This is a genomic window from Glycomyces salinus, from assembly GCF_016428645.1.
Taxonomy (GTDB): Bacteria; Actinomycetota; Actinomycetes; order Mycobacteriales; family Micromonosporaceae; genus Glycomyces; species Glycomyces salinus.
The window spans coordinates 1-52,558 of the sequence record NZ_JAELXW010000060.1 but is presented as its reverse complement, the minus strand read 5'-3'; the positions used below and the strand labels follow the sequence as shown (position 1 = coordinate 52,558).

At 69.1% G+C, this 52,558-nt stretch carries 44 protein-coding genes and 2 pseudogenes; 16 read left to right on the top strand and 30 right to left on the bottom strand.

Translation table 11 applies throughout. The features are described from left to right. Nucleotides 1-187: 187 nt before the first annotated feature. On the bottom strand, nt 188-616 hold the full coding sequence (locus JFB92_RS16640) for a hypothetical protein (RefSeq protein ID WP_199041313.1): 429 nt from the start codon (nt 614-616) through the stop codon (nt 188-190). A 215-nt stretch (nt 617-831) separates the two neighbouring features. Between JFB92_RS16640 and JFB92_RS16635 the strand changes: the two genes are divergently transcribed. Beyond that, on the top strand, nt 832-1,032 hold the full coding sequence (locus JFB92_RS16635; RefSeq protein ID WP_199041310.1) for a hypothetical protein: 201 nt from the start codon (nt 832-834) through the stop codon (nt 1,030-1,032). A gap of 17 nt (nt 1,033-1,049) precedes the next feature. Here JFB92_RS16635 and hrpA read toward each other — a convergent pair whose 3' ends face one another. From hrpA to JFB92_RS16605, 6 genes are all read right to left on the bottom strand, one after another. Further along, a complete protein-coding gene (gene hrpA / locus JFB92_RS16630; protein WP_233163406.1) occupies nt 1,050-4,940 on the bottom strand; it encodes an ATP-dependent RNA helicase HrpA in 3,891 nt (1,296 codons plus the stop codon). Nucleotides 4,941-5,007: 67 nt separating this feature from the next. Next, the gene (locus JFB92_RS16625; protein WP_199041304.1) at nt 5,008-6,600 is read right to left on the bottom strand and encodes an ABC-F family ATP-binding cassette domain-containing protein; all 1,593 of its coding nucleotides are present in this window, start codon (nt 6,598-6,600) and stop codon (nt 5,008-5,010) included. A gap of 260 nt (nt 6,601-6,860) precedes the next feature. After that, the gene (locus JFB92_RS16620) at nt 6,861-7,643 is read right to left on the bottom strand and encodes a lytic polysaccharide monooxygenase (protein WP_233163405.1); all 783 of its coding nucleotides are present in this window, start codon (nt 7,641-7,643) and stop codon (nt 6,861-6,863) included. A gap of 178 nt (nt 7,644-7,821) precedes the next feature. Then, nucleotides 7,822-9,339, bottom strand: a complete 1,518-nt coding sequence (locus JFB92_RS16615; protein ID WP_199041301.1) for a sodium-dependent transporter — start codon at nt 9,337-9,339, stop codon at nt 7,822-7,824. Nucleotides 9,340-9,411: 72 nt separating this feature from the next. After that, nucleotides 9,412-9,525, bottom strand: coding sequence for a methionine/alanine import family NSS transporter small subunit (locus JFB92_RS16610; RefSeq protein ID WP_199041298.1), 114 nt, complete (start codon nt 9,523-9,525; stop codon nt 9,412-9,414). After that, nucleotides 9,526-11,070 (bottom strand): sodium-dependent transporter, encoded by a 1,545-nt coding sequence (locus JFB92_RS16605; RefSeq protein ID WP_199041295.1) that lies wholly within the window; start codon nt 11,068-11,070, stop codon nt 9,526-9,528. Nucleotides 11,071-11,418: 348 nt separating this feature from the next. On the opposite strand from JFB92_RS16605, the gene JFB92_RS16600 reads away from it, so the two are divergent. Together JFB92_RS16600 and JFB92_RS16595 are read left to right on the top strand one after the other, a co-directional pair. After that, nucleotides 11,419-13,632, top strand: a complete 2,214-nt coding sequence (locus JFB92_RS16600) for a HelD family protein (RefSeq protein ID WP_199041292.1) — start codon at nt 11,419-11,421, stop codon at nt 13,630-13,632. A 47-nt stretch (nt 13,633-13,679) separates the two neighbouring features. Then, complete coding sequence (locus tag JFB92_RS16595; protein WP_199041289.1) at nt 13,680-15,479, top strand: Stk1 family PASTA domain-containing Ser/Thr kinase; 1,800 nt, start codon at nt 13,680-13,682, stop codon at nt 15,477-15,479. 112 nt (nt 15,480-15,591) lie between these two features. Here the strand turns inward: JFB92_RS16595 and JFB92_RS16590 are convergent, their stop codons facing one another. From JFB92_RS16590 to JFB92_RS16560, 7 genes are all read right to left on the bottom strand, one after another. Beyond that, nucleotides 15,592-16,476 carry a phytanoyl-CoA dioxygenase family protein gene (locus JFB92_RS16590; protein WP_199041286.1) on the bottom strand — a complete coding sequence of 295 codons (885 nt, stop codon included), beginning with the start codon at nt 16,474-16,476 and terminating at the stop codon, nt 15,592-15,594. A gap of 207 nt (nt 16,477-16,683) precedes the next feature. Beyond that, complete coding sequence (gene pyrE, locus JFB92_RS16585) at nt 16,684-17,220, bottom strand: orotate phosphoribosyltransferase (RefSeq protein ID WP_199041284.1); 537 nt, start codon at nt 17,218-17,220, stop codon at nt 16,684-16,686. Nucleotides 17,221-17,245: 25 nt separating this feature from the next. Then, a complete protein-coding gene (locus JFB92_RS16580; RefSeq protein WP_199041281.1) occupies nt 17,246-18,124 on the bottom strand; it encodes a phytanoyl-CoA dioxygenase family protein in 879 nt (292 codons plus the stop codon). A 243-nt stretch (nt 18,125-18,367) separates the two neighbouring features. Further along, entirely contained in the window at nt 18,368-20,014 is a 1,647-nt protein-coding gene (locus tag JFB92_RS16575; protein ID WP_199041278.1) for a serine/threonine protein kinase, read from the bottom strand. A 119-nt stretch (nt 20,015-20,133) separates the two neighbouring features. Next, entirely contained in the window at nt 20,134-20,595 is a 462-nt protein-coding gene (locus JFB92_RS16570; RefSeq protein ID WP_199041275.1) for a hypothetical protein, read from the bottom strand. A gap of 99 nt (nt 20,596-20,694) precedes the next feature. After that, nucleotides 20,695-21,162, bottom strand: a complete 468-nt coding sequence (locus tag JFB92_RS16565; RefSeq protein ID WP_199041272.1) for a ribose-5-phosphate isomerase — start codon at nt 21,160-21,162, stop codon at nt 20,695-20,697. A gap of 10 nt (nt 21,163-21,172) precedes the next feature. Beyond that, on the bottom strand, nt 21,173-22,378 hold the full coding sequence (locus JFB92_RS16560) for a DUF1015 family protein (RefSeq protein ID WP_199041269.1): 1,206 nt from the start codon (nt 22,376-22,378) through the stop codon (nt 21,173-21,175). A gap of 153 nt (nt 22,379-22,531) precedes the next feature. Here JFB92_RS16560 and JFB92_RS26990 point away from each other — a divergent pair. From JFB92_RS26990 to JFB92_RS16545, 3 genes and pseudogenes are all read left to right on the top strand, one after another. After that, nucleotides 22,532-23,716, top strand: a pseudogene (locus JFB92_RS26990) (nuclease/transposase family protein); the annotation flags it as partial. A 256-nt stretch (nt 23,717-23,972) separates the two neighbouring features. Then, nucleotides 23,973-26,516 carry an aminopeptidase N gene (gene pepN / locus JFB92_RS16550; protein ID WP_199041266.1) on the top strand — a complete coding sequence of 848 codons (2,544 nt, stop codon included), beginning with the start codon at nt 23,973-23,975 and terminating at the stop codon, nt 26,514-26,516. Between the two features lie 144 nt (nt 26,517-26,660). Next, nucleotides 26,661-27,578, top strand: coding sequence for a sigma-70 family RNA polymerase sigma factor (locus tag JFB92_RS16545; RefSeq protein ID WP_199041263.1), 918 nt, complete (start codon nt 26,661-26,663; stop codon nt 27,576-27,578). Between the two features lie 76 nt (nt 27,579-27,654). On the opposite strand, the pseudogene JFB92_RS16540 reads toward JFB92_RS16545, so the two are convergent. The 3 genes and pseudogenes from JFB92_RS16540 to JFB92_RS16530 all read right to left on the bottom strand — a co-directional run. Continuing rightward, nucleotides 27,655-28,077 (bottom strand): annotated as a pseudogene (locus JFB92_RS16540) (DUF5130 family protein); the annotation flags it as partial. Next, a complete protein-coding gene (gene ctaJ, locus JFB92_RS16535) occupies nt 28,064-28,339 on the bottom strand; it encodes an aa3-type cytochrome oxidase subunit CtaJ (protein WP_199041257.1) in 276 nt (91 codons plus the stop codon). The gene ctaJ and the pseudogene JFB92_RS16540, both read right to left, overlap by 14 nt. 494 nt (nt 28,340-28,833) lie before the next feature. Continuing rightward, complete coding sequence (locus JFB92_RS16530; protein WP_372451656.1) at nt 28,834-29,364, bottom strand: HNH endonuclease; 531 nt, start codon at nt 29,362-29,364, stop codon at nt 28,834-28,836. A 256-nt stretch (nt 29,365-29,620) separates the two neighbouring features. Here JFB92_RS16530 and JFB92_RS16525 point away from each other — a divergent pair, with 256 nt between their 5' ends. After that, nucleotides 29,621-30,613: a mechanosensitive ion channel family protein gene (locus tag JFB92_RS16525; RefSeq protein WP_199041251.1), complete on the top strand. Its 993-nt coding sequence runs from the start codon at nt 29,621-29,623 to the stop codon at nt 30,611-30,613. 121 nt (nt 30,614-30,734) lie between these two features. Next, nucleotides 30,735-31,163, top strand: coding sequence for a globin (locus tag JFB92_RS16520; RefSeq protein WP_199041248.1), 429 nt, complete (start codon nt 30,735-30,737; stop codon nt 31,161-31,163). A gap of 30 nt (nt 31,164-31,193) precedes the next feature. On the opposite strand, the gene JFB92_RS16515 is transcribed toward JFB92_RS16520, so the two are convergent. The 5 genes from JFB92_RS16515 to ettA all read right to left on the bottom strand — a co-directional run bounded on the left by JFB92_RS16515 (nt 31,194) and on the right by ettA (nt 35,767). Next, the gene (locus JFB92_RS16515; RefSeq protein ID WP_199041246.1) at nt 31,194-31,928 is read right to left on the bottom strand and encodes a hypothetical protein; all 735 of its coding nucleotides are present in this window, start codon (nt 31,926-31,928) and stop codon (nt 31,194-31,196) included. A 135-nt stretch (nt 31,929-32,063) separates the two neighbouring features. Beyond that, nucleotides 32,064-32,819, bottom strand: a complete 756-nt coding sequence (locus JFB92_RS16510; RefSeq protein ID WP_199041244.1) for a type III secretion system chaperone family protein — start codon at nt 32,817-32,819, stop codon at nt 32,064-32,066. Between the two features lie 316 nt (nt 32,820-33,135). Beyond that, nucleotides 33,136-33,696, bottom strand: coding sequence for a DUF8185 domain-containing protein (locus JFB92_RS16505; protein WP_199041243.1), 561 nt, complete (start codon nt 33,694-33,696; stop codon nt 33,136-33,138). Further along, nucleotides 33,684-34,085 carry an acyl-CoA thioesterase gene (locus JFB92_RS16500; protein ID WP_199041241.1) on the bottom strand — a complete coding sequence of 134 codons (402 nt, stop codon included), beginning with the start codon at nt 34,083-34,085 and terminating at the stop codon, nt 33,684-33,686. Before JFB92_RS16500 ends, JFB92_RS16505 begins: the two co-directional genes overlap by 13 nt. Before the next feature lie 2 nt (nt 34,086-34,087). After that, a complete protein-coding gene (ettA, locus tag JFB92_RS16495; protein ID WP_199041239.1) occupies nt 34,088-35,767 on the bottom strand; it encodes an energy-dependent translational throttle protein EttA in 1,680 nt (559 codons plus the stop codon). A 153-nt stretch (nt 35,768-35,920) separates the two neighbouring features. Between ettA and JFB92_RS16490 the strand changes: the two genes are divergently transcribed. The 3 genes from JFB92_RS16490 to JFB92_RS26255 all read left to right on the top strand — a co-directional run bounded on the left by JFB92_RS16490 (nt 35,921) and on the right by JFB92_RS26255 (nt 41,914). After that, on the top strand, nt 35,921-37,363 hold the full coding sequence (locus JFB92_RS16490; RefSeq protein ID WP_233163402.1) for an alpha,alpha-trehalose-phosphate synthase (UDP-forming): 1,443 nt from the start codon (nt 35,921-35,923) through the stop codon (nt 37,361-37,363). Nucleotides 37,364-37,479: 116 nt separating this feature from the next. Continuing rightward, nucleotides 37,480-40,074, top strand: a complete 2,595-nt coding sequence (gene otsB, locus JFB92_RS16485) for a trehalose-phosphatase (RefSeq protein ID WP_199041237.1) — start codon at nt 37,480-37,482, stop codon at nt 40,072-40,074. 70 nt (nt 40,075-40,144) lie between these two features. Then, on the top strand, nt 40,145-41,914 hold the full coding sequence (locus tag JFB92_RS26255) for a protein kinase domain-containing protein (RefSeq protein WP_199041221.1): 1,770 nt from the start codon (nt 40,145-40,147) through the stop codon (nt 41,912-41,914). Between the two features lie 63 nt (nt 41,915-41,977). Here the strand turns inward: JFB92_RS26255 and JFB92_RS16475 are convergent, their stop codons facing one another. Continuing rightward, the gene (locus JFB92_RS16475) at nt 41,978-42,331 is read right to left on the bottom strand and encodes a hypothetical protein (RefSeq protein WP_199041219.1); all 354 of its coding nucleotides are present in this window, start codon (nt 42,329-42,331) and stop codon (nt 41,978-41,980) included. Nucleotides 42,332-42,722: 391 nt separating this feature from the next. On the opposite strand from JFB92_RS16475, the gene JFB92_RS16470 reads away from it, so the two are divergent. Next, on the top strand, nt 42,723-43,220 hold the full coding sequence (locus JFB92_RS16470; protein WP_199041216.1) for a DUF3145 domain-containing protein: 498 nt from the start codon (nt 42,723-42,725) through the stop codon (nt 43,218-43,220). A 55-nt stretch (nt 43,221-43,275) separates the two neighbouring features. On the opposite strand, the gene JFB92_RS16465 is transcribed toward JFB92_RS16470, so the two are convergent. Continuing rightward, the gene (locus tag JFB92_RS16465; RefSeq protein ID WP_199041213.1) at nt 43,276-43,920 is read right to left on the bottom strand and encodes a mycothiol-dependent nitroreductase Rv2466c family protein; all 645 of its coding nucleotides are present in this window, start codon (nt 43,918-43,920) and stop codon (nt 43,276-43,278) included. An 87-nt stretch (nt 43,921-44,007) separates the two neighbouring features. Here JFB92_RS16465 and JFB92_RS16460 point away from each other — a divergent pair, with 87 nt between their 5' ends. After that, nucleotides 44,008-44,877, top strand: coding sequence for a helix-turn-helix domain-containing protein (locus JFB92_RS16460; RefSeq protein WP_199041210.1), 870 nt, complete (start codon nt 44,008-44,010; stop codon nt 44,875-44,877). Here JFB92_RS16460 and truB read toward each other — a convergent pair. From truB to JFB92_RS16440, 5 genes are all read right to left on the bottom strand, one after another. After that, nucleotides 44,874-45,710 (bottom strand): tRNA pseudouridine(55) synthase TruB, encoded by an 837-nt coding sequence (gene truB / locus JFB92_RS16455; RefSeq protein ID WP_233163408.1) that lies wholly within the window; start codon nt 45,708-45,710, stop codon nt 44,874-44,876. The genes JFB92_RS16460 and truB overlap by 4 nt on opposite strands. A 431-nt stretch (nt 45,711-46,141) precedes the next feature. After that, nucleotides 46,142-46,282: a VapC50 family PIN domain-containing toxin gene (locus JFB92_RS27230; protein WP_504778751.1), complete on the bottom strand. Its 141-nt coding sequence runs from the start codon at nt 46,280-46,282 to the stop codon at nt 46,142-46,144. An 82-nt stretch (nt 46,283-46,364) separates the two neighbouring features. Then, on the bottom strand, nt 46,365-46,871 hold the full coding sequence (locus JFB92_RS16450; protein WP_199041205.1) for a helix-turn-helix domain-containing protein: 507 nt from the start codon (nt 46,869-46,871) through the stop codon (nt 46,365-46,367). A 116-nt stretch (nt 46,872-46,987) separates the two neighbouring features. Beyond that, entirely contained in the window at nt 46,988-47,422 is a 435-nt protein-coding gene (rbfA, locus tag JFB92_RS16445; RefSeq protein ID WP_199041201.1) for a 30S ribosome-binding factor RbfA, read from the bottom strand. A 26-nt stretch (nt 47,423-47,448) separates the two neighbouring features. Beyond that, a complete protein-coding gene (locus tag JFB92_RS16440) occupies nt 47,449-47,745 on the bottom strand; it encodes a DUF503 domain-containing protein (RefSeq protein ID WP_199041198.1) in 297 nt (98 codons plus the stop codon). 153 nt (nt 47,746-47,898) lie between these two features. Here JFB92_RS16440 and JFB92_RS16435 point away from each other — a divergent pair, with 153 nt between their 5' ends. The 3 genes from JFB92_RS16435 to JFB92_RS16425 all read left to right on the top strand — a co-directional run bounded on the left by JFB92_RS16435 (nt 47,899) and on the right by JFB92_RS16425 (nt 50,407). Continuing rightward, nucleotides 47,899-48,429, top strand: coding sequence for a DUF6069 family protein (locus JFB92_RS16435; RefSeq protein ID WP_199041194.1), 531 nt, complete (start codon nt 47,899-47,901; stop codon nt 48,427-48,429). 77 nt (nt 48,430-48,506) lie between these two features. Then, nucleotides 48,507-49,769 (top strand): sensor histidine kinase, encoded by a 1,263-nt coding sequence (locus tag JFB92_RS16430; protein ID WP_199041191.1) that lies wholly within the window; start codon nt 48,507-48,509, stop codon nt 49,767-49,769. Next, entirely contained in the window at nt 49,760-50,407 is a 648-nt protein-coding gene (locus JFB92_RS16425) for a LuxR C-terminal-related transcriptional regulator (RefSeq protein WP_199041188.1), read from the top strand. Before JFB92_RS16430 ends, JFB92_RS16425 begins: the two co-directional genes overlap by 10 nt. Before the next feature lie 157 nt (nt 50,408-50,564). Here JFB92_RS16425 and infB read toward each other — a convergent pair. Next, a partial coding sequence (infB, locus tag JFB92_RS16420) for a translation initiation factor IF-2 (protein ID WP_199041185.1) occupies nt 50,565-52,558 on the bottom strand: 1,994 nt, incomplete at its 5' end.

The following is a 52,558-nucleotide window of genomic DNA, read 5'->3' as shown; positions in this document are numbered from 1 at the left end:
AATGCCGGGACCGGCTGGACTCCGGTTTCCCGAGGCGGGGACGGTGCGGCCCCCGCATCTCATGATCATGCAACGCCGGTCCGACACTCGACCGCGTTTCGGCCGGTACGCGTGTGTTGGGAAGACGGCGCGCCGCCGGTCCCGGCCTGTGGCCGGGACCGGCGGCGCGCCGTGTCGCTGAGGTCTTCTACTGCTGTTGCTGCTGCATGGACCACAGGGTCTGCTGCAGACGCTGCACTTCCTCGGGCTCGCCCGAGCCGGTGCGGATCTTCTTGGTCTTGCCGTCGGCGGTCTGCCGCGTGATGGTCGTGCCGTCGAAGGAGATCCGCTCGCCCTTCGGGGCCCCGTAGGTGCGGACCTTGTTGCCGAAGGGGCCGTGCACGGTCAGGGTGGCCGTGGTCGGTTCGAAGCGGATGAAGGGCGCCGACAGGGAGACGATCCCGGCGGCCAGCAGCAGCGGGCCGAGGATGATCCAGAAGGACAGCATGTCGTTGAGCAGCGCGACCAGTGCGATCGCGAGCAGCAGCGATCCGAAGACGATGTACATGACCGAGACCGACTTCTTGTATCGGATCTTGATCTCGGCGGGGCCGGGCTGGGGTTGCTGGGGGTACATGATCACTCCTGAGGTTCGGGACTCCGCCGAGATTAGCCCGCCGCCGCCACCTGCGGTCCGGGGCCGGACCCCGTCCCAGTCTCAGGGACGTCACAGTGCCACGGCCCAGTGCCAGGGGTCGACTGGGACCGCCTTCTATCAACAAGCCGACAGGTGGCCCGACGGCGGTCGCCTAGATTTGGGCCGAACTTGCCCGCGACCGCATGAGGATGCCTATGACCACCTGGGAATACTTCAGCGCCTCGCTCGTTCTTGACGCTCGCGGCTCCATGAAGAAACGCGCACAATCCTCTGCCGCCTTTCACCAGTCCCTGGACTTCTGGGGAAGTCAAGGCTGGGAAATGATCGGATTCCATGTCCAGAGCTACAAAGGCCATATGTCCTATAACTTCTTGTTCAAGCGCCCCACTGGCTGAATCGGATCCAGACGCAGCTAAAGCGACTGCAGGAGGCGTTTGACCCGCTTCTCGCTCACCGGGTAGCGGGTGCCGAGGCGTTGGGCGAAGAAGCTGATCCTCAGCTCTTCGAGCATCCAGCGCAGTTCCTGGCCGTCGGCGGTCCGCATGGCCGCCGGGCGGGCCCTGGCCAGGGCGTCCCTCTCGGCCTCCAAGGCTTGGACCACGTCCATTCTGGCCTTGTCCCCCGCCGTGTCCTGCCGGACGCGCTGCGCACGCTCCGCGATGCCCCCCACGTACCGCAGCAGGTCGTCCAGGCGCCACCAGCCGGTCGCGCCGATGAAACCGTCCTGCCCGGCGAGGCGTTCGAGCTGGGCCTTCATGTCGCTCATCGCCGCCAGCATCGCGAAGTCGAACTTGCCCTCCAGGAGCCGGCCGGCCTCGCGCGCCTGGGTCAGGATCGCCGCGGCCTTGCGGGCCACCGCGACCGACTCCCCGGCGACCTCGGGGCGGGCGCGTTTGAGGAGCGCCTCGAAGCCCTCCTTGTCCCAGGCGGTCCCGCCGCCTTCGATGAGGACCTTGTCGAGGACGACGCGGACGCAGTCCTCCAGCAGGGCGTCGGCGCTCTCGTACGGGCTCGTCGCGAGCGCCAGCGTCTCGCCGCGGGTCAGGGCCTCCTTGATGTGCGGGTCCGGCAGGCCGAGCCGGAGCAGCCTCCTGGTCCCCGACCACATGTTGGCCGCCTGGGCGCCCGGGTCGGCGAACGCCTTGACGCCGACGGTCCGGCCCTGGTCGTACAGCGCCGGGTAGGACTTGGCGACGTATCCCTTCCGGGGGGTCTCCTGGATCTTCGGCAGCTCGCCGAAGTCCCATTCGGTCAGGCCGGTGCGCTCGAGTTCGGGGGCGGCCTCAGCCGCGGCCTCGGCGGCCTTGGGCGCCAGTTGGCGCTGGAGCGCGCCCAGTTCCTTGCCCTCGGCGACCACCGAGCCGTCCTCGTCCTTGACCTGGAAGGTCATCAGCAGGTGGCCGGGAATCTTGGTCAGGTCGAAGGCGTCCTCGGGGACGTTGACGCCGGTCATCGTGCGCAGCGTCTCCGCCAGCGCGGCGGTCATCGGGCGGCCCGCGGAGGGCTCCATGCGGGCGACGGCGGCCTTGGCGAAGTCCGGGGCGGGCACGAAGTTGCGGCGCAGGGCCTTGGGCAGGCTCTTGATGAGCGATTCGGCGAACTCGGCGCGCAGGCCCGGGACCTGCCAGGTGAAGGCGTCCTGGTCGAGCTGCTGGAGCGCGGGCAGGGGGATCTCGACGGTCACGCCGTCGCTCGGGGCGCCGGGCTCGAACTCGTAGTCCAGGCCGAGGTCGACCCCTTCGGAGGTCCACACCTCCGGGTAGTACTCGGCGGCGACGTCCTCGGCCCGGTCGCCCAGCAGGAGCGTCTCGTCGAAGTCGAGGAGGTGCTTGTCCTTCTGCTTCTTCCACCACGAGTCGAAGTGGCGGCCCGAGACGATGTCGTCCGGCAGGCGCCGGTCGTAGAACTCGAACAGGGTCTGCTCGTCGGCCAGGAGCCCGCGCTGCCGCACCCGGTTCTCCAGCTCCTCGACCTCGCCGATCTTGGCGCGGTTGCGGTTGAAGAAGGGGTGGTGGGTCTCCCATTCGCCTTCGACCAGGGCGTGGCGGATGAACAGCTCGCGGCTGGTCTGGGGGTCGATGCGTCCGAAGTTGACCTTGCGGCGGGGGATGATCGGGACCCCGTAGAGCGTGACGCGTTCGAAGGCTAGGACGGCTCCGGCCTTTTTCGACCAGTGCGGTTCGGAGTAGGTGCGCTTGATCAGGTGCTCGGCGAGGGGCTCGACCCATTCGGGTTCGATCTTGGCGCAGATGCGTCCCCAAAGGCGGCTGGTCTCGACCAGCTCGCCGGCCACGACCCAGCGCGGCTGCTTCTTGAACAGTCCCGAGCCGGGGAAGATCGCGAACTTGGCGCCGCGGCCGCCGAGGTATTCACGCTTGTCGGCCTCTTTGACGCCGATGTGGGAGAGCAGGCCGGCCAGCAGGGCGGTGTGGATGCGGCGGGCGTCGGGGGCGGGGTTCGTGGGGGCGGTGGGGAGCTTGAGCGTCTTGAGGACGGAGTTGATCTGGCGCACCAGGTCCTGCCACTCGCGGATGCGCAGGTAGTGCAGGTATTCCTGTTTGCACATGCGCCGGAACGCGCTGGAGGAGCGGGAGCGCCGCTCGTCCTCGAGGTACTTCCACAGGTTGAGGTAGGCCGAGAAGTCCGAGTCGGGGTCGTTGAAGCGGGCGTGGGACTGGTCGGCCTGGGCCCTCTTGTCGGCGGGGCGCTCGCGCGGGTCCTGGATGGACAGGGCGGCGGCGATGACGGCGACCTCGTGGACGCAGCCCTCCTCCTTGGCCTGGAGGATCATCCGGGCCAGGCGCGGGTCGATCGGGAGGCGGGCCAGGTCGCGGCCGGTCCTGGTCAGGCGGCGCTCGCCGCTGCGGACGTCTTCGAGCGCGCCGAGTTCGACCAGCAGGTCGAGGCCGTCTTTGATGTTGCGGGCGTCGGGGGCGTCGACGAACGGGAAGGTCTCGACGCGGCCGAGTTTGGCGGCGGTCATCTGGAGGATGACGCTGGCGAGGTTGGTGCGCAGGATCTCGGCGTCGGTGAACTCGGGGCGGGCGTTGAAGTCGTCCTCGGAGTACAGGCGGACGCAGATGCCCTCGGCGACGCGTCCGCAGCGGCCGGCCCGCTGGTTGGCGCTGGCCTGGCTGATCGGTTCGATGGGGAGCCGCTGGACCTTGGTGCGGGCCGAGTAGCGGGAGATGCGGGCGAATCCGGCGTCGATGACGTAGCGGATGCCGGGGACGGTCAGGGAGGTCTCGGCGACGTTGGTGGCCAGGACGATGCGGCGGCCGGTGTGGGAGGAGAAGACGCGGTGCTGCTCGGCGGCCGACAGGCGAGCGTAGAGCGGGACGATCTCGGTATGTCGGAGGTTCGCCTTCTCGAGGGCGTCGGTGGTGTCGCGGATCTCCTGCTCGCCGGAGAGGAACACGAGGATGTCGCCGTCGCCTTCGCGTCCGAGCTCGCCCACCGCGTCGAGGATGCCGTCGATCTGGTCGCGCTGCTCGTCCTCGTCGACCAGGGGCCGGTAGCGGACCTCGACCGGGTAGGTGCGCCCGGAGACCTCGAGGACCGGGGCGGGGCCGGATTCCGATGCGAAATGTGCCGCGAAGCGCTCGGGGTCGATGGTCGCGGAGGTGACGATGACCTTCAGGTCGGGGCGCTTGGGGAGGATCTGCCTGAGGCAGCCGAGGATGAAGTCGATGTTGAGGCTGCGTTCGTGGGCCTCGTCGATGACGATCGTGTCGTAGGCGCTCAGGAGCCGGTCGTGCTGGATCTCGGTCAGCAGGATGCCGTCGGTCATGAGCTTGATGAAGCTGGAGTCGGAGACCTGGTCGGTGAAGCGCACCTTCCAGCCGACGGCCTGTCCGAGCGGGGAGCCGAGTTCCTCGGCGATGCGTTCGGCCACCGAGCGGGCGGCGATGCGCCGCGGCTGGGTGTGGCCGATCATGCCGCGCACGCCGCGGCCCAGTTCGAGGCAGATCTTGGGGATCTGGGTGGTCTTGCCCGAGCCGGTCTCGCCGGCGATGACGACGACCTGGTGGTCCCGGATCGCCTCGGCGATGTCGTCGCGCCGCTGGGAGACGGGCAGTTCGTCCGGGTAGACGATCTTCGGGACGCTCGCCTCGCGGGCGGCGAGCTCGGCCTCCTTTACCTCGATGTCGGCTTCGAGGGCGGCGAAGGCGGCCTTGCGGTCCGCGCCGGTCTGCTCGCGGGCCTCGCGCAGCCGCCTGCGCAGCGCGCGCTGGTCGGCGGTGCGCAGCGCGAAGACGCGCTCGCGCAGGCTGGTACGGGATTTCGAGGTGCTGGCAGGCATGACGGTGCTCAAGGATACGCGAGCGCCGGGGCCGGAGGCCATCGGTTTTCCCGGCGCTCGCGTCACCTCAGACCGGTCCGGGCGCGGCGTCGGAGGCGATGCCCGCCCCTCTTTCGAGCCCGATGCGGCGGGTCAGGCCGAGGCCGTCGAGGAACGCCTCGTCGTGGCTGACGACGACCAGGGCGCCGCGGTAGGCGGTCAGGGCCTGCTGGAGCTGCCTGGTCGAGGTCAAGTCGAGGTTGTTGGTCGGCTCGTCCAGCAGCAGCAGGTGCGGCGCGGGCTGGGCCGAGAGGACCGAGGCCAGGGCCGCGCGCAGCCGCTGGCCCCCCGAGAAGGTCGACACCCGCTGGAAGACCGCGTCACGGCGCATGCCGAAGCGCGCCAGGCGGGTCCGCAGCAGCCCCTCTCCGGCCTCGGGGGCGCGGGCGCGGACGTTGTCGAGGACGCTGGCGCCGTCGTCGAGCAGTTCGAGCCGCTGGGTGAGGAAGCCGTGCGGGACGTGTGCGGCGTCGGCGATCGCGCGCAGCAGCGTGGTCTTGCCGGCGCCGTTGTCGCCGGTGACCGCGATCCGCTCGGGGCCGCGTATGTGCAGGTCGAGGCCGTCGCCGAAGAGTCCCGCGACGTCGAGTCGCTTGAGGTGGGCGATGTCGCGGTGGGAGCTGACGCTGGTCTCGGGCAGGTCGACGAGGATGGCTTCGTCGTCGCGCAGCGATTCCTCGGCCGCGTCGAGGCGGTCCTTGGCCTCGGTGACGTCCTCGCGCTTCGCGCCCAGATATTTGGCGTTGCTGGCCTCCCCGGCGCTCTTCTTGCCGTTGAGGACGATCTTCGGGGTGCCGCCGGCGTCGCGTTCGCGCCGCCAGGCGGCCGCGCCTCGGTCGCCTTTGACGCGGGCGGCCACCAGTTCCCGCTTCTGACGGGTCAGATCCTGCTTGGCGTCGCGGACGGCCCGCGCGGCGGCCTCCTGCTCGGCCTCGATCGCCCGCTCGTAGGCGTCGAAGGCGCCCTCGAACACGCGGACGCGGCCCTTGTAGAGCTCGGCCACGGCGTCGACGTGCTCGAGCAGCCGCCGGTCGTGGCTGACCACCACCAACGTCCCGCTGAAACCGCGGATAGCCTGGTAGAGGCGCTCTCGGGCCGTGCCGTCGAGGTTGTTGGACGGCTCGTCGAGCAGCAGCACGTCCGGGCGCGAGGCGAGCTTTCCGGCCAGGCCGACGAGCATGGACTCCCCGCCCGAGAGGGTGGCGACGGTCCGGTCGAGGCCGACGTGGTCGAGGCCGAGCCCGTCCAGGGCCAGGCGCGAGCGGTCGAGGAAGTCCCAGTCTTCGCCGATGACGCCGAAGTGGGCCTCGTCGGCGTCGCCGGCCTCGATCGCGGCCAGCGCGCGGCGCTTGGCGGCGATGCCGAGCAGGTCGGCGACGGTGTCGCCCAGGCGCAGCGGGAGCTCCTGGGGCAGGTAGGCGACCAGCCCCGAAGCGGTGACCGCGCCGGACTCGGGCGCGAGGGTCCCGGCGATGAGTCGCAGCAGTGTGGATTTGCCGGTGCCGTTGTCGCCGATGAGCGCCGTGCGGCCGTCGGAGAAGGCCGCGTCGAGCCCGTCAAAGACGCGGGTGCCGTCGGGCCAGGAGAAGGACAGCCGATTGAGGGTGATGTGGGTTGACATGGTGCGGGTTTCCTCTCGGGTTCGATACCGGTTCGAATCGACTGAGAAGACACCGCGCCCTACCGCTCCGGAATGGAGGAGGCGTGTGAACGTCGGGAAGGGAGCTCCCTGAATCGCAGACGCACGGCATGCACGCAGAGGCATGTCGGCGCGGTGTCCGCGATTACAGCTTCAACGGAGTTCCTTACTTCGACTGCAAAGACGGGTCCGATTATAGCCTCTCGGACGGCCGCGGCTCGGCGGCCGTCCGAGAGATCACCTCAGCAGGTCCTGAGGCGCTCCCACACGCCCCATTCGCCGGTGGTGCCGGGCTCCTCGCCCTGGGTCCACCATTGGGCGCGCCACTCGGCGCCGTCGTGGGTGACCGTGTCGCCGCCGGTGTAGGCCGAGCCCGAGTTCCATGCCGCGGACTCGCAGTCGCCGGACCCTCCGCCACCGCCGCCGCTGTCGCCGTCGTAGTTGACGTCGATGCACTGGTAGAAGGCGTTCGCGGTGTCGGCGATGGTCCAGACGGCCAGGATCAGGTGCTGCCCGGTCTTGGACGGGAGGGTGACGTCGTGGGTGACGGTCCAGTCGGGCCGCTGCCCGCCGTCGTGCTTGGAGTAGATCGGCACCAGGTCCAGGTCGGCGCGGGTCAGCGGCTGGGTCGGATCCCAGCCGTCCTTGGTGATGAAGTACTCCCACTTGTCGGTGCTGTGGGCGGCGGTCAGCGTCCAGATGAAGGTGCGCTGGCCTGCCGAGACTCCCGTGGCGGGCCAGTCGCCGCCGCGGGGGTCGTCGAGTTCGGAGAACCGGGAGTTGCCGCCGGCGCAGATCTGGCCGTCGACCGGGCCGGCCTCGGGGAAGCCCTTGGGGCCCTCGACGCTGTGCGGTTCGTACTGGATGGCGCCGCAGCCGGTGGCGGCGCCGCTGTCGCAGTTGGCGGCGCGGCTGGGTATTTCGGAGACGTAGCCGTGGCCCCAGGCCGCGGTGCTGAACGACAGCGGCAGCGCGACGGCCGCGAGTGCGCTGATCAAGAGTGCGAGGCGTCTGGTTCGGCGCATGTGCCACTCCTTCCAGGGGTAGGGGTGCCCTCCCGAGATATCGGACACCTTCTTAACTAAAAACTAAGCTAACAGTTTCTGAAAGCCCAGCGCAAGCCCCGGAATGCATCAATTGCCGTCGATACAGACGAAAGCGGCCGCACCCTGTGACGGGTGCGGCCGCTGAGACGGGAGCGGGCTACTCGGTGTCGAGCGCCGGCTCCGGTTCGGCCTCTTCACGGACCGGGAGCGGCCGCTTGTACAGGATCACGGTCATGACCAGTCCGAAGACGATCATGGCCCCGCCGACGCCCCAGTTGATGTAGACCAACTCATTGGCGACCTCGGGGTCGGACAGGTCCTCGATCTGCCCCTTGACGTTGAGGAACAGCACGATCGTCAGGATGACCGCCGTCAGGCCCAGGCAGGCGTACCAGACATTGCCGAGCTTGAGCACCGAAGTGCGGTTGGCCTCGGCAGCCAGGGACTTGAGCTTGCCGGTGGCGAAGGCCAGGATGATCGTGGCCAGGCCGCCGAGCACCAGCCCGTAGCCGGAGACGGCGAAATCGACCGCGTCGACCATCGAGGAGCCGTTGGCGGTCGGGTAGATCAGCAGCGAGACGATCGCCATCGGGACGCCCAGGTAGGCCACCGTCTTCTTGCGGCTCCAGCCGAAGCGGTCCTCGACCGAGGTCATCGGCACGATCACGATCGAGATCAGCGAGGAGATGCCGGCCACGGCCAGGCTCGCGAAGAACAGCACGCCTATGAAGGCGCCACCGGGCATCTCGTTGAGGATGGTCGGGAAGGTGATGAAGGCGACCCCGCCTCCAGTGCCGACCAGTCCGTCGATCGGCTGCGCGGCCTGGACGGACATGAAGCCCAGGATCGAGAACACGCCGATGCCGGCCAGCAGCTCGAACGAGGAGTTCGCGAAGGCGACGGTGACGGCGGTCGTCGACAGCTCGGACTTCTTCTTCAGGTAGGAGGAGTAGGCGATCATCGTGCCCATGCCGATCGACAGGGAGAAGAAGATCTGGGCATAGGCGCCCAGCCAGATCTCCGCCTCGCCGATGCGGCTCCACTCCGGGGTGAAGAAGGCGTTCAGGCCCTCCGTGGCGCCTTCGAGGGTGACGGCCCGGACGACGATGATGCCGAACAGCACCATCAGCAGGGGGATGCAGATGCGGTTGGCCAGTTCGACGCCGCGGCGGATTCCGCCGAGCATGATGGTCAGGACCAGGACCCAGACGCCGACCAGGACGGCGAAGATCGGCCAGCGGAACTCGAAGAAGTCGAGGTTCCCGCCGGCCCCCAGGAAGTCGCCGACGAAGAAGTCGACCGGCTGGTCGCCCCAGCCCCTGGAGAAGGCGAAGTACGTGTAACTGAGGGCCCAGGCGATGACCGCGGCGTAGAAGGTGGACAGGCAGAAGGCGATGGCGTTCTGCCACCAACCGATGCCCTCGGCAGGCTTGGAGATCTGCCGGTAGACGGACGGGGGGCCGACCTGGTGCTTGCGGCCGAGCGTGTATTCGAGCAGCAGGAGGGGAATACCGGCGGTGAGCAGTGCGAACAGGTACGGCAGCAGGAAGGCGCCGCCGCCGAATTCGTACGCCTCGCCGGGGAAGCGCCAGATGTTTCCCAGGCCGATCGCCGATCCGGCGGCGGCCAGGATGAACCCGGCGCGGGTCCCCCAGGTCTCTCTTTGCGTGATCATTTCTGGATTCCTCGGGCTCTCCGGTTAGCGGGGGTGAGGGGGCCGGCTCGGGCCGCCGGCCCCCGCTTCGTTCTACTCGTTGTCGGGCTTTTCGGGGTGGGTCATGAGAGTGATCGCGGAGACGATGAGTCCTCCGAAGATGATGACCATGGCGATGATCATCATGGTGATGGCTGCGGCGCTCATTTAGCTGTCCTCCTTTCCTGCGGCGAGGGGCTGGGCGGCTTCCTCTTCGTCGATCGGCTCGGGCGAGTCCTTCCGGCGCAGCGCGAGGGCCATGATCAAGCCGAAGGCCAGCGCGGCGATGGCCAGCGCCCAGCCGAAGCCCTGGTTGGTGTTGTAGAGGCCGAGGGCCGGGTCGTCCGGTCCGGCCGTGATCAGGTCCCGGACGTTCAGGACCAGGATGACCGTGAGCGCGATGGGCGTGAGGACGCCCAGGCACACCAGCCAGATCGGGCCGATCTTGAACGTGGAGGTGGCGTTGGCGTTGCTCCGCAGGTCCTTCCACTTCCGGGCCACCCAGATGACCATCACGATGCTGACCGGCGCGGCGACCGCGATGCCGAACTGGTTGATGAAGTAGTCCGAGACGTCCAGCAGGTTCAGGCCGCCGACGGTCGGGAACAGCACGATCGAGACCACGGCCATCGCCCCGCCGATGACCCCGGTGGCCTTGCCTCGGGACCAGCCGAAGCGGTCCTCCAGTGCGGCGACCGGCACCTGCACGATGCTCACCAGCGAAGTGAAGCCGGCGACGGCCAGCGAGGCGAAGAACAGGAGGCCGAACACCCCGGCCAGATACGGCAGGGTGTTGACGATCTGCGGGAAGGCGATGAACGCCAGGCCGACGCCCGCGTAGGTCTGATCGGCGATCGGGACGCCGGTCTCCAGGGCCATGAAGCCCAGGACCGAGAACACGCCGATGCCGGCGAGGATCTCGAACGACGAGTTGGCGAAGCCGACCGTCAGCGCCGAGGTCGTGATGTCGGACTTCCGCCTCAGGTAGGAGGCGTAGGTGATCATGATGCCGAAGCCGATCGACAGCGAGAAGAAGATCTGGCCGTAGGCGTTGAGCCAGACCTGCGGCTCGGCGATCCGGTCCCAGTCGGGGGTGAAGAACTGGTTGAGGCCGTCGACGGCCCCGTCCAGCGTCAGCGCCTGGATGACCAGGACGCTGAACATGACCACCAGCAGCGGGATGAAGATCTTCGAGACCGCCTCGATGCCCTTCCTGACGCCCGCGCCGATCACGAAGAGGGTCGCGAGCCAGAGCAGGATGAGGACGATGCCGATATTGGGCACCCAGCCGGAGAAGTCGTACATCTCCCCGGCCTCGAGGAAGTCGCCGACCAGAAACGTCGCGGTGTCCTCGCCCCACTGCTGGCCGAACGAGTACACGGCGTACCAGACGGCCCAGGAGATGATGACCGCGTAGTAGACGGCGATGACGAACGAGATCGCCACCTGCCACCAGCCGACGAACTCGGCGTTCTTGTTCAATCGGCGCAGGGCGGCCGGTGCCGAGCCCCGGTAGCGGCGCCCGACGGTGAACTCCATGATGAGCAGCGGGATACCCGCCGTGAGCAGGGCCACCAGGTAAGGGACGAGAAAGGCGCCGCCGCCGTTGTCGAAGGCGACGCCGGGGAAGCGCCAGATGTTGCCGAGCCCGACCGCCGAGCCGATGGCGGCCAGGATGAATCCGGCTCTGGTCCCCCAGTTCTCTCTTGTCATTGTGCATCTCTCCAGTCACGCGTTGTGAGGGCACTCACACTTACGCTTACGTTAGCGATATCGTTCTGTCACAGTCAAGGAAGTGTTATAGGCGCGTTATCAAAGTCCACACTCAATTCGATCACGCTGGTGAGGCACGATACCGCCCGTATACTCCCGAACCGGGCGTTGGTGACGCGAACGCGGATCGGGTGATTTCCGGTGGTCTCAGCGTAGTCATGTTCCGACTCGCCAGGAGACGATCAGGGGCTTCCGGGGTTATGCTTTTCAGTTGCGTCGTAGAAACTCGAAAAAACCTTGCGCATCGTACGCTTCCGCATTCATCCGGCCAGCCACTCGAGGAGACCTGTGTCCGCTGCCATCACTCCTGTCCTCTCCGCCGAGCAGGCACGGCTCGACGGGCTCTACTCCCGCCTCGACCGGCTGCGCGCCCAGACGGCCTCCCGCCTCGACCATTCGCGGCGCTCGCACGTCGAGAACGACCAGGAACTGTCCCAGCGCGACGCCGAGACCCACTTCCACCGCCGCCGCATCGCCCAGCTCGACGCGGTCGAAGAGGGCCTGTGCTTCGGACGGCTCGACTACACCGACGACGAGACCCCGATGTACCTGGGCCGGATCGGCCTGCACGCCGAGGGCGGCGAGCAGCTGCTGGTCGACTGGCGCTCAGAGGCCGGACGGCGCTTCTACCTGGCCACGGCCGCCTCCCCGGCAGGAGTGCGCCGCCGCCGCCACCTGCACACCAGGGGCCGCCGCCTCACCTCGGTGACCGACGAGGTCCTGGACTTGGACTCCGCCGACGGCTCGGCCTCCTCGATCGGCTCCGAGGGCGCGCTCATGGCGGCCCTGGACGCGGCCCGCACCGGAAGCATGAAGGACATCGTCGCCACCATCCAGGCCGAGCAGGACCGCATCATCCGCGCCCCGCTCGAAGGGGTGATGATCGTCGACGGCGCCCCCGGCACCGGCAAGACCGCCGTCGCCCTCCACCGGGCCGCCTACCTGCTGTACGAGCACCGCGAGCAGCTCCAGCGGCGCGGCGTCCTCATCGTCGGCCCCGGAAAGCAGTTCCTGCGCTACATCTCGGAGGTGCTGCCGGGCCTGGCCGAGACCGACGTGCTGCTGCGCACCCCCGCCGAGCTCTACCCCGGAATCGGCCCCGACCGGCCCGAGTCCGAGGCCACGGCCACTCTCAAGGGCCGCTCGATCATGGCCGGGGTCATCGCCAGCGCCGTCGCCGACCGCCAGGAGGTGCCCCGGGAGCCGCAGGCGGTGCACTACGAGGACCACACGCTGTGGCTGCGCCCGGAGAAGATCACCGCCGCCCGCGACGCGGCCCGCGAGACCGGACTGCCGCACAACGGCGCCCGCGAGACCTTCCACAAGCGCGTCATCGCCGACCTGGCCATGCAGTACGCCGACATCATCGGCGAAGACCCGCTCGGCGGGGAGAACCTGCTGGACCTGGAGGACCGGACGAGACTGGCCGAGGAGATCGCCACCGACGCGGCCATCCGCGACCGGATCGAGCAGCTGTGGCCGGCCCTGACCCCCACCGAGCTGCTGGAAGACCTGTTCGCATCTCCAGAGCGGCTCGCCTCGGCCGCCGCAGCGCTGACGCCCGAGGAGCGCCGGCTGCTCGTGCGCGAACCGGGAGGCTGGAGCGAGGCCGACATCGCGCTGCTCGACGAGGCCGCCGAGCACCTCGGCGCCGGCAAGCGCGGGGGCCGGGCCGGGGACTCCGACAGCGAGCAGATCGCCTACGCCGAGGACGTGCTGTCGATCGCAGCCGGCTCGGCCTCGTTCGACTTCGAGGACGAGGAGTCCGAGATCCTCCAGGCCACCGACGTCATCGACGCCGCCTGGCTGAGCGAGCGGCAGGCCTCGCGGCGGTTCGTGTCCGTGGCCGAGCGGGCCGCCGCCGACCGGCGCTGGATCTTCGGGCACGTCATCGTCGACGAGGCCCAGGAGCTGTCGCCGATGGTGTGGCGGGCGCTGCTGCGCCGCTGCGTCTCGAGGTCGTTCACCGTCGCCGGGGACCTGGCTCAGGCCGGGAACGCGGCGGCCCCTGCGAGCTGGGGCGAGGTCTTCGACTCCTCGGAGCTGACCTGGCGGGCCGAGCAGTTGACCGTCTCCTACCGCACTCCGGCCGAGATCATGGAGGTCGCGACCCGCCTGCTGGACGCGATCGACGCCCGGGCCCCGCGGCCGGAGTCGGTGCGGGCCTCCGGGCACCGGCCGTGGCTCGAGATCGCCTCCGACGGACTGGAGGGCCGGGTCGCCGAGATGGCGGCCGCCGAGGCCGAGGCCGTCGGAGAAGGATCGGTGGCCATCGTCACCACGCCGGAGCTGGCCGCCGAGCTGGCGTGGATCGAGACCGCCTCGGTGATGACGGTCAAGCAGGCTAAGGGCCTGGAGTTCGACAGCGTCATCGTCGTCGACCCCGACGCGATCGCCGAGGCCAACCCGCGGAACCTGTACGTCGCCCTCACTCGCGCCACCAAGCGGCTCGGGATCGTCGCTCCGGACAAACCGGTCTTCCCCGGGGCCGAGGTCCTCTAAAGGTCGCTCCCAGCTCTTAGACTGGTGTCTGCGAAAGGGGGTGCGGGTTGACGACGGCGACCGGAGACCTGACGGGTGCGCTCATCGAAGGGCGGTACCGACTCGAGCGGCTGATCGCCCAGGGCGGCATGGCCGCGGTCTACGAGGCGCACGACGACCGGCTCGAACGGACCGTGGCGGTCAAGATGATCACCGGCGTCGACGCGTCGATGGACCTGGAGGCCTTCACCGGCGAGGCCCGCACCATCGCCCGGCTCTCGCACCCGAACGTGGTCGCCGTGTTCGACCAGGGCGTCCACGAGGGAATGCCGTACGTGGTCATGGAGTACGTGCCGGGCACGACCCTGCGCGAGCTGCTGAACCGGCGGCGCCGCCTGCGCATCGACGAGGCCGTGGAGCTGTGCGGGCAGGTCCTGGAGGGACTCCAGGCCGCGCACGACGCCGGGCTGGTCCACCGCGACATCAAACCCGAGAACATCCTGCTCAAGAAGGGCGGCAAGGGCGACCGGGTCAAGGTCGTCGACTTCGGACTGGCAGAGGCCGTCCACGGCGGCGCCCGACGCGACGGGCCGCTGCTGGCCACCGCGGCCTACGTCGCCCCCGAACTGGTCTCGGGGTCCCCGGCGAGCCCGGCCAGCGACGTGTACTCCACGGCGATCCTGCTGTACGAGCTGCTCACCGGCGAGGTCCCGTTCGACGGGCCCGACCCCGGCGAGGTCGCGCAGCGGCACCTGCACGAGGACATCCCCTCGCCGCGGCGCGCCGCGCCGGACATTCCCGATGGGCTGGCGCAACTGGTGATGCTGGCCGCGAGCAGAGACCCGGCGGCGCGGCCGGTCGACGCCGGCGCGTTCGCGCGGCGGCTCGGGGCCGTCGACGCCACCCCGGTGGCGACCGCGGCCGGGCAGCTGCCGCGGCCCACCCGCGCGGTCCAGACCACGATGGTGGTGCCGGGCGGGACCGGCAAGCGGTCGTGGAAGGCGCTTATCACGCTGATCGCGATCGTGGTGCTGCTGGCGGCGGTGGCGTTCGCGGGCTGGTGGATCGGCATCGGGCGCTACACCTCGGCGCCGTCCCTGCTGGACCAGGACGCCGAATCGGTGGCCGCCTACGCCGAAGGGCGGGGATTCGAGGTCGAGTTCGACGACGGCGGGTACAGCGAGACCGTGCCGGTCGACCAGGTCCTGGCGCAGGACCCGGGCGTGGGCGAGCGGATCAGGTCGGGCGGGACGATCACGGTGACGCTCTCGCTGGGACCGGAGCGGTACGAGGTCCCGAGCCTGGCCGGGTCCGACGAGGACGAGGCGCTGGACGCGCTCGGGGAGTTCGGCGCGGACGTGACCGTCGAGCGCGAGTACAGCACCGAGTACCCCGAAGGGCAGGTCGTCTCGACCTCGCCGGAGGCCGGGACCGAGGTCAAATCCGGTTCGGCGGTGACGGTGGTGGTCTCGCGGGGCGAGCCGCCGCTGGAGGTGCCCGACCTGGTCGGGAAAGACGAGGACGAGGCCGAGGAGGCGCTGGAGGCGGAGGGCCTCGAGGTCGGGGACGAGACCGAGCGGTACAGCGACACGATCCCCGAGGGCGCGGTGATCGAGCATTCGCCGGGCTCGGGCGAGCCGGCCGACTACGGCGACGAGGTGGATTTGGTCATCAGCGAGGGCCCGGAGCCGGTCGAGGTCCCCGACGTGATCGGGATGGACGTCGACGACGCCAAGGAGCTGCTCGAAGAGCTGGGATTCGAGGTCAAGACCGGCCAGATCTGGTTCACCGGCACGGTCTTCGACCAGTCGAAGGATCCCGGCGAGGAGGTCCCGAAGGGCTCGGAGATCTGGATCTGGGCCCGCTGAGGCCCCAGACTGTCGCACCCCGAAGGTACTTTTGTGTCCAGGGGTCCCCCTTGGACCACCGCCTTCGGCGTGCGCTCCGGATCTCGGCCGCTCGGGCCTCCTCGCTGCTACATCACCGCTCCGGCTTCAGAGGCGGGTTCTTCGGGTCGAGCAGTCCTTGTTCCTCCAGCCAGAGGTAGAGCGGCGTCTCGTCGAAGTGGAACCCCCAGGCGTGGTCGCCGGTCGGCGCGCAGCCGCCGAGCAGCTGCTGCTGGACCGGGTCGAGGTCGTTCCACCACGACCGGTTCGGCAGGTCCTCGACGTCGTCGCGCCCGCGGACCCACTGCGGGCTGTACCCGATGAAGGCCATCTTGCGGGTGATGTCGGAGTAGTTGTCGGTGGCCGCGTGCCAGAGCCGACGTTCGAAGAACAGGACGTCGCCGGGCTCTCCGGTGACCTCGATCGCGCCCTCCGGCTCCGGCCACTCGACATCGCGACGCGGCGGGCCGTCGATCCGGTTCCGCTTGTGCGAGCCGGGCACGATCTTGGTGTTGCCGCGGCCGGGCTCGGACAGGTCGGAGAGGAAGTAGGAGAGCTTCACCGCCATTCTCGGCCGCGGGTCGGTCTCGAGCTGGGTATTCTGTCGGCCGCCGTCCTGGTGCCATTTGAAACGATATGGCTGCTTCTCCCGAATGGGAGGATTAACATCCACATGGGAGTGATGCACGTGGGTGTTCCACCCGAGTATCGACCAGACATAGTGGAACGTGTTCGGATGGTTGAGCAGCCCTGCCATCTCAGGTACGGCGGTGATCGCGCTCAGCTTGTGGATCGCGCCGGTCGGAGTGAGCCGACCGGCGTCGCGTTCCTCGATGTAGAGGCGGTCCAGCGCCTCGGCGTACCGTGCGACCTCGTCGGCATCGAGCGCGCCTCGGATCATCAGATAGCCGTCGCGGTCGAATGCCTCGATCTGCTCGGGGGTGAGAGAGGAGGCTCGGAGGGCGGTCTGTGAGGTCATGAAAGGGGCCTTCCAGTGAAACTTGGGTGTTTTCGAGTTGCACTGTTAATACCCCTCGGCCGGCCGTTGGAGTTGCCTCGAATCCGGCGAATTCTTTATCTTACGCACAGTAGTCGAAACGCCCGAATGGAAAGTTCCTTTCCATTCGGGCGTCATTCGAATCGGTCGGTGAATTGGACGATCGAATCGCCGCCGGACACCGTCCGGTCAGGCGGCGCCGGCCGCTTTCAGTTCGGTCATCGTGAACAGGGCCTTCAATTCGATGCCCTTGTCGGCCAAGTTCTTCTGGCCGCCGGACTCGCGGTCGATCACGCAGATGGTCCGCTCGACCGTCGCGCCCCGGTCGCGCAGTTCGGTGACCGCGTCGAGGACCGCGCCGCCGGAGGTCACGACGTCCTCCACGACCAAGAGCCTGCGGCCTTCCACGTCGCCGCCCTCGGCGAGGCGGCAGGTGCCGTAGGTCTTGGCCTCCTTGCGCACGAACAGCGTCGGCACCCCGGTCACCTGCGAGAGCATCGTCGCCAGCGGGATGCCGCCGAGCTCCAGGCCCGCCAGCGCGTCGACTCCCTGCTCGGGGATGAGCGGCGCCAGCGCCTCGGCGACTCGCCGCAGCATCAGCGGATCGGACTCGAACAGATACTTGTCGAAGTACTCGTTCGCCTCCACACCGGACCGGAGAGTGAACTCCCCGGTCAGGTGCGAGCGGCGGTAGATGTCACGAGCGAGCTCGGTGTCGGCGGTCATGGCCACAGCCTGCCATGTCCCCCGGTCACGGCTTCAGCGGCGGGTATTCCGGGTCGAGGAGGTCACGCTCTGCGAGCCACTGGTAGACCGGGGTCTGGTCCGGGTAGTGGCCCCAGCCGTGGTCCCCGGTCGGCGCGCAGCCGCCGAGCAGCTGCTGCTGGACCGGGTCGAGGTCGTTCCACCACGACCGGTTCGGCAGGTCCTCGACCTCGTCGCGGGCGCGGATCCAGCGCGGGGTGAACCCGAAGAACGCGACCCTGCGGGTGACGTCGGAGTAGTTGTCGCTGCGGGCGTGCCAGATGCGCCGGTCGAAGAACAGCACGTCCCCGGCCTCGCCGGTGACCTCGATGGCGCCGGGCGGGTCGGGCCACTCGACGTCGCGGCGCGGCGGGCCGTCGATCCGGTTCCACTTGTGCGAGCCGGGCACGATCTTGGTGTTGCCGCGGCCGGGCTCGGACAGGTCGGAGAAGAAGTAGGCGAGCTTGACCGAGAGCATCGGGCGCGGGTCGGTCTCGATCTCGCGGTTCTGCCGGCCGCCGTCCTGGTGCCATTCGAATCGGAACGGACGCTTGCCTTCGATGGGCGGGTGCACGTCCACATGCGAGTGGTAGACGTGAAAGTTCCAGCCGATCATGGACCACACGTAGTGGAAGGTCTTCGGGTGGTTCAGCAGCTCGGCCATCTCGGGCACGGAGGTCGCCGCGCTGAGCTTGTGCATCGAGCCTTCGGGGCTGAGCCTGCCGGCGGCCTTCTCCTCCTCGTAGACCCGGTCGAGCGCGGCCGAATAGCGGGCGGTCTCATCGGAGTCGAGGGCACCGCGGATCATCAGGTAGCCGTCGCGGTCGAAGTCGGCTCGCTGCTCTGGAGTGAGCGGAGCCACATCCGCCTTGGTCGCTGCGGTCATGTCCTGTGTACCTTTCCGGGGTATTGGAAACCTGGAATGTCCTCTTGTCTGACGCCCATTAAGTCGGCTCCGGTTGCATTAGCGAAGCGAAGAAATGGACACAACTTTTCGTTGCCCCCTCCTGACCGACGATAGCGGGCGGCCGCCAATGCGGACAGGGTGGGCTCGCTCGGAGAGCGATATCGAATGGAGATCCCCCGTCTTTTCCGTCAAATCGGGCGGATCCCTGGAGACGACAGGAGTTCAGTCGAATAGTCCTTCGAACCAGTCGGCTATCCCCGAGAACCAGTCCGCGGGGTCGAAGAGGTTGTCCACCCAGCCCCAGGACAGCTGGCTGATGTAGCTCATGCCGACCAGGAACAGGAACGCGCCGGTCAGCAGGTGCGCGAGCCGGGCCGATCGTCGCTTGGCCCCGAGCATCCGCCCCCAGAACATGCCCCCGGCGACTCGCAGCAGGAAGAACAGGCCGATCGCGACCGCCACGATCAGCAGGTACTCCATCGCATGCCGCTGGATCCCGTCGATTCCCCGCTGGACCGACAGCATCAGCCACATGATCAGGGAGAACAGGCCGCCGATGATGGAGAACTCCAGGCCCTTGGACAGGCTTCCGGGCGGTCCCAGCAGCGGGTGCTGCGGTTCGTCGTCGCGGCCGGGCTCGGGTTCGCGATGGCGGTCGTGCTCGGGGTGGTCGCCGTTGTGGTGGGACCGCTGAAGGTCTGCGGCGCGGCCTTGCTGGAAGTCGTTGTGGTCGCGGACGCGGACGCGCCCGGCGATCGGTTGCGGCCGCTCCCCCGCTCGGTCGGAGCTCGGGGCGGCGACGGGGGGCATGACCCTGGTGCCGCCGGGAGCCGACGGGAGCGGGGCGGCCATCGCCGGGCCGCCGGGGCCGCCGAGAATCCGAGTTGAGCGGTCGCCGAGGACTTGAGTCGCGGGGGCGCCGTTGGTGCCGGGGCCCCAGTCGACGCCGAGGTCCGGCAGGTTCGAGCGGGCGACCGCACCGGCCAGCTCGTTGATCCACCCAGGGAGTTCCTCGGTGCGGGGCCGGTTCCCCGGGTTGTCGTCCAGTGGCGCGGTCAGCAGGTCGCGGAGCGGCGGGTTGGACTCCAGCACGGGGTGGCGGCGGAGCCTGGCCCACGGGACCGAATCGGTGTGGCCGGGCGAGTCGGTGCGGGCGCTGGCGCCGGTGACCATGAAGAACGCGATCGAGCCGAAGCCGTGGACGTCGTAGGCGGGGCCGACGCGGCCCTCGTGGGCCTCCGGCCCGGCGGTCTCGCGGGTGTAGGCGATCGTGGTCAGGTGCGCCGGGGTGTAGTAGCGGGCGCCGGTGAAGTCGATGACCTTCGCGGCACCGTCTGGCCCGACGATGACGTTGGCGGGCTTGAGGTCCATGTGCAGGACCGGGTGGGCTCCGCTCGGGGGGTGGTGCATGGCCTGCATGACCTCGTGCACGGCCTTGAGAACGCGGACGGCGTCCACGCGGGCGATGCGCTGGCTCAGCAGCTGCCGCAGGTCGTGGCCGGGCAGGTACTCCAGAACCTGGAACGGCACGGGTTCGCCGGAGGCCAGCTGGTCGGCGCGGTGCGGCATCCGCCCATAGAATGCGTCGATGCGGCGGCAGATGGAGCCGACGTTGCGGGAGTGCAGGTCCATCAGGACCGCGTCGCCCTTGTCCCAGGAGCGGTACTGCTGCTCTCGCGGCTCGCCGGGGTTGAGCCGGAAGACCTTGACCGTCAGCGGCGTCGAGGAGATCCCGGCTGACAGGCGAACAGCCTGGTAGACATCGGCCTGGCCGCCGGAGCCGAGCATGCCGGTCAGCCGGTAGCTCTGCTCCGCTCCCGGTAGGGGATCAGCGGGGCCGCAGACGAGGTCGGCGGTGGCGTTCGTCATCGGGGCGCGGTTCCTTCACGAATGGAGTGTGTCGCCCTAGCGTACGCCGGGAGGCCAAGGCTCGCCGTCCTCGCCGGTCGGCCTGTTCCGATCGTCTCAGTGGGCAACCGCGCGCCGCGTCACCTGCTCCCCCACGGGCTGTCGCCCTGCTGGGGCGGGGAGGACGGGGACGGGCCGCCGGAGGGCTGGGCGCCGAATCCGGGGCCGGAGGGCTGTCCGTAGGAGCTGGAGGGCGGGGCGGGCGCGCGATCGGAGCCCATCGGCTCGAAGCCGACCCCTCCCGGTTGGGGCTGCTGGGGCGCGGCCGGCGGCTGCTCGGGGACCCGGTCGTAGGCGCCCATGGTCTGCGGGGCCGCCTGCGCGGCACCGGAGCCGCCGCGGCGCAGCGACCACAGCGCGGGAGAGAAGGCGATGGCGAGGATTCCGGTGATCATCGCCCACTGCTCGCGGGGCACTTCCGAACCGAAGAGGAAGGTGGTGTCGGCCCGGTTGTCCGTGACCGACTCGACGAGGAGGAGCACGGCCAAGAGGAGGAAGATCGCCTGGAGGAACTGCAGGATTACACGAAAACCTTTAGACATGCATTGACGCTACCAACACGTGTCCACTAACTCCAGATTCGCGACACCAACAGTTCGAAGCGATTCCGATACGCCGATCGCCCGGGCGATCGATGCGGTTCAGGGAATCTCGGGGAGCCGGTGCTCCCTCTCGTACTCCGAGAGCTGGTCGATGCGCCGCTGGTGGCGCTCGGCGCCGGAGAACGACTCGTCGACGAACGCGTCGACGAAGCTCGTCGACTCCTCCAGCGAGTGCATGCGCCCGCCGACGGCCACGACGTTGGCGTCGTTGTGCTGGCGGCCGAGCCTGGCGGTCTCGACGCTCCAGGCCAGCGCGGCCCGGCAGCCGGGGACCTTGTTGGCCGCGATCTGCTCGCCGTTGCCCGATCCGCCGATCACGACGCCCAGGCTGCCGGGGTCGGCGACGACCTTGGCGGCGGCGTTGAGGCAGAACGGCGGGTAGTCGTCCTCGGGGTCGAAGGCGGCCGGGCCCACGTCGACGACGTCGAAGCCGCGCTCGGCCAGGTGCTTGACCAGGTGCTCTTTGAGTTCGAACCCGGCGTGGTCGGAACCGAGATAAATGCGCACGACTCGTACCTTATTCCTTCGGAAGCTCGGCGATGGTCAGTCCGGCCCGCGCCTTGGGCACGAACCAGGTGGACTTGCGCGGCATCTTCAACCGCTGGAGGTTGACGTCGATGAAGTCCTCGACGGTGACCGGGGCGATGAGGATCGCCAAGTCGGCCTTGCCGGCGTCGACCTGCTCGGCGAGCCAGGAGGCGGAGTAGTCGCCGCCGACGTAGGTGATGCGCTTGTCGCCGGCGTCCCGGCCGAGGAGTCCGCCGAAGACCTCCTGCTCGACGCGGGTGTGGTCGAGCCGGTCGACCACCGTGCCCTCGATGTCGCCGAAGGCGATCTCCCAAGTGCGACCCTGCCCGTAGACGACGACCGTGCCGCCGGTCTCGGGGGTCTGGGGCGGGCCGTCGACCTCGGTGACGGTCGCGCCGATCTGCCCGATCTGCTCGACCAGCTGCGCGGCGGAGCCGGGCAGGCCGGCCACCAGGCGGTGGTAGGGCCGGATGACGACCGACCGCGGAGTGGTGATGACGGCCAGGAAACGGTCGAGCTTCCCGACCTGGGCGGCCAGGGAGCGGTGGTTGCCGTCGGCGACGATGAGGTCGCCGTCCCCGGCGAGCGCCGCCAGATCGGTGCCGGCCCGGCCGCCGATCGCCCAGATCTCGTGGGTGCGGCCGGCCTCGTCGACGTCGGAGGCGACCGGGTCGCCGGAGGCGGCGATCGCGTCGGCGACGGCGGCGTGGAGCTGGTCGCCCTTGCTGGACTGGAGCAGCAGGACCGGGCTGAGCAGGTGGTGCAGCCGCTGGTTGAGCTCGTTGCGCTGCTTGACCTTCTCGATGAAGACGTCCTCGTTGCGGATGACGCGGCCCGGCTCGTCGGCGGCCGAGGAGATCTCGGCGGTGTCGACCATGCAGAACACCCCGTAGGCGACCGGTTCGGCGCCGCCGGAGATGCGGTAGGCGACCGCGACGTCGCCGAAGGACGCGAAGCGTCCGGCTTCCTGGAGGGCGGCCAGCCGTTCAGCCGCGGCCGGAAGGGCCTGCTCGAAGCTCAGTCCGGCGGCGACGGCCTCGGGCGTGTGGGCGGGCATCTCGACGCCCAACACGCTCGCTGGGTTGGCCTCGACGATCCTGGTGATCTCGGATTCGTCGGGGAACTCGTCGTAGTTCTTCGCGCCCGTCCCACCGGTGGAGAGCCAGGCCTGCTCAATCGGGTGTGCTGCACTCACGCCGCAAGAGTAGTGGAGGCTCCGGCCCTGGCCGCGCGCGCCGAGGGGACTCCCGGGATATGACACACTTTTGACGTATCCGGACCCTGGGCCGCGTCGTCAACGGCCTTCATTCGTTGTACAAATGAACCATTGTTGCACGAGACATCGGACATGCAGATGAAGGTCACCCGTATCGCTTACTCAAGAGACCTCAACGCCAGGAAATATGGCGAGCTCGACGACCAGGCCCGGCGTTTGGGCAGCGTCCGCTCTTTGGTGTGGCGCCGGTTTGGGTCGGTGGCAGGTGTGGGCGTGTCGGATCGCGCGATCCGCGACCGTTGGATGCGGGACGGCACCGCCGAAACCTTTGGAGTGCTGGCCAATGCGTGGAAGGAAACTGTCCGAGATGCGGTAGCCGACATCAAAGTCCACCGTGAGTCCGCCAAGTCTCGTGTCCGTCGCGCTGTCTGGCGGCGCACCGACGACCCGGCGGCCCGGAAGCAAATGTTCACGGCATTGAAGTACGACGGCTGGGTGAACGATCCGTTTCTGCGGCGGATGATGCGCCGCTACTGCCATAGAGGCCGCAACCGTGTGGCGAACCAGATCGTGGTGCGGTCCGATCTCTACCGGACGTTCACCCTGACCGAAGGCGGCCAGGTGTGGCTTGCCGTCCCAGGCCTGGCGCGGCGCCGCTTGGTCTCAATCCCGCTCAACACGACGGTCGCTCCGACCGGGACTCTGCGACTGCTTCTGCGAAGCGGGAGGGTCGAGGTCCACTATGTGATCGATGCCGACACCATGAAGTCGTCGCAGCGTCCCCGTGGCACCGCATGGCTGGGTGTCGATAAGGGTTACACCGAAGTGTTCACCGACTCCGACGGTATGCACCACGGCACCGAACTGGGCGCACTGCTCACCGCGGAATCCGATCACCGCAGGGCAAAGAACTCCCGCCGCGCCAAGCTCCGCGCCCTGGCTGACAAGGCCGAGCAACGCGGTGACCTGGCCAAGGCACAGCTGATTCGTGATCACAACCTCGGTACCGTCAAGCGGGATCGCCGATCTGCCGCGTGGCAGCGCCATGTGCGTGATATCACTTTCAAAGCAGTACATGCGGTCGTAGACAAAGCCACTGTTGTGGTGGCCGAAGACCTCACCAAGACCTTCTCCAGCCGAAGGCGTCTGAGCAAGGACACCAACCGGCGCCTGGCGGCCTGGACCAAAGGCATCACCGCCGAGGCGCTGAACGACGTGTCGGGCCGTAGAGGTTCTGCGGTGCGGCTGGTCAACGCTGCCTATACCTCGCAAGTCATACCCTTTACAGACCTCCTTGGGGTACGTCGAGGGGACCGGCTTCACTGCACTGCGTGCGGGGCGGTATGGCAAGCCGATCATGCCGGAGCGATCAACGTCCTGAACCGAGTCGGAGACCCCGACATCTCCCTGCACACACCGCATGCGCGGGTGCGGCAGCTCCTTCAGGGACGGACCGATCGCCGACGGACCAGACTGCCGGTCCAGGACTCCAGCACTCGGCACTTGTGCCAGTGCGGAGAGCGAATCATCCGACCACGCTCGACTATGAGCAATGACTTAGGAAGCAGGCATTGTGGCGGCAACGCACATTCTCACGCGAGACGAGGCCCGGCGCCGCGCGGAGCTTCTCGACGTCGACTCCTACAAGGTGGAGCTCGACCTCAGCGGCCACGCAGAAGGCGACACCTTCTCCTCCCGCACCGCGGTGAAGTTCTCGTGCGCCGAACCGGGCGCGGAGACCTTCATCGAGATCGCCGCCGAACGGATCGAGGACGCCTGGCTGAACGGGGAGCCGGTGGACATCACCGGTTTCGACCCCAAGGCCGGCCTGCGGCTGCCGGGACTGGCGGCCGAGAACGAGGTCGTCGTCAACGCGATCTGCGCCTATTCGACCGACGGGCAGGGCCTCCACCGCATGACCGACCCGGTCGACAAGGAGACCTACCTTTACTCGCAGTTCGAGGTGGCCGACGCCCAGCGGGTCTACGCGTGCTTCGACCAGCCCGACCTCAAGGCGTCCTTCACATTCGAGGTGCGCGCCCCGGGACACTGGAAGGTGATCTCGAACATGCCGGCGGCCTCGGAGGAGCGGGTCGACGCGCTGGGGCTGAGGGTGACGCTGTTCGAGACCGCGCCGCGGATGAGCCCGTACGTGACCGCGATCTGCGCCGGCCCCTACCACGGGGTGTCCGAGACGCACGACGGCATCGAGCTGGGCCTGTACTGCCGCCAGTCAATGAAGGAGCACCTGGACCCCGAGGGGGTCTTCGAGATCACCCGCCAGGGCTTCGACCACTTCCACGCCAACTTCGGGATCCGCTACCCGCTGCCGAAGTACGACCAGGTCTTCGCGCCCGAGTACAACTTCGGGGCGATGGAGAACTTCGGGTGCATCACCATCGCAGAGGCGTCGTTCCTGTTCCGCAGTCAGGTCACCGACTTCGAGCTGGAGCAGCGGGCGAACGTGATCCTGCACGAGATGGCGCACATGTGGTTCGGCGACCTGGTCACGATGCGCTGGTGGGACGACCTGTGGCTGAACGAGTCGTTCGCGGAGTGGGCCAGCCACTGGGCGAACGTGGAGGCCACGCGCTTCTCGGGAGCGTGGACGACGTTCCTGTCGGCCCGGAAGAACTGGGGCTACGGGCAGGACCAGCAGCCGACCACGCACCCGGTGTACTCCGAGATGCCCGACACCGAGTCGGTGCAGGCCAACTTCGACGGCATCACCTACGCCAAGGGCGCGTCCATCCTCAAGCAGCTGGTGGCCTACGTCGGGATCCAGCCGTTTCTTTCCGGTCTGCGCTCCTACTTCCGCAAGCACGAGTTCGGCAACGCGGTCTTCTCGGACCTGCTGGGAGAGCTGGAGACCGCCAGCGGGAAGCCGCTGGCCGACTTCGCCGACACGTGGCTGCGCACGGCCGGGGTCTCGACCCTGCGGCCTGAGCTGGAGGTCGACGGCGAGGGCTCCTACGCTCGCGTGGCGGTGCGCCAGGAGGTCCCCGACGAGCACCCGACCGCCCGCACTCATCGCATTGCGATCGGCCTCTACGACCTCGACGGCGATGCGCTGGTGCGCCGCGACCGCGTCGAGGTCGACGTGGACGGCGAGCTCACCGAGGTGCCGGAGCTGGCCGGGGTCGCGCAACCGGACCTGCTGCTGCTCAACGACGACGACCTGACGTACGCGAAGCTGCGGTTGGACGAGCGCTCGCTGGAGACGGCCGTGGAGCACACCTCGGCGCTCGCCGACTCGCTGCCGCGGGCGCTGATCTGGGCCGCGGCCTGGGACATGCTGCGGGACGCCGAGCTGCCGGCGTCCCAGTTCGTCGCGCTGGGCTGCAAGAGCCTGCCCGACGAGTCCGACATCAACATCGTGACCGTCGCCCAGCGGCAGGTCGGCGGGGCGCTGGCCTACGCCGACCCGGCCGCGCGCGCCGACCTGCGCGAGCGGTGGGCGCGGGCCGCGGAAGGGGCGATGGCCTCGGCCGAGCCGGGCTCGGACCAGCAGCGGTCCTGGACGAAGGCCTACGCCTCGTCCTCGCGTTCGCAGGAGGACTTGGCGCGGCTGCGCGGCTGGCTGGAGGGCGCGGACGTGCCAGAGGGCCTGGCCGTCGACGCCGACCTGCGGTGGTCGCTGCTGACCGGGCTGGTCGCGGGCGGCGCGGCCGCCGAGGACGAGATCGACCGCGAGCTGGAGCGGGACGACACCGCCGACGGCAAGCGGCTGTCGTTCATCGCCCGCGCCGCGGTCCCCGACCCCGCGGCCAAGGAGCGCGCCTGGCAGCGGATCGTCGATCCTTCCACCGAGAACTACATCCGGCGCTCCTCGATGATGGGCTTCGGCCCGCTCGACCAGGCCGATCTGGTGCGCCCGTACCTGGGCGGCTACCTGGAGGCGGTCCCGGAGCTGTGGGAGAAGCTGGGCGCGCAGCAGGCCGTGGAGTTCTCGAAGCTGGCGTTCCCGTCGAACCTGATCGACGCGGACTCGCTGGCCGTGGTCGACGGCTGGCTGGCCGAGGACCGGCCTGCGCCGGTCAAGCGCGGCGTGGCCGAGGGCCGGGCCGACCTGGCTCGGGCGCTGGCCGGGCAGGAATGCGACCGGCGGGCCGCTTAGGAGTTCGTGCCTCGCGGGGCTTCGGGACGGCGGTCCCGGAGCCCCGAGCCCTGTTCGGGGCCATTGATAGGCTCTGCTTGCTCCATCAGTTGCGGCGATGTATGCGAGCCGTAAGCCAATTCTGCCAAGAAGGAGAAAGCGGTCTTGTCTGCGCTTTTGCCGGTGGTCGTGATAAGCGCCACCGTGGTGGCTCTGTTCGGGATCGTGCTGCCGCTGCTGCTGCTCGGTCCCCTGATGGCCTCGCGGTCCCGCCCCCAGCCGCAGCAGCTGCTGTTCGCGGTCGTGCTCCTCATTCCCACCGTCGCGATCGGCGCGGTGTTCCTGTCGTGGTGGGCGGTGTCGTGGCTGGAGTCGACGGAGGCGCCCTCGCCGATGCTGGTCGGGATCTCGCTGGTCGCGGCGTCCACGGTCGGGCTTTTGGCGCCGCTGCGCCTGCCGGGCCAGACCGGTCCGTTCTGGCTCAAGCCGCTGCTGGGGTTCTCGGCAGGTGTGCTGGTGCCGGTGGCGGTCATGGAGAGCATCGTGATCGAGCTGCATCCGGTCGCGGGCATGGCCGTCGGCGTGGTCGTGCTCGGGGTGCTCATCGCGGTCTTCCGCATCGTCGGCCGCCCGCTGGCGGCCCGGCGGCAGGCCAAGCAGGTGCGCGGCGCGGTGGGGCGGTTCGAGGGCCAGCTGGTGGACCTGACCGACGAGGCGTGGCATCTGGTGGGGGCCAGGGGCGACTCGAACCGGATCGTCCTGCGTTACAACGGCGAGGTCGAGGGCAAGAAGCTCGGGGCGGAGCTGCTGCTGGCCCGGGACATGGACTGGGTGCCGGTCGCCAAGGAGAACGAGGCGGCGGTGTTCGAGCTGGCGCGGGGCCTGGGCGGGCAGCCGACCGAGGCGGTGCTGGCGCAGAAGGAGCTGGGCACTCCGGCGACGCTGACACTGCGGATCCCGGGTACTACGGTGCTGTCGATCCGGGAGACGGTGGCCGATTCGCTGTCGTGGGTCGAGTTCGTCTCCAAGCTGGAGCTGACCGACGCGCCGGGGCTGCTGGACCGGCAGATGCCCGAGCGGTAGGGGCGAACAGACAGCGGCGCCGGCCGGGCCGAAGCCCGACCGGCGTTCTCATACGCTGTCGCGGTAACGCGCCGCGGGCGGTCTCGGCGAGCATCCGCAGGCCGGTGACGACGCCCTCGGCGAGGTTTCCGGCTCCGAAGGCCGCTTCCATGGAGAAGACCACCAGGGCCGCAGAGCGGTCCGGGATCTTGTCCTGGGCGAGCTTGCCGGTCACGATCTCCAGTTTGCGCTGCTCGGGCGAGACGGCGATCAGCACCGACTTGTCGGGGTCGGACAGGCGGTCGTGCATCGTCTCGGCGGCGCCGCGCACCGGGTCGTGCAGCGGGCCCACGTAGACGCTGTAGTGGAGTCCGCCACCGTCGCGCTCGGCGGCGGTGAGGGCCTCGTCCAGGTGCAGCAGCTCCTTGACGTCGAAGGGCCCTTCGAGGACCTCGGGCTGGACGCCCTCGGGGCTCCGGTCGTCCGCCGTGCGGCGGGCCACGTCGTTACCAGCTGCCATGGGCGCCTCCCTTGGGTCCGCCGGCGAACGCTTCGTCGCCGCTTTCTGATGACTCGATGGCCGCCGCCGCGGGGGCGGCGTCGCCGACCGCGCCATCTCGGGCGATGAACCACACCGGCTTGAAGTCGTAGGGCTGGCCGGGGCGGTAGCGCGACTGCGGCCGCGGGTGCCGCAGGAAGACCGCGGCGAAGACCGCGATCACGACCAGGATCGGGACGCCGAACAAGATCAGCAGCTCCTGGAGGACCGTCAAGTTGGTCATCGGTTGTTGCGCCTGGAGACTCCGACCCTCGGGCCGGTGAGGTAGGGCGCGGCCCCCTTTCTTCTCTTGGGAAGGCGACCTCACGTGGGAGGTACTTCTCAGAGTCGTACAATTGTGGCGGTCGCTCCGCGAAAACCAAGCATTGCGACCTTACCGCCGGGCTGGCGGGATGTGCAGCCTGTGGAGGCCACGTAAGACCTCCGGACTTCGGTTCGGTGGCGGTCACCATCGAAGCAGGAAAACCGATCGGGTGACCGGTCGGAGTTCCCTCCCCTCCGGGAGGGGAAGAAGTCAAATTGCTCCCACAGATACAGGCACAACGTGACATCCGGTACTCAGCCTAGTCCAGATCGGGTCTTCGAAGATCCGCAGGCGGTGGCAAGGTGCGTTCAGTCGCACACGACCCGGGTCCAGCTTGGGGATGCAGCGAGCCCGCCGGCGAGAACTTCCGTCGGCGGGCTTGCACCCGATGTCTTGCGCTGTGCGGGGGAGGGTCAGGCGATTCTCGGCCTGTGGTTGTGGCGACGCTGGGGGAGCCACGCCTCCCAGGCCGGATCGGGGCGGCGCTGCCCGCGGAAGCCCCGCAGCTGCCATCCCGAGGGGGGCCTGGGGGCGCGCGGCAGTCTCCAACCGAGTTCGGCGAGCGTGCGGTCGCTTTTGCGGTGGTTGCAGGGGGCGCAGGCGGCGACGACGTTGTCCCAGGTGTGGGTGCCTCCTCGGGAGCGCGGGATCACGTGGTCGATGGTCTCCGCCGATGATCCGCAGTAGACGCAGCGCCAGTCGTCGCGGACGAACACGCCGCGCCGGGAGGGGCTGGAGCCGACCTGCCTGGGGATCGACACGTACCGGTTGAGGCGCACGACGGCGGGGACGGGGATGTTCATCGTCTCGCTGCGAAGAAAACCGTCACCGGGGGCGACGGTCTCTGCCTTGCGGGTGAGCAGCAGCACTGCCGCCCGTTTCACCGGGACCACGCAAAGCGGCTCATAACTCTGGTTCAAAACAAGCGCCGAGCCTAGGGCCACGGCGTTGTGAGTGAACAGATTCGTATGGGCACTTGGGGAAGGATCATCGCTGTCGGGAGCCTTCCTATGTCGAGGACGTATCACGGTGTCTAACCTCCAAGCCATCGGTCTCGTCAAGTTTGACCTAAATCTCAAGAAATTGCACCCCGGTTCCGTGGGATCTTCGGTGACGAGGGAATATCGTCTCTTCGAACGGCCGTTGACGACCGGTTTCGGCCGACTATGACCGCCGTTGCCGAGCACGGAAGGACGCACGTTGGAACTGCTGGCCGCCACCGAAGACTCGCCCTGCGAGGGCGGGTTCAACTCCTGCTCGCTGCTGTGGCGGATCACCGACAACGCGGGCCTGGCGTCAGACGGGGGCGGGGTGGTCGACCGGATTCTCCAGGTGCTGCTGATCATCGTGACCGCGCTGGTGCTGCGCTGGCTGGTGAACCGGTCGATCGCCAAGATCATCAAGCGGGCCACGACGGTGAGGGGACCGCAGGGGATCAGCGACCTGGCCGAGCGGCTCTCGGCCTCGTCGTCGCGGCGGGAATCGCTCGTCGGGGACCGGACCGCGCAGCGGGCCGAGACGCTCACCAGCGTGCTCCAGCACATCGCCTCGATCGTGATCTGGTCGGTTGCGTTCATGCTGGTGCTCAGCGTGTTCGAGGTGAACCTGGCGCCGATACTGGCCAGCGCGGGGATCGCGGGCGTCGCGATCGGCTTCGGGGCGCAGAACCTGGTGCAGGACTACCTGGCGGGGATCTTCATCCTGGTGGAAGACCAGTACGGAGTCGGCGACTGGGTGGACGTGGGCGACGCCGCCGGCGAAGTGGTGGACATGGGCCTGCGGGTGACGACGCTGCGGGCGCTGGACGGCACACTGTGGTACGTGCGCAACGGCCAGATCCTGCGAGTGGGGAACTCGAGCCAGAGCTGGGCGTTCGTGGTGGTGGACACGCCGCTGCCGCCGAACGTCGACGTCGACCTGGCCGGGGAGAAGATCATCGAGGCCGCGCAGGCGTTCGCCGCCGACGAGCAGTGGAGCCGGTCCGTGCTCGCCGAACCTGAGTATCTCGGTCCGACCGAGATGACGATCGACCAGATCATGGTGCGGCTGGGGGTGCGGACGGTCAGCGACGAGCAGTGGGCGGCGGGCCGGGAGCTGCGGCGACGCATCAGCGAGTCGCTGCGCGAGGCGGGGATCTCGACCTCGGGTGCGCGGGTGTACGTGCCGCGGGAATCGGCCGGTCCGAACGCGTAAGGCGCGCCCAACGGGGACGACCGGTGGGAATCGGGCGTTTTCTGAGTGATCTCGGGCGCATTCGGTGTGACGCGGGTCGGATTGGGTTCCCAGTCGGTGCGCATCAGGGCACGATGGATAGATGCCTTCTGATAGCCCGCGCTCGGTCGTGCCTTTGACCCCGACCGGCCAGCCCGCCCCGACCCAGTCGTTCTACGAGGCCGTGGGCGGCAGCGAGACCTTCGAGCGCCTGACCGACGCCTTCTATGAGCAGGTCGCCGACGACCAGGTCCTGCGCCCGCTCTACCCCGAGGAGGACCTGGCCCCGGCCGCGCGGCGGCTGCGTATGTTCCTGGAGCAGTACTGGGGCGGCCCCCACGCCTACTCCGAGGAGCGCGGCCACCCGCGCCTGCGGATGCGCCACGCCCCCTATACGATCGGCGAACGCGAACGCGACGCGTGGCTGCGCTGCATGCGCCACGCGATGGACACCGTGGCGCTCCCGCCCGAGTACGACAAGGCCATGTGGGAGTACATGGAGCGCGCCGCGGATTTCATGCGGAACGCCTGACGTTCCCGCGCCGCGTCCGGCGGTCCGGGATCAGGTCGTGCACTGCTCCTGGGCCTCCAGGTACAGCTCATTCTGCTCGATTCCCCACTCGAGGTACTCGTCGTCGGTGAGCAGGTCCTCGAAGTTCTCGGCGTTGGGGTCGAGGTCGCCCTCGTACTCGTGGTCGTCCCATTCCTCGAAGGCCTCGGCGCACGCGCTGAACTGGTCGGAGACGTCCTGGAGGTCGGCGAGGCTGTCGCTCAGGCCTTCGTTGGTCTGCTCGAGCTCCTCCTTGGAGGCTTCGAGTTCGGTGATCTGGTCGGCCTGGTCGGAGGATTCCCCCGACTTCTGGACGAACAGGACCGCCAAGACGACCGCGGCGACACCGAGGATCGAGGCCAGGACGGCCAGGCCGATCAACCCGCCGCGCCGGGGCTTGGGCGGCGGAGGCGGCATGGGGATCGCGCCGGTGTTCATCGGGCCGGTGGGAGGCATCGGGCCGGCGGGGGGCATCGGCGGCGCCTGGGCGTACTGCTGCTGGGGCTGCTGCGGCTGGGTCGGCGGCGGAGTCATCGCGGGCGGGGCGGCCTGGGGCGAGGGCGACTGCGCGGGCCGGGGGTCGGGCGAGGGGGGCATCGCTCCGAGCGGCGCGGGCGAGGCCGGCGGCGCACCCTGCGGTTCGGGACCGGCCGCGGGCGGCTGCGCCGGGGCCGCTTCGCCGGGAGGCCCGGCGTCGGGCCCCGGGTACTGCTGCGGGCGCTGTTCTTCCGGGGGGATGGAAGTCATGGGGAGCTCCAGGGGTCGATCGTTCAGTCGAGGCACCTGAATGATACCCATGGGCGGCTCGCCGCGCCGTCCCTCGATGTGGGAGAGCTGCGGCGATCCACGCCACATCCATCCATACCGGACGGACTTTCGGGGCTAGAGCAGCTCTCCTTCGAGCCACTCGACGAACGTGCCGGAAATGGCGGTGCCGCAGTCGATCAGCTCTTCGAGCAGCGCGTCGGTGATGCCGGGGCGGACCGGTACCTGGATCTCGCCGAAGACCGGCAGCGCGCCGGACTCGGTCGGCTCGCCGAGGTAGGCCTTGAGGAACCGGCGGGTCCGGTTCCACTCGTTCATGGCCGCGAAGCCGCGCTCGGCCCATTCGCGGGGAACGGTCTGGTAGGCGCGGGCGCGCAGCACGAGGATGTCGCGCTCGGGGCCTTCGGCGCGCATCTGGACGATGTGGCGCTCCCACAGGGCCACGATCCCGCCGTTCTCGTCGACCAGGTAGCGGATCTCGAGGTTTTTCAGCGCGGCCACGATCCGGTCGTGGTCCAGCGGCGCGGGCTCGTCGCGGGCTCCGGCGGCGATCGATTCGAGGTCGGCGACGAACTCGGGGTCGATCTCCTCCAGGTCGCTCTTGATCAGGTGCCAGCGGTCGACCTCGGAGATCTGCTCCCGGGCCGGGCCGAAGGAGAGCTGTTCGGCGGCCGCGTGCGCGAACTCCGATTCGGGTTCGGACATGGCGAAATCGGGGGAGTCGGTGCGAGGCGCCGGCACCGCGTTCGGCTGGCTGCCGCGGGCCTGCGCCCGGTCGGCGGCCTCGCCGAGTTCACCGTCGCTCTCTGAGAGCGGCTCGGTGAAAGCCTCGTCTTTGGAGTCGCGCTTCCTGCTGCTGCGCCACCATGCCATATTCGTCGTCCGCCTTTCCCACCCAAAATGCGAATCACCGGCAGTAGTTGGGTTAAACGTTGGCCGTCCGGCTTGCTGGACTTACCCGGATATGCGCTGTTCGCGCTTTGCCAAGTTACGTCCCGTAACGCTGAGCAGCCTAGGACTTGGGACCGACATTGCACAACCGTCAGTCATTCCTGTCCAAAAGTATGAGGCCTCGCGCACACGTTCGCAGGCGCTGGGCCTGACTGTCACCCGTCTCATACGTCGGTGGCGAGAATCGGCCCATGAAGCCCCCGCTACGTCGGGTATCCGTCAGTGTCGGGATCGGCCTTCAGAGCAGGGGCAGGCCGCGTTCGCGTTCCCAGACTACGCCATAAGTGGCCGCCAGACCGACGCGGTTGCCGGCGCGGAGCACCCTCACCGGGTCCTCTCCGAGGAAGCCCATGCGCATCAGCGCCGCCACGAGCCGGAACTGGACGGGATACTCGGCGTCGCCGCGCTCGACGCGCACGGCGACGTGGTCGAGCATCGCGTCCCGCAGGCGGCGGTCGCCGACGCCCTGGCCCCGCCGGGCCCGGATCGCGTCGGCGGCCTGGCGGTCGAGCCTGGCGACCTCGGGGGCCGGCAGGGACTCGATCGTCTCCCAGTCGCCGCGGGGCAGCCGCCCGCGCCACTCCCCTGCCGGGTCCGCGTCCCGCAGGCCCTCGCCGAGGTCGGCGGCCCGGAAGACGCCGTCGGGGAAGTCCCCGGCGAGTTCGCGGCAGGCCAGCACTCCGAACGGCAGGAGGGCCCACAGGCGCCCGTCCCGGACGAGCACGGGCGCGGCGGAGTCGAGGCGCGCGACGCGCGCGGCGAAGGCGGCGTCGTCGGCGGCGAGCCCTAGGCTTCCCATTGCCGCAGGAAGTCCCGCTCGGGGTCGGTGAGGCGGCGGGGACGGCCCTCGTCGACGTCGTAGGGCACCAGGACCGACTTGGCCCGCGCGCACATCTTGTCGTCGGCGTGGATCTCGTAGGAGACGGTGAACGAGGCGTTGCCGATCCGCTCGATCCACAGCTCCACCCTGGCCTCGGCCGGCACGGTGACCGGCAGCAGGAAGTCGATCTCGTGCCGGGCGACCACGATGCCCTCGCGGAAGCCGGCCAGGCCGGCCTCGCCGGCGGCGCCGAACATCAGCGCCACGCGGGCCTCTTCGAGCAGCACCAGGTACTGGTTGTTGTTGACGTGGCCGAACGCGTCCATGTCCGACCAGCGCAGGGCCACGTCCACCGAGAAGCGGGCCATCCTCAGTCCCTGGTGAGCTTGCGGTGGGTGACCCGGTGGGGCTTGGCCGCGTCGGGGCCGAGCCGCTCGATCTTGTTCTTCTCGTAGGAGTCGAAGTTGCCCTCGAACCAGAACCAGCGGGGCTCGCCGTGCTCGTCCACGCCCTCCCAGGCCAGGATGTGGGTGGCGACGTGGTCGAGGAAGGCCCGGTCGTGGCTGATGACCACGGCGCAGCCGGGGAACTCCAGCAGGGCGTTCTCCAGGCTCGAGAGCGTCTCGACGTCGAGGTCGTTGGTCGGCTCGTCGAGCAGGAGGACGTTGCCGCCCTCCTTGAGCGTCAGCGCCAGGTTGAGGCGGTTGCGCTCGCCGCCGGAGAGGACCTTGGTGGGCTTCTGCTGGTCGGGGCCCTTGAAGCCGAAGGCGGCCAGGTAGGCGCGCGAGGGCATCTCGACCTTGCCGACCATGATGTAGTCGAGGCGGTCGGAGACGACCTCCCAGACGGTCTGGTCGCCGTTGAGGCCCTCGCGGCCCTGGTCGACGTAGGAGAGCTGGACGGTCGGGCCGATGCCGACCTCGCCGGAGTCGGGCTTCTCCAGGCCCACGATGGTCTTGAACAGCGTGGTCTTGCCGACGCCGTTGGGCCCGATGATGCCGATGATGCCGTTGCGGGGCAGGTTGAAGTCCAGGCCGTTGATCAGGGTCTCGCCGTCGAAGCCCTTGTGAAGGTCCTTGACCTCGATGACCGAGTTGCCCAGGCGCGGGCCCGGCGGGATCTGGATCTCCTCGAAGTCGAGCTTGCGGGTCTTCTCGGCCTCGGCGGCCATCTCCTCGTAGCGGCCCAGGCGGGCCTTGGACTTGGTCTGGCGGCCCTTGGCGTTGGAGCGGACCCACTCGAGCTCGTCCTTGAGGCGCTTCTGGAGCTTGGAGTCCTTGCGGCCCTCCACCTTCATGCGCTCGGCCTTCTTCTCGAGGTAGGTGGTGTAGTTGCCCTCGTAGGGGTAGGTCCGGCCGCGGTCGAGCTCGAGGATCCACTCGGCGACGTTGTCCAGGAAGTACCTGTCGTGGGTGATGGCGATGACGGCACCGGGGTAGGCGGCCAGGTGCCGCTCGAGCCAGAGCACGCTCTCGGCGTCGAGGTGGTTGGTGGGCTCGTCGAGCAGCAGCAGGTCGGGCTGCTCGAGCAGGAGCTTGCAGAGGGCGACGCGGCGCCGCTCGCCTCCGGAGAGGATGGTGACCGCCGAGTCCCCGGGCGGGCAGCGCAGGGCGTCCATGGCCTGCTCGATGCGAGAGTCGATCTCCCAGGCATTCGCGGCGTCGAGCTCCTCCTGGAGGCGGCCCATCTCGGCCATCAGCTCGTCGGTGTAGTCGGTGGCCATCTCGGCGGCGACCTCGTTGAAGCGGTCCATCTTCGCCTGGATGGGGGCCACGGCCTCCTGGACGTTCTCCATGACGGTCTTGGACTCGTCCAGCGGCGGCTCCTGGGCCAGCATGCCGACGGTGGCGCCGGGCGCGAGCTTGGCGTCGCCGTTGGAGACCTGGTCCTGCCCGGCCATGATCCGGAGCAGGCTCGACTTGCCGGCGCCGTTCGGGCCGACCACGCCGATCTTGGCACCAGGCAGGAAGTACAAGGTCACATCGTCGAGGACGACCTTGTCGCCGTGCGCCTTGCGAGCCTTCTCCATGGTGTAAATGAACTGCGCCACACTGATCCCTCAACGTCACTCGATATCGATCCGCTCAATGATGTCAAGCCCCTCCCCATTCCCGCCATTCGGGCTCGCCCGGGGGCTGATGCGTCACGGCGGCGGCACTCCCGGGCACCGCCGGTAATCTGGTGCCAAGGAGGGACTACCAAATTGAGCAACGCATCATTCATTGTCGTGGCCAACCGCCTCCCCGTCGACTCCACGGTCGACGACGAGGGAAATCGAACCTGGCGCCGATCCCCTGGCGGCCTCGTCACCGCCCTCGAACCAGTACTGCAGGCCAACCAGGGCACCTGGGTCGGCTGGGCCGGCCAGACCGGGCCGGCGCCCGAGCCCTTCGAGGCCGACGGGATCAGGCTGCTGCCGGTCGAGCTCAGCGGCGACGAAGTCAAACGCTACTACGAGGGGTTCTCGAACGCCTCGCTCTGGCCGCTCTACCACGACGCGGTCGAACCGCGGGTCTTCCGCCGCTCCTGGTGGAAGTCGTACCTGGAGGTCAACACCCGCTTCGCCGAGGTGTGCGCGGCCGAGGCCGCGCCCGGCGCGGTGGTCTGGGTCCAGGACTACCAGCTGCAACTGGTCCCGGCGATGCTCCGCGAGCGGCGACCGGACCTGCGCATCGGCTTCTTCCTGCACATCCCGTTCCCGCCGGTGGAACTGTTCATGCAGCTGCCGCACCGCATGGAGATCCTCAAGGGGCTCCTGGGGGCCGACCTGGTCGGCTTCCAGCGCCCGCTGGCGGCCCAGAACTTCCTGTCGCTGACCCGCCATCTGCTCGGCTACCGGCCGCGCGGCCACTACGTCACCGTCGACGACCGCCTGGTCCGGGCCGACGCCTTCCCGATCTCCATCGACACCGCCTACAACGAGCAGATCGCCGCCTCGGATCGAGTCCGGCAGCGCGCCAAGGAGATCCGCGCCGAGCTCGGCGACCCGGAGACGATCATGCTCGGGGTGGACCGGCTCGACTACACCAAGGGCATCGAGCAGCGCCTCAAGGCGTTCCGCGAGCTGCTGGAGGACGGCCGCTTCGAGGTGCCCCGGAACGTGATGGTCCAGGTGGCCACCCCCAGCCGCGAGAGGGTCGAGCAGTACCGGGTGCTGCGCGACAAGGTCGAACGCGAGGTCGGGCGCATCAACGGCGAATTCGGCCAGGTCGGGCTCCCGGCGGTGCACTACCTGCACCAGTCGTTCGACCGCTACGAGCTGGCCGCGCTATACCAGGCGGCCGATGTCATGGCCGTCACGCCGCTGCGCGACGGCATGAACCTGGTGGCCAAGGAGTTCGTGGCCAGCCAGGTCGACAACCACGGCGCGCTCGTTCTGAGCGAGTTCGCCGGTGCCGCAGGGGATCTCAGGCAGGCATATCTGGTGAACCCGCACGATTTGACCGGTTTGAAAGACGGATTTGTGACAGCGACGGAATCGTCCGCGGAAGATAAGATGAAGAGGATGCGCGCGATGAGGCGGTATCTGCGTAAGCACGACGTCACCCGATGGGCACGCAGTTTCCTCACGGCGCTAGGAGTTCCGGAGCGAAGCGCGGCGTACAATCCGGGCAGCTCGACCGCCGATGAGGCGGAAGGACACTAATTCCGAACTGCGCCCGGCGGGTCCTCTCGGCGAAGCTCGTGAGCGTAAATTCGGCTAGCCATCATTGTTAGGCACTTGCCTAAAATCGCAACTGACCGGTGTTGGAGATACGCCTGATGACCGCACCTAGCCCAGAGGGACTCGGCCCCGAAGGACTGAGTTCCTCCGACGAGCTTCGCTCGGCCCTGACCAGACTCGCTCGCGTTCCGCAACTGCTCATCGCCTGCGACTACGACGGCACGCTCGCCCCCATCGTGACCGATCCGTCCCAGGCGAAGCCGATCCCGGAGTCGGTGTCGGCGCTGCGAACGCTCGCGAATCTGCCGCAGACGAAGGTCGCGGTCGTCTCGGGGCGCGCGCTGCGGGACCTGGCGGCGCTCTCGCGGCTCCCCAGCGAGATCCACCTGGTCGGTTCGCACGGCTCGGAGTTCGACGTCGGCTTCACCCGGGCGCTCTCGAGCGAGGACCAGCGGCGGCGGGACAAGCTCGTGGCCGAGCTGACCGCCCTCGCCGAGCGCTACGAGGGCGCCCGGGTCGAGCCGAAGCCGGCCGGGGCGGCGCTGCACGTCAGGGAAGCGACCGAGAGCGACGCCGATGCGGCGGTCAGGGCGGCCCTGGAAGGCCCTTCCACTTGGGACGGGGTGCAGACCACCGAGGGCAAGGCGGTCATCGACCTGTCGGTGGTGACCACCCACAAGGGCGACGCCCTGGACAAGCTGCGCCATCAGCTGGGGGCCTCGGCCGTGCTGTTCCTCGGCGACGACGTGACCGACGAGAACGCGTTTGCGAACCTCCACGGCCCCGACATCGGCGTGCGGGTCGGGTCCGGGCCCACCCGGGCCACGCACCGGATCGCCGATCCGCAGGATGTCGCGAAGCTGCTCGCGCAGCTGGTCGACACCCGCCGGTCCTGGCTCCAGGGCGAGTCGGCCCAGCTCATCGAGCGGCACACGATGGTCGCCGACGGGGCCAACCACGCACTGCTGAGCCCGGACGGGCGGGTGGCGTGGATGTGCCACCCGCGCCCGGACTCGGGCTCGATCTTCGCCGAGCTGCTCGGCGGGGAGCACGCCGGGCACTTCACCGTGCAGCCGGTCAACGCCGGCATCCCGCTGGGGCAGCGGTACGTGGCCGGGACGATGACCGTCGAGACCCGCTGGCCGGGCCTGACGGTCACCGACTGGATGGACTCCACCCCGCGGCGCCGCGGCGACCTCAACGCCACGGTCCTGGTCCGCCAGATCACCGGTGAGGTCCCGGTCGAGATCACCTTCGCGCCGCGCCCGGAGTTCGGGCAGATGCCCGTGCAGCTCCAGCCGATCGACGAGTCGGGCCTGAAGGTCCTGAGCGCCAACGAGCCGATCAGCCTGCGCAGCCCCGGCGTGGAGTGGCGCGTCGAGCACGACGGCCAGCACTGCCTGGCCACCGCCCGGGTCGATCTGAGCCAGATCGGCGGCGAGTTGACCCTCGAGATGCGCTGCGGCGTCGACGACCTGGACGCGTGGAAGCCGCCGGTCAAGGTGCGGCGGCGCACCACCGAGGCCGGTTGGCGCAACTGGTCGGAGTCGCTGAAGCTCCCGCTCACCGAGCCCGAGGCGGTCTCGCGCTCGGCGCTGACGCTCCGGGCCCTGTGCTACCAGCCGACCGGCGCGATCCTGGCCGCCGGCACCACCTCGCTGCCCGAGGAGCTGGGCGGGGTCCGCAACTGGGACTACCGGTTCTGCTGGATCCGCGACGCGGCCATGACCGCGCACGCCCTGGTCGACCTCGGCTCGCTCACCGAGGCCGAGTCGTACTTCGAATACGTGGCAGGGATCATCGAACGCACCGTGGGGCACCCCGAGCGCCTCGCCCCGCTCTACGACATCGAGGGCGCCGCCCCCTCCCCCGAGGCGATCATCGACACCCTGCCCGGCTACGCCGGCTCGCGGCCGGTGCGCATCAACAACGCCGCCTCCAGCCAGGTGCAGCTCGACGTGTTCGGGCCGGTGGCGATGCTCATCGAGTCGGTCGCGCAGCGCCGCGGCCACCTGACCGACTTCGAGCAGTCGGTCATGACCAGCATGGTCGAGGCGGTAGAGAAGCGCTGGCACGAGCCCGACCACGGCATCTGGGAGGCCAGGCAGGCGCCGCGCCACCACGTCTACTCCAAGGTCATGTGCTGGGCGACGGTCGACCGCGCGCTCAAGGTCGCCGAGCAGTTCGGCATGGAGTACGGCCCCACCTGGCCCAAGCTGCGCGACTCGATCGCGGGGAACGTGCTGGAGCTGGGCTGGAACGACGAGGTCGGGGCCTACACGGCCGCCTACGGGCACGACGACCTGGACGCGGCCAGCCTGTGGGTGGGCCTGTCCGGGCTGCTGGAGCCCGACGACCCGCGGTATCTCAAGACGGTCCTGAAGATCGAGGCGGGCCTGCGCAGCGGTCCGACGGTCTACCGGTACCACCGCGACGACGGCCTGCCGGGCACCGAAGGCGGGTTCATCCTGTGCGCGGCCTGGATGGCCGAGGCGTACATGCAGGTGGGCCGCCGGACCGATGCCGAGGAGCTGTTCGAGCAGATCCTCGCCTGCGCCGGACCGACCGGCCTGCTGCCCGAGCAGTGGGACCCGATCGCCGAGCGCGGCCTGGGCAACCACCCGCAGGCGTACTCGCACCTGGGCCTGATCCGGGTCGCGAACCTGCTCAACGGGCAGGCCGGGCACATTTAGAAGCGGCGGCTAATCTGTTGGGGACGCTTGAACGTTCTTCACTGCTCGTCCCCAACAGAAAGCCGCACCCTTGAGCTCCCCCACTCCGGACATCCCCGGCTTCCGCGACTTCGAGATGGTCGCGCACGGGTCGACCGCGTTCGTCTACCGCGCCGTCCAGGAGCGGCTCGACCGGACCGTGGCCGTCAAGGTCCTCCTGGTCGACGACGACATGACGACCGCCGATTCGGTCTCCAAAGAGCTCGAGGCCACCGTCGCGGTCTCCAACCACCCCCACATCGTCTCGATCATCGACACCGGTTCGACCCAGATCGGGCAGCCGTACATCGTCATGGAGTACTGCGACGGCGGCTCCTATTCGGCGATCCTCAAGGCGGACGGCCCGCTGCCGGTCGGCGACGTCGTCGACGTGGGCATCAAGATCGGACAGGCGCTCCAGGCGGCGCACAACGCGAACATCCTGCACCGGGACGTCAAACCGCAGAACATCCTGCGGGGCCAGTACGGTCCGGCGCTGGCGGACTTCGGGATCGCCCGCGCCCCGGCGGCGCTGTCGGCGACCGAGGCGATCGACAAGCTCACCCCGCTCCACGCCTCACCGGAGGCACTGCTGCGTCAGGCCCAGACCGCCGCCAGCGACCTGTTCAGCCTCGCTTCGAGCATGTGGCACCTGCTGGCCGGGCACGCGCCGTTCGCCAACCCCGAGGGCGGGACCGACCCGGACACACACCGCGAGCGGGTCACCTCGGAGGCCCAGCCCCCGAAGCTCCAGCGCGACGACGTCCCCGAGTGGCTCGAGGGCCTGCTGCTGCGCTCGCTCTCGCGGGATCCGGCGCGGCGTCCGGAGTCCTGCGCCGCCTTCGCCGAGGAGCTCCAGCGGGGCCTGTTCGGTTCCACCGGCGGGATCGCGAAGATCGGGGGCCCGGCCAAGATCGGCGACGTCAGCAACGAGGCCACGGTCTACCGGCCCTTGGAGAGCCGGCCGCCGCAGATGGGGCCGCTGGATCCGTTCGCGCCGGTCGGCTCGCAGCCTCCGAACTCGCCCGATTCGGCCTACACGCTCGGGTCGACCGGCGGCTACGGCGCGCAGCTGGGGCAGCCGGCGGACCCGCGGTACTCGGGCCAGCTGGACGGCTCGGCGCCGGTCAGCAGCGCTCCGAACGCGATGCAGAACTACGTTGCCGAGGGCGCGCCGCCGGTCTCGGCGGCTCCGCATTCTGCGCCTCCGCAGGCGCCGGTGAGCATGCAGCCGCCGAGCACGCCGTGGGCGCCGCAGGGGGCCGCACCCGCGCCGCCGCAGTCGGCTCCGCCGGGGCAGCCGGCGGCGTTCGCCCCGCCGGTCATCTCCCGCGACGGCGGCAAGCGCAGCGCGGGGCCGGCCAAGCCCGCCAAGGCCCCGGCCGCGGAAGAGGGGCGCGGCCTCAAGCCGTACCTGGTCCTGGGCCTGGTGATCACGGTCGTGCTCTCGCTGGTCGTGGTCGGCTGGCTGTGGCTGTTCAACTCCGACGGCGTCGACGACGTACCCGAGGCCGAGACCGAGGGCGCCGACGCGCCGCGCAACGTCCAGATCGCCTCGTGGATCGACGGCGAGGTCACGCTGACCTGGGAGGCCCCGGCGACCGCCGACGAGGCCGAATCGCAGTTGCAGTACTACGTGCTGGGGCAGCGCGTCGGCGACGACCAGGCGTCCAACCTCGGGGAGACCGTGGAGCTCGAGTTGAGCACGGGCGGGCTCATCCCCGACGAGGAGTACTGCTTCCAGGTGGCCGCGCTCTGGGAAGTGAGTTACACGCCCATGTCGGAGCCGGTGTGCACCGACGACGAGGAGTCCGAAGGATAGGGCCCGGAGACGGAAGAAGGCTCCCTCCGCCGTGCGGAAGGAGCCTCTGCCGTATCGGGTGCCTCAGGCGGCGGCCTCGGCGACCTCGCCGAAAGCACCGGCCTCTTCGAGGGACTTCAAGGTGGTGTCCCAGCCCTGCTCGGCGGGCAGGTCGGCGGCGAAGGCCTCGATCTCGGCCTTGATCTTCTCGCCGTGCCCGGCCTCGGCGAGGACCTTGACGGCCTCGGCGAAGTCGTCCGAACCGGTGGCGAAGTGCTTGGTGCTGCCATCGGTCAGGTCGCGCAGGTACACGTGCTTGCCCTTGTTGAGCGGGATCAGGTACTTGAATTCCCCGAGAACGTTGAGTCCGCCCGCCTTGCCTGCCTTCTGGCCGGCCTTGACGGAAGCGCGTGCTGTTTTCGAAGTGTTGGCTGCCACGCCGGTCTCCTCACCATGTGTAAGACGATTGCTCGGCCAGACGCAGGCAGCGGCCCCTTGTAGGGCACTGAACCTGGGTTGGACCACAAAAGAAAACCGACAGTATGCCGGTCTACGACCCAGTGTATCTCAGGCCCGCGTTCCGCCTCCTAGCACATGGCGAGGATGTGATGCATCGAATCATCTAAAAAATGAGTGCTCGGAGCGCTTTAAGCCTAGCGCGATGTGTTCAGAGCTGTCAGTATGTAACTGAGCGGAATAGCGTGCCGGGTTCGAGTTCATCCCTTGCTCTACCCGGTCGATACCCGTTGGGAGACTTCGAATCGTCTCGAATTGACCACAAGGAGTGATCCGTACTCAAGAGATACGCCGATTCCCAAGGAGGTGCGCGATGCAGACACGCGGCGTGATCTACATCCACTCCAGCCCGCCGGCGGTGTGCCCGCACGTCGAGTGGGCGATCGGACGTGTCCTCGGATCGAACTCCGTCAAGCTCGGTTGGTCTCCGCAGGAGGTCGAGCGCGGGAACATGCGCGCCGAGCGCCCCTGGGCCGGCGATCCGGGCATGGCCGCCGACGTCGCGAAGGCGCTGGCGCAGTGGAACATGCTCCGCTTCGAGGTCACCGAGGAGCCGAGCCCCGGCATCGACGGCACGCGCATCATGCACGTGCCTGGCCGCGGCCTCTACCGCGCGGCGATGGGGGCCGGCGGCGGCGTCATGATCGCCGAGGACCGCATCCGCGCCCTCCTGGCGACCACGACCGGCAACGAGGCCCTGCGAAGCGGCCTCGACCAGCTGCTGGGTCTGGAGTGGGACCGCGATCTCGAGCCCTACCGGCAGGCCGGCGGGGGCGAGGAGCAGTCCTGGCTCTCCCAGGTGAGCTTATAGACCCGACGGGACCGGCCCCGGGCTCCGCCCGGGGCCGGTCCCGTGCGTCCGGGTCCTAGTCGGCGGTTAGGTTGCTGAAGTCCGGGCCCTTGGTGCGGGTGCGCTTGAGTTCGTAGAAGCCCGGGGTGGTGGTCACGGCGTAGACGCCGTCCCAGAGTTTCGCGGCGGCCTCTCCCTGCGGGGCCGGGGTGACCACGGGACCGAAGAGGCCGACCTGCTCGCCCTCGTCGTTCTCCACGGCCACCACGGGGGTGCCGACGTCGGTGCCGACCAGGTCGATTCCGCGCTGGTGGGAGGCGCGGAGGGCCTCGTCGTACTCGTCGGACCCGCCGACTTCGGCCAGTTCGGCCGGGAGCCCGGTCTTCTCCAGCGCGGCCGGGATGTAGACCTCGGAGTTCTTCTCGCCGTCGAGGTGGATCCGGTTGCCCAGGGCCGTGTAGAGCCGGCCGAGGGTGTCGTTGTCGTACTTCTGGGCGACGGCCGTTGCCACCCGTACTGCCGGGAGGGTCTTCGGCATCATCTCGGCGTAGTGTTCGGGAAGTTCGTCGAGCCTCGGTTCGTTCAGCACGAACAGGCTCATCACGTTCCAGCGGACGTGGAGGTCGCGGCGCTTGGCCGCCTCGATGATCCAGCGGGAGGTCATCCACGCCCAGGGGCACGCGGGGTCGAACCAGAAGTCCACGGTCTTGGTATCTGCCATGGGCACAAGGCTACTTCAAATTTAAACAACCACAAGGGGGCGCGAAGGCGCCCTGAAACCTCGCTCCACCGGATAAACTGGACACCGATGCTGGTCAGAACTCGACACGACGACATTCCGGCACGCTCGTTGAACGCCTCCGGTCCGCTTCCGGTCGGCGTCGAGGTGCTCTCGCTCGCCCAACTGCGCGAGCGCGACGGCGGCCCGGAGCGCCCGGTGCGTTCCGATCTCCACCATCTGCTCACCCTCAGCTCGGGCTCGCTGTGGCATTCGGTGGACTTCACCGACTACGCGCTGCGGCCCGGCTCGTGGCTGTGGGCCCGGCCCGGCCAGGTGCAGCAGTGGTCGAAGCTGGAGGGCGCCGAGGGAACCCTGGTGCGCTTCGAAGGCGGCTTCCTGGATCCCGACACTGCGATCGGGGTCTGCGCCGACGATCCGCACGCGCCGGTGCTGCGCAACCCGAGCGCCGAGGACCACGCGATCATCCGGGTCGCGGCGAGCCAGCTGCAATGGGAGTTCGGCGCGACCGAGCGGCTCCCGCTGGACACGCGCCTCCAGGTGCTGCGGCACCTGCTGGCGGTGCTGCTGCTGCGGATCGCCGCGCTTCCCGCCGAGGGCGGCAGCGGGTCCGAACCGGGCGAGATCTACCTGGCGTTCCGCGACGCGGTCGAGCGCGACTTCGCCGGGAGCCGCCGCCTGGCCGACTACGCGGCGGCCCTGGCCTATTCGCCGCGCACGCTCTCGCGGTCCACGCTCGCGGCGGTCGGAATGCCGGCCAAGGAGTTCATCGACCGGCGGGTGGTCCTGGAGGCCAAGCGGCTCCTGGCCAGCTCGGACCTGTCGGCCGCCCGCATCGGGGCGCGGCTGGGCTTCTCGAGCGCGACCAACTTCAGCAAGTACTTCCACAAGTACACCGGGATGACGCCGGGGGGCTTCCGGGTCTCGGTACTGAACTAGGCGGCGGCGAAGACGGTCTCGGGTTTGGCGCGGGGACCGCGGTCGGTCATGACCGCCAGGAGTTCCCCGGCCTCGTCCAGCACGGCGTAGCGGCCGTCGATGCCGGCGGCCTCGAGCGATTTGCCGAAGGAGAGTGCCTTGGCCTCGGCGGCGGTGGCGGTGCGGGTGGGCATGAGGCGGGCGGCCGCGGCTCCGAGCGGCATGAGTTCGACCGGGCCTGGGGCCTCGGAGCGTTCGGCCAGTTCGTCGAGGGTCGCGGCCTCGTCGAGTCCGAATCGGCCGATTCTGGTGCGGCGCAACGCGGTCAAGTGCCCGCCGACTTCGAGTGCGGCGCCGAGGTCGCGGGCGATGGCGCGGATGTAGGTGCCGGAGGAGCACGAGACGTCGATGTCGAGGTCGATCACCGGGAGTCCGTCGGCGTCGGTCGTCCTGCGGATCGGTCCGGTCTCGATCGAGGCGATGGTGACCCGCCGGGGCTCGAGTTCGACCGTCTCGCCGTCGCGGACGCGTTTGTAGGCCCGCTGGCCATCGATCTTGACGGCGCTGACGGCGCTGGGGACCTGGTCGATCTCCCCGACCATCCTTTCCAGGGCCGCGCGGATCGCCTCGTCGGCCACTCCGGAGGGGTCTCGGGTGGCGGTCATCTCGCCTTCGGCGTCGTCGGTGACGGTGGACCGGCCGAGCCGGATCGTGGCCGCGTACGACTTGTCGAGGCCGGAGACGTAGGTCAGGAGCTTGGTGCCCTTGCCGACGGCGACGATGAGGACGCCGGTGGCCATCGGGTCGAGCGTGCCGCCGTGGCCGACCTTGCGGGTGCCGCAGATGCGGCGCATGCGGGCCACCGCCCCGTGGGAGGTGATGCCCTGAGGTTTGTCGACGACGGCGATGCCCGGCTGCGGTGAAGTCACAGCCGTAGAGGCTAACCGGCGTCGCCCGGCCGCGGCGCGGCGGCGGTGGCTATTGGTGGCGGTCGAGCGATTCCTGGAGGGCGCGCAGCGCCTCGGACTTCTGATCGTCCCACTTAGTGGAACGCGTGCGGCGTTTACGTCGCGGCGATGACTTGGCGTTCATCCTCGATACCTTAACGGGCGTTCAAGGTTTGCACAGCCGTAAATCCAGATATTGAGACGATTATCGTCACCCGCGCTCGGCGCCCACCACGGCCCAGGCGCCAATACACGCGAGCCAGTGGATGACCGCGCATCCACTGAGCGCTAAGGCCGCGAGTCCGCTCCGGAAGAAGAGAGGCCCCAGCCGAGTGAAGTCAACGCTGGATGTACCGGCGGACTTCGGCCGCGAATCCGGGCACGCCGGATCTGTCTAGCCTGCCGAGCAGGCCCGCGACGTTCAACGGCTCACGCCGGAACCGGGCCGCCTGCCGCCTCAGCTCACACAGAATGTCCATTGACCACAGCGGTCGATAAAGGTCATCTTCGGCCAGTGACAGCAACGTATCGCACGGATAGGCTGGAAAGAGCACGCAGGTGTCAAGCAACGCTGATTGACGCACGCGACAGGCCTAACCGAGTGGGCTTCATCGGCATCGGTGAGTCGTACAGGCCCGCTTCCTCGCCTTCGGCGACCATCTCTCCGAGCCCGGCCCGCCGCTCGCGGCGGCTGCGTTCCTGGTATGCCAGCACATCCCTAAGCAGTACCCGCCGATGTCGGCCACGTTTGCTGAACGGGACCTCGCCGTCCTCCAACAGCCGCACGAGCGTGGGCCGTGAGATGTTGAGCAAGTCCGCCGCCTCCTGCGTGGTAAGCATCGTGTTGTGCGGGGCGATGGTGATGGCCAGGCCCTGCGACAGCGTTTCAACCACATCGCGAAGCGCCTGGTAGACCTCGTCCGGCAGCTCGATCGTCGACCCGTCCGGGCCCACCAGCCTGGCTCGGCATGGCTCAACCTCGACCGCCAAGGCGCGGACCAGCTCCTCGAGCCGATTCAGGTGGGTCGACGGCGGAAGAATCGTCCGTTCATCCAGCACACCGGTCATGTTCGACACCTCCTAGACACGATCCTATCGCTATTCGAAAAAAACGAAAACGATAGCCGGGAGCGCCAGGGAGGCGATGCGCCGATACGGGGCCGGGGCAGTGGATGCCCCGGCGGTCACTCCTCGTCCTCGGGCTTGTCTTCCTCGCGGTACGGGTTGGGGTCGCCGGCGTAGGCGGCTCCCCGGGCGATCTTGTGGACCTCGGCGTCGGCCTTGGCGGCCTCGGCCAGGAGCTCCTCGATGCGGCCGGCGTGCTCGGGGACCGTGTCGGCCACGAACGCCAGCGACGGCGTGTGCCGCATCCCCAGGGCCCGGCCGACGACCGTGCGCAGGTGGCCCCGGGCGCGCTCGAGCGCCGCCGAGGAGGACTTCACCTGCTCCTCATCGCCGAGGACGGTGTAGAAGATCGTCGCTTCCCGCAGGTCGGGGGTCATGCGCGCGTCAGTGATGGTGACCATGCCCACGCGCGGGTCCTTGAGCTTGCGCACCGCCTGAGCGGTCAGCTCCATGACCCGCTTGGCCACCTGGGACCGCTTCGCCTCATCAGCCATGTCGTCTTCCCTGCCTTCTGCTTCCTCTACTCGTCCTCGGGACCGAACACGCGGCGGCGGACGCCGAGCAGCTCGACCTCCGGGCGCGCGGCCACGAGTTTCTCGCACGCGTTCAGGATCTCCTGCACGTGCGGGTGGTCGCCCGCCACGGCGGCGACGCCCACGGTCGTGCGTCCGTGGAGGTCCTGGTCGCCGACTTCGGCCGCCGCCACCTCGAACTTCCGCAGCGCGGCGACGATCGGGCGCACATATGAGCGCTTGGCCTTCAGCGAGCGGGAGTCGGGCGGGAGGAGGAGATCGAATTCGGCGCATCCGGTGAACACCGCTCTAGATTACGCGTCCCGGCCGCGAGCACCAAGATCATTTAGTCCGCCCGAAATCCGCCGTTTCGGGATGTCGGTCACGTGCCTCTTGCGACCATGGCCTGTAGAGGAGAACACCGGACCGAATTCACGGCACCGCCATGAGGGGGAACCATGTCCGCACCGCAGAGCGGGTGGGAACAGCAGTACGGCGACCAGACGCGGCGTTTTCCGGCCGAGTCCACGGCCGGACCGGACCAGCGGCCCGGCGTGGAGGGGGGCAAGCTGTGGGCCGGCGGCTTCGGCACCGCCGTGGTCGCGGCGCTGGTGGCGCTGGTGGGGATCCTGCTGGTGCGCGGGGTGCTCGACATCCACATCCTGTCGCCGTCCGACGCCGGGACCTACGGGGACACCACGACCACGACCTATGCCTTCGGGGCCTTCGGCATCGCGCTCCTCGCCACCGGGCTGCTGCACCTGATGCTGCTGCTCATGCCGCGCCCGATGGCGTTCTTCAACTGGGTCATGATGCTGGCCACGGCCGTGGCGGTGCTGATTCCGTTCACGGTGGAGGCCGAGCTGGAGTCCCAGATCGCGACCGCGGCGGTGAACCTGGTGATCGGGATCTGCATCATGAGCCTGCTGAACTCGGTCGCCGGGATCGCGACCCGCCCGGCCGACGCGCCGGGCGCCGGGGTGCGGTGAGGGTAGGGCCAGCCCTACCCCCGATCCGCCTGCCCGCAGGCTCGCTGCGGCCGGAGCGCACCGCTTAGATTGGACGCATGCGAAAGACGCTCCGGCAACTGGGGATCGATACCGGCTACAACCTCTCGTCGTTCTTCATCGCCCTGCCCGCCTTCATCATCAGCATCGTGGGACTCGCCTTGGGGACGGGCACGGCGATCATCTGGATCGGCATCCCGATCGCGGCGTCGACGCTGCTGGCCATGCGCGGCGTGGCCGTCGCCGGCCGGGCCCAGCTCCCGTTCGTGCTCCGGCGGCAGCTGCCGCGGCCGCGCTACAAGCGGGCCCCGGAGGGCAGTTCCGTGCTGCGCCGGTTCCTGACGGTGTTCACCGACGGGCAGTCCTGGCTGAACGCGCTGTGGGCAGTGGCGAACTTCCCGGTGGCCGTCGCGGCGTTCGCGATCACCATCTCCTGGTGGCTCGCGACGGTGGCCGCTATCACCCGGCCCCTGTACGCGTGGATCATTTTTCTTGCCACCGGCGACACCGACGACGGACTCGAGTACGCCACCCGGTGGCTCGGCTGGGGAGACTCGTACTTCGCCACCTCGATCCTCTCGATCCTGGGCGGACTGATCATGGCCGCGCTCCTGGTGCCGATCGTCCGAGGTCTGGCCCTCGCCCAGGGCTACATCGGCAAGGGCCTGCTGACCTCGCTGAGCGGCCTGCACGAGCGGATCGACAGCCTGGAGGAGTCTCGGGACGCGGCCACCAGCGCCGAAGCCGAGGCGCTGCGGCGCATCGAGCGCGACATCCACGACGGTCCGCAGCAGCGGCTGGTCAGCCTCGGCATGGAGCTGGCGCGGGTGCGGCGGCAGATGGAGGCCAACCCCGAGGCGGCCCAGGCGACCCTGGAGGAGGCGATCGCCCAGACCCGGGACACGATCGACGAACTGCGGGCGCTTTCGAGGGGCATCGCCCCGCCGATCCTGACCGACCGCGGCCTGGAGGCCGCCCTGGCGGCCCTGACGGCGCGCTCGACGGTGCCGGTGGCGCTGGAGACAGACGTGAAGGGCCGCTACCGGGCGAACGTGGAGAGCACGGTGTACTTCGTGGTCGCCGAGGCGCTGACGAACATCAGCAAGCACGCTCGGGCCTCCCAGGCTTCGGTGAAGGTCGAGGACTGGAGCGATAGGCTGGTGGTCTCGATCGGCGACAACGGGGTCGGGGGCGCGCACGTCTCCAAGGGGCACGGGCTCTCCGGCCTGGCCGATCGCATCAGAGCCGCCGAGGGCGAATGGACGCTCGACTCACCCGAGGGCGGTCCGACGGTGATCGTAGCGGAGGTTCCGTGCGCGTAGTGGTGGCCGATGACGCCGTGCTCATCAGGTCCGGGCTGGTCAAGCTCCTGGAGGAGTTCGAGTGCGAGGTCGTGGCCGTGGTCGGCGACGGGGACGCGCTCGTCGAGGCCGTGAAGGAGCACGAGCCGGACGTCTCGGTGGTCGACGTGCGGATGCCGCCGTCGTTCACCGACGAGGGACTGCGCGCGGCCACTCGGGCGCGCGAGCTGGTGCCGGGGGCGCCGGTGCTCATCCTGTCCCAGTACGTCGAGGTCTCCTACGCCGACGACCTCCTCGCCGACGCGCGCGGCGCCGTGGGCTACCTGCTCAAGGACCGCGTGATCGACGTGGACGACTTCATGGACTCCCTGCGCCGCGTGGCCGGCGGGGGGACGGTCTTCGATCCCGAGGTGGTGTCCCAGCTGATGGTCCGCAGGAGAAGCGACGATCCGGTGGCGTCCCTGACGCCGCGAGAGAGAGAAGTCCTCTCGTTGATGGCCGAGGGCCACTCGAACAAGGCGATCGCCGGGAAGCTGTTCGTCTCCGACGGGGCGGTCGAGAAGCACATCCGGAACATCTTCACCAAGCTGGGCCTGCGCAGCGAGGACGGCGACCACCACCGCAGAGTGAAGGCCGTCTTGACTTACCTGCGCTCGTAAACCGGAGTCCGCAAGCCGCGCTCTGTCATGCGGCTCGGCCGCGGTCGGATATCGCGGCGGTCTCGCCGTGGACGGACCGCGGCGCGGCCCGGTTGAGACCCGGCTTTCGCCGGGCTCTCCCGAGCCGCGCCGCGGCTTCGTTCTCGAGCGGTCGCGCTCAGTCGCGCGGCTTCTCACGCATCTCGAAGGCTTCGATGATGTCGCCCTCTTCGATGTTGTTGTAGTTCTTCAAGGTGATACCGCACTCGTAGCCCTCGCGGACCTCGGTGGCGTCGTCCTTGAAGCGGCGCAGCGAGTCGATCGTGGTCTCGGTGACGACCTTGCCGTCCCGGACCAGGCGGACCTTCGCGTTGCGCTTCACGCTGCCCTTGGTGACCAGGCAGCCGGCGATGTTGCCGAACTTCGAGGAGCGGAAGACCTCGCGGATCTCGGCCGAGCCGAGCTCCGCTTCCTCGTACTCGGGCTTGAGCATGCCCTTGAGTGCGGTCTCGATCTCCTCGATCGCCTGGTAGATCACCGTGTAGTAGCGGATGTCGACGCCTTCGCGCTCGGCCATCTCCTTGACCCGGCCCTCGGCGCGGACGTTGAAGGCGATGACCGTCGCCGACTCCTCGTCGCCGGCCGCGGCCAGGTTGACGTCGTTCTCGGTGACCGATCCGACGCCGCGGTGGATGACCCGCAGCTGCACCTCGTCGGGGACATCGAGTCCGACCAGGGCCTCTTCGAGGGCCTCGACCGAACCGGCGCCGTCGCCCTTGATGATGAGCGAGAGCGTGGTGCGCTCGCCCTCGGCGATCTTGTCCATGAGGTTCTCGAGCGTGGTGCGCGAGGCGCGGGCCGCCTGCTGGGCCGCGCGGCGGCGTGCCTGCCGCTGCTCGGCGATCTGGCGGACCGTGCGGTCGTCGTCGGCCGCGAGGAACACGTCCCCGGCCATCGGCACCGAGGCCAGGCCCTGGACCTGCACCGGGAACGATGGCGTGGACTCCTTGACGCGCTTGCCGTCGGCGTTGAGCATCGCGCGGACGCGGCCGTAGGCGCCTCCGGCGACGATCGAGTCGCCGACCCGGAGCGTGCCCTTCTGGACCAGGACGCTGGCGACGGGGCCGCGACCCTTGTCCAGGTGGGCCTCGATCGCGACGCCCTGGGCGTTGCCGGTCACCGGGGCCGAGAGCTCCAGCGAGGCGTCCGCGGTCAGCAGGACCGCCTCGAGCAGTTCGGGGATGCCGATGCGCGGCTTGGCGGCCACGTTGACGAACATGGTCTCGCCGCCGTACTCCTCGGCGACCAGGCCGTACTCGGTCAGCTGCTGGCGGACCTTGTCCGGGTTGGCGTCGGGCAGGTCGGTCTTGTTGACCGCGACCACGACCGGCGCGTTGGCGGCCTTGGCGTGGTTGAGCGCCTCGACCGTCTGCGGCATGACGCCGTCATCGGCCGCGACGACCAGGACCACGATGTCGGTCACGTTCGCACCGCGGGCGCGCATGGCGGTGAACGCCTCGTGGCCCGGGGTGTCGATGAACGTGATCGCGCGGTCTTCGCCCTCGTGCTCCACGCCCACCTGGTAGGCGCCGATGTGCTGGGTGATGCCGCCGGCCTCGCCCTCGACCACGTTGGTGTGCCGGATCGCGTCCAGCAGCTTGGTCTTACCGTGGTCGACGTGGCCCATGACGGTCACGACCGGCGGACGCGGCAGCTGCTCGGCCTTGCTCTCCTCGTCGAGGTCGATGCCGAACTGCGCGAGCAGCTCCTTGTCCTCCTCTTCCGGGCTGACGATCTTGATGTCCCAGTCCAGGTGCGCACCGAGCAGCTCGAGCGTCTCGTCGGGAACCGACTGGGTGGCGGTGACCATCTCGCCCAGGCCGAACAGCTCTTGGACGAGCGTGCCCGGCAGAGTGCCGATCTTGTCGGCGAAGTCGGACAGCGTCGCACCGCGCGGGAGCCGGATCTGCTCGCCGTTGCCGCGGGGCGCGCCCGACTGCATCTTCGGCGCCGAGAGGTTGTCGAACTCCTGACGCCTCTGCCGACGCGACTTGCGCGACTTGCCTCGGGGCCCGCCGCGGCCGAATGCGCCCGCGGCGCCGCCGCCTCGGGCCTTGCCGCCGCCGCGGCCGCCGCCCCCGCGATAGGGGGCCGGCGCGGTCTGAGGACCGC

What these genes read in the sequence shown, in the direction of transcription:
- truB (WP_233163408.1), bottom strand. Translation starts at nt 45,710, where the DNA reads ATGCGCCGCATCTGCGGCACCCGCAAGGTCGGCCACGGCGGCACGCTC.
- JFB92_RS27230 (WP_504778751.1), bottom strand. Translation starts at nt 46,282, where the DNA reads ATGGACATTCTGTGTGAGCTGAGGCGGCAGGCGGCCCGGTTCCGGCGT.
- rbfA (WP_199041201.1), bottom strand. Translation starts at nt 47,422, where the DNA reads ATGGCTGATGAGGCGAAGCGGTCCCAGGTGGCCAAGCGGGTCATGGAG.
- JFB92_RS16610 (WP_199041298.1), bottom strand. Translation starts at nt 9,525, where the DNA reads ATGAGCGCCGCAGCCATCACCATGATGATCATCGCCATGGTCATCATC.
- JFB92_RS16575 (WP_199041278.1), bottom strand. Translation starts at nt 20,014, where the DNA reads ATGACGAACGCCACCGCCGACCTCGTCTGCGGCCCCGCTGATCCCCTA.
- JFB92_RS16580 (WP_199041281.1), bottom strand. Translation starts at nt 18,124, where the DNA reads ATGACCGCAGCGACCAAGGCGGATGTGGCTCCGCTCACTCCAGAGCAG.
- JFB92_RS16450 (WP_199041205.1), bottom strand. Translation starts at nt 46,871, where the DNA reads ATGACCGGTGTGCTGGATGAACGGACGATTCTTCCGCCGTCGACCCAC.
- JFB92_RS16500 (WP_199041241.1), bottom strand. Translation starts at nt 34,085, where the DNA reads ATGGCCCGCTTCTCGGTGGACGTGGCCCTGCGCTGGTCGGACATGGAC.
- JFB92_RS16615 (WP_199041301.1), bottom strand. Translation starts at nt 9,339, where the DNA reads ATGATCACGCAAAGAGAGACCTGGGGGACCCGCGCCGGGTTCATCCTG.
- ctaJ (WP_199041257.1), bottom strand. Translation starts at nt 28,339, where the DNA reads ATGACCAACTTGACGGTCCTCCAGGAGCTGCTGATCTTGTTCGGCGTC.
- pyrE (WP_199041284.1), bottom strand. Translation starts at nt 17,220, where the DNA reads ATGACCGCCGACACCGAGCTCGCTCGTGACATCTACCGCCGCTCGCAC.
- JFB92_RS16505 (WP_199041243.1), bottom strand. Translation starts at nt 33,696, where the DNA reads ATGGGAAGCCTAGGGCTCGCCGCCGACGACGCCGCCTTCGCCGCGCGC.
- JFB92_RS16460 (WP_199041210.1), top strand. Translation starts at nt 44,008, where the DNA reads ATGCTGGTCAGAACTCGACACGACGACATTCCGGCACGCTCGTTGAAC.
- JFB92_RS16635 (WP_199041310.1), top strand. Translation starts at nt 832, where the DNA reads ATGACCACCTGGGAATACTTCAGCGCCTCGCTCGTTCTTGACGCTCGC.
- JFB92_RS16465 (WP_199041213.1), bottom strand. Translation starts at nt 43,920, where the DNA reads ATGGCAGATACCAAGACCGTGGACTTCTGGTTCGACCCCGCGTGCCCC.
- JFB92_RS16640 (WP_199041313.1), bottom strand. Translation starts at nt 616, where the DNA reads ATGTACCCCCAGCAACCCCAGCCCGGCCCCGCCGAGATCAAGATCCGA.
- JFB92_RS16620 (WP_233163405.1), bottom strand. Translation starts at nt 7,643, where the DNA reads ATGCGCCGAACCAGACGCCTCGCACTCTTGATCAGCGCACTCGCGGCC.
- hrpA (WP_233163406.1), bottom strand. Translation starts at nt 4,940, where the DNA reads ATGCCTGCCAGCACCTCGAAATCCCGTACCAGCCTGCGCGAGCGCGTC.
- JFB92_RS16520 (WP_199041248.1), top strand. Translation starts at nt 30,735, where the DNA reads ATGCCTTCTGATAGCCCGCGCTCGGTCGTGCCTTTGACCCCGACCGGC.
- JFB92_RS16515 (WP_199041246.1), bottom strand. Translation starts at nt 31,928, where the DNA reads ATGACTTCCATCCCCCCGGAAGAACAGCGCCCGCAGCAGTACCCGGGG.
- JFB92_RS16430 (WP_199041191.1), top strand. Translation starts at nt 48,507, where the DNA reads ATGCGAAAGACGCTCCGGCAACTGGGGATCGATACCGGCTACAACCTC.
- JFB92_RS16570 (WP_199041275.1), bottom strand. Translation starts at nt 20,595, where the DNA reads ATGTCTAAAGGTTTTCGTGTAATCCTGCAGTTCCTCCAGGCGATCTTC.
- JFB92_RS16435 (WP_199041194.1), top strand. Translation starts at nt 47,899, where the DNA reads ATGTCCGCACCGCAGAGCGGGTGGGAACAGCAGTACGGCGACCAGACG.
- JFB92_RS16590 (WP_199041286.1), bottom strand. Translation starts at nt 16,476, where the DNA reads ATGACCTCACAGACCGCCCTCCGAGCCTCCTCTCTCACCCCCGAGCAG.
- otsB (WP_199041237.1), top strand. Translation starts at nt 37,480, where the DNA reads ATGACCGCACCTAGCCCAGAGGGACTCGGCCCCGAAGGACTGAGTTCC.
- JFB92_RS16605 (WP_199041295.1), bottom strand. Translation starts at nt 11,070, where the DNA reads ATGACAAGAGAGAACTGGGGGACCAGAGCCGGATTCATCCTGGCCGCC.
- JFB92_RS16470 (WP_199041216.1), top strand. Translation starts at nt 42,723, where the DNA reads ATGCAGACACGCGGCGTGATCTACATCCACTCCAGCCCGCCGGCGGTG.
- JFB92_RS16625 (WP_199041304.1), bottom strand. Translation starts at nt 6,600, where the DNA reads ATGTCAACCCACATCACCCTCAATCGGCTGTCCTTCTCCTGGCCCGAC.
- JFB92_RS16510 (WP_199041244.1), bottom strand. Translation starts at nt 32,819, where the DNA reads ATGGCATGGTGGCGCAGCAGCAGGAAGCGCGACTCCAAAGACGAGGCT.